Annotated in this window: 54 protein-coding genes and 1 pseudogene (1 of these 55 running past the window's edge); 34 read left to right on the plus strand and 21 right to left on the minus strand. The window is 45.5% G+C overall.

What is annotated here, in order from left to right; genetic code table 11:
* Positions 1-33: 33 nt before the first annotated feature.
* A complete protein-coding gene (locus ACHA99_RS08790; RefSeq protein WP_105251256.1) occupies positions 34-1,209 on the minus strand; it encodes a type III PLP-dependent enzyme in 1,176 nt (391 codons plus the stop codon).
* A gap of 377 nt (positions 1,210-1,586) precedes the next feature.
* Positions 1,587-2,066: a hypothetical protein gene (locus ACHA99_RS08795; RefSeq protein ID WP_219250687.1), complete on the minus strand. Its 480-nt coding sequence runs from the start codon at positions 2,064-2,066 to the stop codon at positions 1,587-1,589.
* Positions 2,067-2,235: 169 nt separating this feature from the next.
* Between ACHA99_RS08795 and ACHA99_RS08800 the strand changes: the two genes are divergently transcribed.
* From ACHA99_RS08800 to ACHA99_RS08810, 3 genes are all read left to right on the plus strand, one after another.
* Entirely contained in the window at positions 2,236-3,072 is an 837-nt protein-coding gene (locus tag ACHA99_RS08800) for a mechanosensitive ion channel family protein (RefSeq protein ID WP_393942229.1), read from the plus strand.
* 118 nt (positions 3,073-3,190) lie between these two features.
* The gene (locus tag ACHA99_RS08805) at positions 3,191-4,729 is read left to right on the plus strand and encodes a sel1 repeat family protein (protein ID WP_393942231.1); all 1,539 of its coding nucleotides are present in this window, start codon (positions 3,191-3,193) and stop codon (positions 4,727-4,729) included.
* A gap of 231 nt (positions 4,730-4,960) precedes the next feature.
* A complete protein-coding gene (locus ACHA99_RS08810) occupies positions 4,961-5,737 on the plus strand; it encodes a substrate-binding periplasmic protein (protein ID WP_393942233.1) in 777 nt (258 codons plus the stop codon).
* 33 nt (positions 5,738-5,770) lie between these two features.
* Here ACHA99_RS08810 and ACHA99_RS08815 read toward each other — a convergent pair whose 3' ends face one another.
* Entirely contained in the window at positions 5,771-6,610 is an 840-nt protein-coding gene (locus ACHA99_RS08815; RefSeq protein ID WP_212600507.1) for a LysR family transcriptional regulator, read from the minus strand.
* 191 nt (positions 6,611-6,801) lie between these two features.
* On the opposite strand from ACHA99_RS08815, the gene ACHA99_RS08820 reads away from it, so the two are divergent.
* From ACHA99_RS08820 to ACHA99_RS08840, 5 genes are all read left to right on the plus strand, one after another.
* A complete protein-coding gene (locus ACHA99_RS08820; RefSeq protein ID WP_212600506.1) occupies positions 6,802-7,533 on the plus strand; it encodes an SDR family oxidoreductase in 732 nt (243 codons plus the stop codon).
* Positions 7,534-8,015: 482 nt separating this feature from the next.
* On the plus strand, positions 8,016-8,345 hold the full coding sequence (locus ACHA99_RS08825; RefSeq protein ID WP_105251249.1) for a cytochrome c: 330 nt from the start codon (positions 8,016-8,018) through the stop codon (positions 8,343-8,345).
* A 191-nt stretch (positions 8,346-8,536) separates the two neighbouring features.
* Positions 8,537-10,261: a DUF3373 family protein gene (locus ACHA99_RS08830; RefSeq protein WP_393942236.1), complete on the plus strand. Its 1,725-nt coding sequence runs from the start codon at positions 8,537-8,539 to the stop codon at positions 10,259-10,261.
* Positions 10,262-10,316: 55 nt separating this feature from the next.
* Positions 10,317-11,705, plus strand: a complete 1,389-nt coding sequence (locus tag ACHA99_RS08835) for a tetrathionate reductase family octaheme c-type cytochrome (RefSeq protein ID WP_173247225.1) — start codon at positions 10,317-10,319, stop codon at positions 11,703-11,705.
* A gap of 314 nt (positions 11,706-12,019) precedes the next feature.
* Complete coding sequence (locus ACHA99_RS08840) at positions 12,020-13,180, plus strand: putative sulfate/molybdate transporter (RefSeq protein WP_393942238.1); 1,161 nt, start codon at positions 12,020-12,022, stop codon at positions 13,178-13,180.
* Positions 13,181-13,284: 104 nt separating this feature from the next.
* Here the strand turns inward: ACHA99_RS08840 and ACHA99_RS08845 are convergent, their stop codons facing one another.
* From ACHA99_RS08845 to ACHA99_RS08855, 3 genes are read right to left on the minus strand one after another with little or no spacing between them, the layout of a single operon-like run.
* Entirely contained in the window at positions 13,285-14,277 is a 993-nt protein-coding gene (locus tag ACHA99_RS08845; protein WP_393942240.1) for a polysaccharide deacetylase family protein, read from the minus strand.
* Positions 14,274-14,912, minus strand: coding sequence for an ester cyclase (locus ACHA99_RS08850; protein WP_393942242.1), 639 nt, complete (start codon positions 14,910-14,912; stop codon positions 14,274-14,276). Before ACHA99_RS08850 ends, ACHA99_RS08845 begins: the two co-directional genes overlap by 4 nt.
* Complete coding sequence (locus ACHA99_RS08855; RefSeq protein ID WP_393942244.1) at positions 14,912-16,048, minus strand: alkene reductase; 1,137 nt, start codon at positions 16,046-16,048, stop codon at positions 14,912-14,914. Before ACHA99_RS08855 ends, ACHA99_RS08850 begins: the two co-directional genes overlap by 1 nt.
* 111 nt (positions 16,049-16,159) lie before the next feature.
* Between ACHA99_RS08855 and ACHA99_RS08860 the strand changes: the two genes are divergently transcribed.
* Entirely contained in the window at positions 16,160-17,071 is a 912-nt protein-coding gene (locus ACHA99_RS08860; RefSeq protein WP_219234490.1) for a LysR family transcriptional regulator, read from the plus strand.
* Between the two features lie 7 nt (positions 17,072-17,078).
* Here the strand turns inward: ACHA99_RS08860 and ACHA99_RS08865 are convergent, their stop codons facing one another.
* A complete protein-coding gene (locus ACHA99_RS08865) occupies positions 17,079-18,890 on the minus strand; it encodes a PhnD/SsuA/transferrin family substrate-binding protein (RefSeq protein ID WP_393942246.1) in 1,812 nt (603 codons plus the stop codon).
* Between the two features lie 212 nt (positions 18,891-19,102).
* Between ACHA99_RS08865 and ACHA99_RS08870 the strand changes: the two genes are divergently transcribed.
* From ACHA99_RS08870 to ACHA99_RS08910, 9 genes are all read left to right on the plus strand, one after another.
* Complete coding sequence (locus tag ACHA99_RS08870; RefSeq protein ID WP_393942249.1) at positions 19,103-19,705, plus strand: response regulator transcription factor; 603 nt, start codon at positions 19,103-19,105, stop codon at positions 19,703-19,705.
* Positions 19,706-19,782: 77 nt separating this feature from the next.
* Complete coding sequence (fliB, locus tag ACHA99_RS08875) at positions 19,783-20,964, plus strand: flagellin lysine-N-methylase (RefSeq protein ID WP_393942251.1); 1,182 nt, start codon at positions 19,783-19,785, stop codon at positions 20,962-20,964.
* A gap of 429 nt (positions 20,965-21,393) precedes the next feature.
* Positions 21,394-21,669: a hypothetical protein gene (locus ACHA99_RS08880; RefSeq protein WP_131523471.1), complete on the plus strand. Its 276-nt coding sequence runs from the start codon at positions 21,394-21,396 to the stop codon at positions 21,667-21,669.
* Positions 21,670-21,684: 15 nt separating this feature from the next.
* Positions 21,685-22,236, plus strand: a complete 552-nt coding sequence (locus tag ACHA99_RS08885) for a dihydrofolate reductase family protein (protein ID WP_131523472.1) — start codon at positions 21,685-21,687, stop codon at positions 22,234-22,236.
* Between the two features lie 163 nt (positions 22,237-22,399).
* On the plus strand, positions 22,400-22,975 hold the full coding sequence (locus ACHA99_RS08890; RefSeq protein WP_131523473.1) for a type II secretion system protein: 576 nt from the start codon (positions 22,400-22,402) through the stop codon (positions 22,973-22,975).
* Between the two features lie 144 nt (positions 22,976-23,119).
* Positions 23,120-23,644: an ATP-dependent protease subunit HslV gene (gene hslV, locus ACHA99_RS08895; RefSeq protein WP_006083300.1), complete on the plus strand. Its 525-nt coding sequence runs from the start codon at positions 23,120-23,122 to the stop codon at positions 23,642-23,644.
* 19 nt (positions 23,645-23,663) lie between these two features.
* Positions 23,664-24,992, plus strand: coding sequence for an HslU--HslV peptidase ATPase subunit (hslU, locus tag ACHA99_RS08900; protein ID WP_263183866.1), 1,329 nt, complete (start codon positions 23,664-23,666; stop codon positions 24,990-24,992).
* A 194-nt stretch (positions 24,993-25,186) separates the two neighbouring features.
* Positions 25,187-25,573: a gamma-butyrobetaine hydroxylase-like domain-containing protein gene (locus ACHA99_RS08905; protein WP_063883307.1), complete on the plus strand. Its 387-nt coding sequence runs from the start codon at positions 25,187-25,189 to the stop codon at positions 25,571-25,573.
* 119 nt (positions 25,574-25,692) lie between these two features.
* Positions 25,693-26,277 (plus strand): DUF4375 domain-containing protein, encoded by a 585-nt coding sequence (locus tag ACHA99_RS08910; RefSeq protein ID WP_131523476.1) that lies wholly within the window; start codon positions 25,693-25,695, stop codon positions 26,275-26,277.
* Positions 26,278-26,311: 34 nt separating this feature from the next.
* Here ACHA99_RS08910 and ACHA99_RS08915 read toward each other — a convergent pair whose 3' ends face one another.
* Both ACHA99_RS08915 and ACHA99_RS08920 read right to left on the minus strand, forming a co-directional pair.
* On the minus strand, positions 26,312-26,788 hold the full coding sequence (locus ACHA99_RS08915) for a hypothetical protein (protein WP_131523477.1): 477 nt from the start codon (positions 26,786-26,788) through the stop codon (positions 26,312-26,314).
* A 291-nt stretch (positions 26,789-27,079) separates the two neighbouring features.
* Positions 27,080-27,542, minus strand: a pseudogene (locus tag ACHA99_RS08920) (transposase); the annotation flags it as partial.
* Positions 27,543-28,258: 716 nt separating this feature from the next.
* Between ACHA99_RS08920 and ACHA99_RS08925 the strand changes: the two are divergent.
* From ACHA99_RS08925 to ACHA99_RS08955, 7 genes are all read left to right on the plus strand, one after another.
* Positions 28,259-28,702 carry a hypothetical protein gene (locus tag ACHA99_RS08925; protein WP_393942256.1) on the plus strand — a complete coding sequence of 148 codons (444 nt, stop codon included), beginning with the start codon at positions 28,259-28,261 and terminating at the stop codon, positions 28,700-28,702.
* A 131-nt stretch (positions 28,703-28,833) separates the two neighbouring features.
* On the plus strand, positions 28,834-29,373 hold the full coding sequence (locus ACHA99_RS08930) for a hypothetical protein (RefSeq protein ID WP_393942258.1): 540 nt from the start codon (positions 28,834-28,836) through the stop codon (positions 29,371-29,373).
* Positions 29,374-29,389: 16 nt separating this feature from the next.
* Complete coding sequence (locus ACHA99_RS08935; protein ID WP_393942260.1) at positions 29,390-29,704, plus strand: STAS-like domain-containing protein; 315 nt, start codon at positions 29,390-29,392, stop codon at positions 29,702-29,704.
* 1 nt (position 29,705) lies between these two features.
* Positions 29,706-30,218 carry a hypothetical protein gene (locus ACHA99_RS08940; RefSeq protein WP_393942262.1) on the plus strand — a complete coding sequence of 171 codons (513 nt, stop codon included), beginning with the start codon at positions 29,706-29,708 and terminating at the stop codon, positions 30,216-30,218.
* A gap of 543 nt (positions 30,219-30,761) precedes the next feature.
* Entirely contained in the window at positions 30,762-32,327 is a 1,566-nt protein-coding gene (locus tag ACHA99_RS08945) for a cryptochrome/photolyase family protein (protein WP_393942264.1), read from the plus strand.
* 87 nt (positions 32,328-32,414) lie between these two features.
* Complete coding sequence (locus tag ACHA99_RS08950) at positions 32,415-33,122, plus strand: SDR family oxidoreductase (RefSeq protein WP_330147602.1); 708 nt, start codon at positions 32,415-32,417, stop codon at positions 33,120-33,122.
* A gap of 522 nt (positions 33,123-33,644) precedes the next feature.
* Entirely contained in the window at positions 33,645-35,978 is a 2,334-nt protein-coding gene (locus ACHA99_RS08955) for a M4 family metallopeptidase (RefSeq protein WP_393942266.1), read from the plus strand.
* Positions 35,979-36,166: 188 nt separating this feature from the next.
* Here ACHA99_RS08955 and ACHA99_RS08960 read toward each other — a convergent pair whose 3' ends face one another.
* The 3 genes from ACHA99_RS08960 to ACHA99_RS08970 are packed head-to-tail and all read right to left on the minus strand — an operon-like array spanning position 36,167 to position 38,948.
* Positions 36,167-36,718 (minus strand): response regulator transcription factor, encoded by a 552-nt coding sequence (locus ACHA99_RS08960; RefSeq protein WP_105251231.1) that lies wholly within the window; start codon positions 36,716-36,718, stop codon positions 36,167-36,169.
* Positions 36,715-38,025, minus strand: coding sequence for a sensor histidine kinase (locus ACHA99_RS08965; RefSeq protein WP_393942268.1), 1,311 nt, complete (start codon positions 38,023-38,025; stop codon positions 36,715-36,717). The genes ACHA99_RS08960 and ACHA99_RS08965 overlap by 4 nt, the downstream gene beginning before the upstream one ends.
* A gap of 8 nt (positions 38,026-38,033) precedes the next feature.
* Complete coding sequence (locus ACHA99_RS08970) at positions 38,034-38,948, minus strand: dTDP-4-dehydrorhamnose reductase family protein (RefSeq protein WP_393942270.1); 915 nt, start codon at positions 38,946-38,948, stop codon at positions 38,034-38,036.
* 178 nt (positions 38,949-39,126) lie between these two features.
* On the opposite strand from ACHA99_RS08970, the gene ACHA99_RS08975 reads away from it, so the two are divergent.
* Positions 39,127-40,977, plus strand: coding sequence for an alkaline phosphatase D family protein (locus ACHA99_RS08975; protein WP_393942302.1), 1,851 nt, complete (start codon positions 39,127-39,129; stop codon positions 40,975-40,977).
* Positions 40,978-40,981: 4 nt separating this feature from the next.
* On the opposite strand, the gene ACHA99_RS08980 is transcribed toward ACHA99_RS08975, so the two are convergent.
* The 4 genes from ACHA99_RS08980 to ACHA99_RS08995 form a co-directional block, all read right to left on the minus strand.
* Positions 40,982-41,374, minus strand: a complete 393-nt coding sequence (locus ACHA99_RS08980) for a hypothetical protein (protein WP_212600493.1) — start codon at positions 41,372-41,374, stop codon at positions 40,982-40,984.
* Between the two features lie 147 nt (positions 41,375-41,521).
* Positions 41,522-42,439, minus strand: a complete 918-nt coding sequence (locus ACHA99_RS08985; protein WP_393942272.1) for a pseudouridine synthase — start codon at positions 42,437-42,439, stop codon at positions 41,522-41,524.
* A gap of 53 nt (positions 42,440-42,492) precedes the next feature.
* On the minus strand, positions 42,493-43,068 hold the full coding sequence (locus ACHA99_RS08990; protein WP_105251225.1) for an LON peptidase substrate-binding domain-containing protein: 576 nt from the start codon (positions 43,066-43,068) through the stop codon (positions 42,493-42,495).
* Positions 43,069-43,265: 197 nt separating this feature from the next.
* Complete coding sequence (locus ACHA99_RS08995; protein ID WP_393942274.1) at positions 43,266-44,321, minus strand: alpha/beta hydrolase; 1,056 nt, start codon at positions 44,319-44,321, stop codon at positions 43,266-43,268.
* Positions 44,322-44,668: 347 nt separating this feature from the next.
* Here ACHA99_RS08995 and ACHA99_RS09000 point away from each other — a divergent pair, with 347 nt between their 5' ends.
* From ACHA99_RS09000 to ACHA99_RS09015, 4 genes are all read left to right on the plus strand, one after another.
* Positions 44,669-47,062, plus strand: a complete 2,394-nt coding sequence (locus tag ACHA99_RS09000; RefSeq protein ID WP_393942276.1) for a TonB-dependent receptor plug domain-containing protein — start codon at positions 44,669-44,671, stop codon at positions 47,060-47,062.
* A 177-nt stretch (positions 47,063-47,239) separates the two neighbouring features.
* Positions 47,240-47,701: a YhcH/YjgK/YiaL family protein gene (locus ACHA99_RS09005; protein ID WP_105251222.1), complete on the plus strand. Its 462-nt coding sequence runs from the start codon at positions 47,240-47,242 to the stop codon at positions 47,699-47,701.
* 143 nt (positions 47,702-47,844) lie between these two features.
* Positions 47,845-48,765 (plus strand): manganese-dependent inorganic pyrophosphatase, encoded by a 921-nt coding sequence (locus tag ACHA99_RS09010; RefSeq protein WP_393942279.1) that lies wholly within the window; start codon positions 47,845-47,847, stop codon positions 48,763-48,765.
* A 220-nt stretch (positions 48,766-48,985) separates the two neighbouring features.
* Complete coding sequence (locus tag ACHA99_RS09015) at positions 48,986-49,597, plus strand: DedA family protein (RefSeq protein WP_393942281.1); 612 nt, start codon at positions 48,986-48,988, stop codon at positions 49,595-49,597.
* Positions 49,598-49,642: 45 nt separating this feature from the next.
* Here ACHA99_RS09015 and ACHA99_RS09020 read toward each other — a convergent pair whose 3' ends face one another.
* From ACHA99_RS09020 to ACHA99_RS09040, 5 genes are all read right to left on the minus strand, one after another.
* Positions 49,643-50,086 carry an energy transducer TonB gene (locus ACHA99_RS09020; protein ID WP_113940127.1) on the minus strand — a complete coding sequence of 148 codons (444 nt, stop codon included), beginning with the start codon at positions 50,084-50,086 and terminating at the stop codon, positions 49,643-49,645.
* Between the two features lie 362 nt (positions 50,087-50,448).
* Positions 50,449-51,909 carry a thioesterase gene (locus ACHA99_RS09025; protein ID WP_393942283.1) on the minus strand — a complete coding sequence of 487 codons (1,461 nt, stop codon included), beginning with the start codon at positions 51,907-51,909 and terminating at the stop codon, positions 50,449-50,451.
* Positions 51,910-52,050: 141 nt separating this feature from the next.
* The gene (locus ACHA99_RS09030) at positions 52,051-53,091 is read right to left on the minus strand and encodes an MJ1255/VC2487 family glycosyltransferase (protein ID WP_105251217.1); all 1,041 of its coding nucleotides are present in this window, start codon (positions 53,089-53,091) and stop codon (positions 52,051-52,053) included.
* A 70-nt stretch (positions 53,092-53,161) separates the two neighbouring features.
* Positions 53,162-53,674, minus strand: coding sequence for a phosphatase PAP2 family protein (locus ACHA99_RS09035; RefSeq protein ID WP_105251216.1), 513 nt, complete (start codon positions 53,672-53,674; stop codon positions 53,162-53,164).
* Positions 53,675-54,088: 414 nt separating this feature from the next.
* Positions 54,089-54,337, minus strand: coding sequence for a YgjV family protein (locus ACHA99_RS09040; RefSeq protein ID WP_113940145.1), 249 nt, complete (start codon positions 54,335-54,337; stop codon positions 54,089-54,091).
* A gap of 324 nt (positions 54,338-54,661) precedes the next feature.
* Between ACHA99_RS09040 and rraA the strand changes: the two genes are divergently transcribed.
* The 4 genes from rraA to ACHA99_RS09060 all read left to right on the plus strand — a co-directional run.
* Positions 54,662-55,147 carry a ribonuclease E activity regulator RraA gene (rraA, locus tag ACHA99_RS09045; protein ID WP_263164270.1) on the plus strand — a complete coding sequence of 162 codons (486 nt, stop codon included), beginning with the start codon at positions 54,662-54,664 and terminating at the stop codon, positions 55,145-55,147.
* Positions 55,148-55,276: 129 nt separating this feature from the next.
* Positions 55,277-56,341 (plus strand): formimidoylglutamase, encoded by a 1,065-nt coding sequence (locus ACHA99_RS09050; RefSeq protein WP_393942287.1) that lies wholly within the window; start codon positions 55,277-55,279, stop codon positions 56,339-56,341.
* A 245-nt stretch (positions 56,342-56,586) separates the two neighbouring features.
* Positions 56,587-57,342, plus strand: a complete 756-nt coding sequence (gene ubiE, locus ACHA99_RS09055; protein ID WP_006083326.1) for a bifunctional demethylmenaquinone methyltransferase/2-methoxy-6-polyprenyl-1,4-benzoquinol methylase UbiE — start codon at positions 56,587-56,589, stop codon at positions 57,340-57,342.
* On the plus strand, positions 57,342-57,671 hold the 5' portion of the coding sequence (locus ACHA99_RS09060; protein WP_263170154.1) for an SCP2 domain-containing protein. Its footprint extends 291 nt past the window's final position; the window shows 330 of its 621 coding nt (coding positions 1-330); its start codon is at positions 57,342-57,344; the stop codon falls past the right edge of the window. Before ubiE ends, ACHA99_RS09060 begins: the two co-directional genes overlap by 1 nt.

Here is a 57,671-nt window from a genome sequence, read left to right on the forward strand (position 1 = left end):
CCTAAGCGCCCTTATTAATGTCATCACAATCGCTTACAGATAGTAATCCTTCAGCGGTGGGAAACCGTTAAAGCATACTGCTGAATACGTCGTCGTATAAGCCCCTGCGGTTAACCAATACATACGATCGCCAATGGCTAAGTCATTTGGTAAGCCATAGCTATAGTGCTCATACATGATATCTGCACTGTCACAGGTTGGGCCGGCAATCACGCATTTATCCAGCTCGCCTTGACGCTCAGTATAAATCGGGAACTTAATCGCCTCGTCCATCGTTTCAATCAAGCCAGAGAATTTACCCACATCGGTAAACACCCAACGCTCTAACGCTGTGTAAGATTTTTTGCTGATCAGCACCACTTCAGACACTAAAATCCCCGCGTTAGAGATCAACGAACGACCTGGTTCCAAAATAATTTGTGGTAAATCATCACCAAAATCTTCCTTCAGGAAGTGAGTGATTTGCTCGGCATACACACCCAATTGATTGGTTTTATCAATATAGTTAGCAGGGAAACCGCCGCCCATATTGATCATCTTCAAGGTGATATTGTGCTCATCACGCAAACGGTCAAAAATACTTTTTACTTTACCAATAGCGGAATCCCAAGCACCTATATCACGTTGCTGTGAACCCACATGGAAAGAAATACCAAAAGGCTCTAAGCCTAATTCCTGTGCCAATACTAATAGCTCATAGGCCATTTCGTTTTGGCAGCCGAATTTACGGGATAACGGCCAATCAGCGGTATCTGTACCTTCGGTCAGAATGCGCACATAAATACGTGAACCCGGCGCTTCTTCAGCAATCATTCGCAGATCGGCTTCTGAGTCAGATGCATACATACGCACGCCACGCTCATAAAATGCACGTACATCTTGACGCTTTTTAATCGTATTACCATAGCTGACTCGATCGGTTGTCACACCGACATTCATGACCATATCTAGCTCATAAATCGAGGCAATATCAAAGTTTGATCCTTTATCTTTTAGTAAAGATAAGATCTCGGCCGCGGGGTTTGCCTTAACTGCATAATAAACGTTGGCGTAAGGAAAACTATTAACCATGTCATCGTATTGTTTCGCTATGATACTGGTATCGATCACGACGAACGGGGTTGCTTTGTCTTTGGCAAACGCTTCAATACGCTTGAATGTGTCCATATCATAATAGTCAGCAACATCAATAGATTGAAATTGGCTCATTGGGCCAGAGTCTCCTTTGGGTCAGATAGATAACAGTAAGTGTGATGTATTAAAAACGTGCGCAGTAAACGATATTTTTTCGCTTTACGCAACGAATTTTTATGCTGAATTAATAACTTTTTATTCCCCAACTATTTAAGGAACTGAATCATCAAAAAAAGACGCTATAAAACAAATAATTATGCACACAAACCCTAAGGCAAATTTGTGTTCATTAACAGAATAAAAAGTGAATTTTTTACGACGTTATCGGAAGGGAGATGGATAGACTGGCTGGAGCCAAAATATCCATCTAAAAACAGTTATTTTGAAGTAACAATCACACAACGAAAAGAAGACTAATGGATGCCTTAAAATACGTCCGTTAAATCGAGTTGTTACTGCGGCTGATTGAGTTTTGCGAGGGCTTGGTTCAAGGCTTCACTGGAATCAAAATAGGCAATGTCCAAAATGTTACGCTGCTTGAGTAATATCATAGTGGCCATATCTTTGTTATCAGGTAATAAACGACTGATCTCACCATCCCTATCTAACCCAATCGCAAAAGGTAAATCTTGCATCTGTGGCACAGCCACAAATTTAGCGATCAAAGAAGGCATACCACTGATATCGGCAACATAAACTAAACCCGCTGGCATTTGAGTCGCGCTCAAGGGGGTAAGTGCATCCTTAATCACATCACCGCCTTTCATGCTGCGACTAAAGAGCAGCACTTGAGTCTCATCAGTCACATTAATGGTTTTATCATTTTGGTCGAGAAGTGAAATGGGATTAATCGCATCTCCAGCAACATAACTCGCAGCATACGCCCAGATTGGGGTTAACAGACAAGACAAACATAACAACAGCGTTTTCATAAACACTCGACTCCATTATTGGATAGGCGAACAGCATACCTGACTCCCCCTATCGACTCATTAAACCAACCACGATTACATGATACGCTTCACACATGAAGGGCGAAAAGTATTTGGTGGAATTTCTACGCTATAATCGCACAGTTAATTTTATTACAAGGATATCATAATGATAACACCTGGACTCGATCAAGAATTACAGCAACTACAAGGCGTTTATCAACTCATCACCGAGTTTTTAGTCACCTACAGCTTTCAACTCGTAGGTGCTTTACTGATCTTTTTGTTAGGTTTATGGGTAGCAAGTAAAGTATCACGCTTAGTCGCTAAGCAATTCGACAAACACAATATCGATATCACCCTAAGCAATTTTGTCAGCAATCTTATCCGCATTCTGATCATCGTCATGGTCGGGATTATCGCCCTCGGCAAGATCGGCATCAGTATTACCCCTATGGTTGCGGCAATTGGTGCCGCCTCCCTCGGTGCAGGTTTAGCCTTACAAGGTATGCTAGCGAACTATGCCGCAGGCGTGACTATTATCGTCACTCGCCCTTTTTTGGTAGGCAATACTATCGAAATCAAAGGGGAAAGCGGCGTTGTTAAACGTATCCACTTAAGCATGACCATACTGACCAATGAGGAAGGTGAGCAAATCAGCATTCCTAATAAGCATATCGTCGGCGAGATCCTGCATAATTCCTTTAGCAATAAGCTAGTCGAAACCCAGTTCAATCTCAGTTACAACACAGATCCCGAACAAGCCATTAGTGTGATTACTGAGTTATTAAGCAATAATCCCTATGTTTATCAAGAGACCACACCTAATATTGGCATCAATGGTTTTAATGCTAATGGAATTGAAATGGGGGTTCGTTACTGGGTGCCCACACAAAGCTATTTTCAGCATAAATATAAGGTGAACCTCGCTCTTTATAACGCCCTTAAGCAGGCGGAAATCGAGATTGCCTGCCCCATTAGGGAGATCCATCTGCAAGATAAATAACGCTAATGCGCATGGGATTGGTAGGCTTAGTCGATCAGCCTAACCCAAATTGTAAACTTGCATTCTTGTAAAAATTTACGTTTACTATACTCCCAAATATCGATAGTGATGGACTACTATGTTGTTGATACTCATAATTATTGCTTTTATTGTACTGTTTATTTTTTTCGCTAAATATCAAAAAAAACAAGTGCAAGCTAAAGCACTTGCCGCAGGTGATCCTACTGCGCTACTCAATCATGGCTTAACACTGATTAACCAAGGCGAAGTCAACTCTGGCCTAGATTATATTCAGCAGGCAGTCGATAAAGGCTTAGCCGTTGCCGCCATTGCTATGGCAGAACTTTATTCCGGTCGATTCCCACAAGTTCCCGCCGATCCCAAGGCATCTAACGATTGGTATAAAAAAGCCGCGGAAATAGAGCCTCAATATTTACCCATGCTCACCCTACCTAATTTGCTCTCTTCTGAGTCGCAAACACTCGATGAGTTAATCGCACAGGTAGAACAGCTCAAACCTAATGCCGAAGCGGGGCAAGCCGAGTTTCAATATGAGCTTGCTTACTTGTATCTAAGCCAGCCCTTTCTCGATCCCGATGCTAGCCAAGCAATTTACTGGTTCGAAAAAGCCGCCGCACAAGAAAACCAAAGAGCCTATTACCATTTAGCCACACTCTACTGGCATGATGAGCGCGTTACTTCGGACTATTCCAAAGCACGTGAATACTTTGAGAAATCCGCAGCCGCTGATTATGAATTAGCAAAAGATGATCTAGGGCATATGCTTGCTGCAGGCCAAGGTGGACCTAAAGATTTAGCGCGTGCAGAGGCATTACTTAGCGAGCGCGCCGCAGACGATGATTTCCGCCAGTATTATCTTGGTAAACGTTTCCTCTACGGTGAAGATTTTGCTGTCGACTATGACAAGGCGCGCCATTGGTTAAGCCAATCTGTCGCTAGAGGTAATGACTTCGCTAAGATTGAATTTGCTCATCTTTTACTGAAAGCGCCACAAAATGAAAGTGATTACCAACAGGCTAAAATTGACTTTGAAGAATTCGCACTTAAGTGGAATGAAGACGCACTGCTAGGCTTAGGCAAGATTTATGAGCAAGGTTTAGGCGTGAGTCGCCAACCAATTAAAGCGTTAATGTATTACCAGCTCGCGGCCATGAGCAATAGAGCCGATCATCTAAAAGAATTAGCCAGATTCAGTCAGCAACTAGGTACCTTAGAGATAAGAGAGGCTGAGCGTCTACGTGACAGTTTCTTGCATCAGCATCCAATCCCCGCTGAGCAACAACAATATTTTTATTTCTATAAGGCTGAATCATTTTTAAGTGGTGAAAAACCCACTCAAGAGGCTCTACAAGCGGCAGAAGCTTGGTACGTCAAATCGGCAGAGCTAGGTCATGAAATTGCTATGCGGGAACTGGTCAATATTTACGGCGCAGAACAATTAAATAAACCTATACAAATGTTTATTTGGTCTAGTTTATTGCTACGTCATTTTGGTAAATACGGGATGAATAGCGCTCAACGACTCCATCAAAACACCGCAAAATCATGTTTAACCGAATCCGAACTTGCCTACGCCGAAACTCAAATTGAGGCTATTGAAACCCAATTAACGCCCTATCTTGAGTCGGATAGGTAAGTTTCCTAGCAGCGAATGAGTCCCAGAAAAGGTTTGGTCAGATTTAACAGGCCAAACCGTTTGGTTACCAAATAGAGTGAATTTATAATTACTTAAAAAGCACAGTGGATGTATAAGCACTACAATCAATTATTGACCAAACCTGCGCAGCTAAACGACTCAAAAATAAAACATAGTCAGGTTAACTGCCCAGCCCAAAATTAAAACTGACCATTTTAATAGGCAAGATGTATGAGGCTGATACTGATCATTGTCGTTTCATGCTTATTTCTGCCCCAAGCAAGGGCAGAAACCTCTGCTGTTGTCTGGCAAGCACACTGCCGCGATAGGCATCCTGTTATTTATGTCGAAAATGGTGAGTGCAAAGGCCCAGGTGCAGCTGTCATCAATGAAGTCATCACCCGCCTAGGTCACAAGATAAATTGGAGTAATGTGCCTTGGGCACGCACAATTAAAGTGGCAGAAATGGGACAAGTCGACCTAATCCCTGTCCATTCGATGACACCAGAGCGCAACGATTTTCTAGACCCTATGCTACTGGGATACGACAAGCGCTACGTCTATTACTTTGCCCTTGCGAATAGACAAATTGAAGTCAAACATTTCGATGAACTAAAACCTCATATCATTGGCGCACTTAGAGGCGCTTTTTACTGTCCACAGTTTAATGACAATCAAAACCAACTAAAAGTGTCTTTTGTTAATGATAACGGTCAGTTAATCAATATGTTGAAGGCTGAGCGTATCGATTTAGCCATCACCTCCGAACAGCATGAGATGCAATTTTTTGCCAAAGATCCCCAACTCAAACAGATGGCATACGTAGATATCAGCAAAAATGGCCGCTATTTTAGTATTCCGCTCATGTCGCCGCAGCATCAATATGCCAAGCAAGTTCACCAGATAGTCGACGACATGCGTACCTCAGGTGAAATTACTCAACTATTTAAATCCTACGGCGTCGAGCCTCCACTTAATCTCACTGAATCGCCCTTAGCAACTCACTAATCTGAATGCTGATAACCCAAAACTAACTTGGAATTAATTCGATCGAGCGGCTAAATGCCGTAACAAGGTCGCCAATGTTGGCGCAACTGCCTGATGGGAGGGATAACACAAACCAATACGACGGAACATTCTCGGACCATCAAATTTCACTTGCTTGAGCCTAGGCTCATCTTCAATCAAACCATCGGGTAAAAAACTCACGCCAAATCCGGCTAACACTAGCGACATCACTAGAGATTTTGACTCAGCCTTAGCGACCAAATTAAGCGACATATTGCTGCACGCCAATAAACCTATCGTTTGCTGATGGGCTTCACAGGGTGGGCACTCAATAAAGTCAAAGCCATTGAGCTGCTCGGGACGTAGGCTATCTACTTGGGCGAGGGTATGATCCTTGGGGACGCAGAGCACATAATCCTCCTCCCACAGCGGAAAAAATACTTCATCTTCATGGCGCAAGCTGTCGATGCTTAAACGGCAATCTGCAGGGCTTTGATAGTCCACCAGTTCAAGATCTAGCTTATCAATGGCTTGATTCACCTGTTGTAAAAATCCAGCCAAACGCCGCTGGCTTAAGTCTGGCATCACAGCCAAACGTAGCTTTTGCCGGCTTGCCTTCGCCATAAACAAGCCTGGTAACTTACTCGCCTCCTCGACTAATTTAACCGCCAAAGGGTATAGATAGTGCGCGCTGTCCAAAGGTTTAACGCCTTTTTTGCTGCGCTCAAATAACTGACCACCAAGCTCTTCTTCGAGTTGCTTTAACCCAGCAGACAGTGAAGGCTGGCTCACAAAGCAACGGTTAGCCGCCGAGGTAATATTGTTCTCTTCAAAAATTGCGATAAAGAAACGCAGCAAACGCAAATCGACCATTTAATCTTCTCCAACAACCGACGAGTTCAGCACAAATTTCAACAATAGTGCCATAGGCTGAGCCTATCATATCCAGCTGGAATAAGTATTTTTCGACTGAAAATCCCCAGACTATACTGGTTAACAAGTTCAAGACGCCGAACAACAGTTTGTTTACGGCTTACATTGGCTCCAATTAATAGGAAATACTAATGAATCAAGTTACTAAATCACTGGTTGTCATCACAGGCGCTTCATCGGGTATTGGCGCCGCTATGGCTAAAAGCTTTAGCGCTGCAGGCCATCCGCTGCTATTACTGGCACGCCGAGTTGAAGCAATGCAAGCGCTTGAATTACCAAACAGCCTTTCTATCAGCGTCGATGTCACCGACGGCGCAGCTATTAAAACCGCCATAACCCAAGCAGAAGCACAATTTGGCCCGGTCGGCTGTCTTATCAATAACGCGGGAGTCATGCTACTGGGCCAAATCGATGTGCAAGATCCCAACGAATGGAGCCGCATGCTCAATATCAATGTGATGGGCGTGCTTAATGGTATTCATGCGGTATTAGCCGACATGAAAGCTCGCAAAACTGGCACTATCATTAATGTCAGCTCAGTGGCGGGGCGTAAAACCTTTCCAAACCACGCCGCTTACTGCGCTACTAAATTTGCCGTGCACGCCTTAACAGAAAACATTCGTGAAGAAGTCGCCATGGATGACGTACGCCTTATCACTATCGCCCCAGGCGCGGTAGAAACCGAGTTGTTGAGCCATACCACCAGCGATGACATTAAAGCGGGTTACCATGACTGGAAAGAAGAAATGGGCGGCGTTATCGCCCCTGAAAACGTCGCCGCTGCTGCGCTGTTTGCATGGCAACAACCGCAAAATGTGTGCGTACGCGAAATCGTTCTAGCACCAACTCGCCAGCAACCTTAATCCGTTCTGAGTCTACTTTTATCTAAGTTATCTTGCTTCGAAAGACAACCAAACCTATCCCCAAAATCAATAATGCCAGAGTCAACTCTGGCATTATTTACTTCCCAATAAAGCCCGCCAAACAGCTGCTAAGTTTCAACATCACTACTTTAGTGAGTGCATATTTTACAAAGTGTTAGCTTAATCACAGTCCATTTTTTGTGCTTTAGGCGCAAAACTCGAAACTCAAAGTTATCAGAGCCAATTTAGCACGTAGAGTAGTTCATTGTTTTTAAATAAGAAAAAAAATAATCATACCACTCTACAACATCATCAATTAGATTTTTATCAATGAACTTTTTATCAATTAGATTTTTTTAATGAAAGTGATATACCTCAAATTTACACACCGTAGGATTTGATAAATTAATTTACAAAGTGGAATCAATAAAAACACTTAACCAACAAACAAATGTAAGTGTTCACAAAAAGTAAGGAATGAGATGATGAAAACGTCAACTAAGATAGCAATTGCCATGGCAGTGATCGGCAGCTTGAGTATTAATGCGTATGCCGCAGAGGGAGGTAATCCAAAGAAAGGTAAACATTTGTACAAAAAAGAATGCAAAGCCTGCCATAGCCAAGGCGGTGAAGGTGGTGAACTCACGCCAATGGCCAAAACGATGAGCCAGTGGGATCGCTTCTTTGATAAAGATAAGCACAAATTCAAACCAGAGGTATTCAATGGCCTCTCGGAGCAAGACCTCAAGGATATACAGCAATTTTTGTATGACCACGCCGCCGACTCGGACCAACCCCAAACCTGCGGTTGATCTCTGCCAACGTTATGGCCTAAGACAATGGTAGAGAGCTCCCCTGCAACTGCTCACTAACACATTGAATTAAAAATTAAAAAACCAATTCGAGAAAAATGGGGAACACACCTCAGGGACTCCTATTGGGTAAATTTGGCGAAATGCACTTAGCGCAATCATGCCAACAGAACAACTCTGGGAGAAACCTTATGCGTACTCTTATCTCAATCCTCGTTGCCAATGCCTTGTTTATGTCAGGCCAATCTTTTGCTACACCTAATGATGTACAACAGGAAAATCAAAAAATTACTGAGTTAAAACAGAAGCTTGCCGATATTACCGAGCAATTGGATGATCTCAATAATCGCGTCGACAAAACCGAGCGGCACACATCGTTAGACCGCCTTGAAATTACAGGTGATTTCCGCACTAAAGCTCATTCACTACATTACCGCGATGTTGTCTGGAATCCGGCCATCAAAGTCAATTTTAACGACTTTGGTGCCAAAGCCATGTCCGGCGCTTTCGGTATGCCCAACGGTCTCAACTCCCCACTAGGGAAAATGATGCAAGCTAATCCAGACCTTGCTGCAGCCTTCCAAAATGGCATGTTACAAGGTGTTATGCCCTATGTGCTCGCGCCCAAAAGTGTACAGGACATAGATAACGATATTTTTTACACCACTCGCCTGCGGTTAAATCTGAAAGCTAAGGTATGGGATAACGTCAGTTTTGCTGGCCGCCTCAGTATGTATAAAAACTGGGGTGATTCTACCGGAGTTCAAGTATTTGATTCTTGGAGGTCTTTCACTATGGATGGTACCAGTAGCGGCAATACCAGTGGTGACTGGCTGCGGGTTGAACGCGCCTATTTCGATTGGAAAAACATTAATGGATCAGAGTTTTATCTCTCTATAGGTCGTCGCCCTTCCACCTATGGTCCACCCAGCCACTACCGCGAGAATGAAATGCGTGGCGGCACACCTTCAGGACATTTAGTCAACTTCAACTTCGATGGCGCTACCTTAGGCTACAACCTAGGCGAAATCACAGGTATCGAAGGCCAAGTCGTCCGTTTCTGTTACGGCCAAGGCTTTGAATCACAATGGGGAAATGGCGAAATGTTTGGTGATATTGTCACCAAGGATACTCACCTTGGTGGCTTTAATATCGATGCGATCAACGATGGCACCAACTTCCTCCAGTTCACCCTGTTTGGCGCCAAAGATGTTAATGACGGCTTTAAAGGCACCATGGCCTTCCCTACCCAGCTTGCGGGCATTTTCGCCCCCGCCATGTATCAAGATATGCAAAAGTTCGACAACTTTAACTTTGTCACCCGAGTGCAACCCAGCGGGGTTATCGGCGACATGTATCTAGGAGGAATTGGTTTTGCGCGTGAAGAAGCAAATGATATCAAATGGTTTGCATCATTCGGCTGGACTCGCGCCGAGCCTAACGGTAACGCAGGCATGTTTGGCGGCATGTTATCCGATGCCATATTTGAAGCCGAGCTAAACAGCACCGGCACTGAGATTATTATGGTGCCTAAAACCAGTGACGATACCGAAGCCAAAGACGGTTATGGTATTTATGTCGGCGTACAAATTCCTGCTCCCTACGGCAAATTGGGTCTGGAATATAACTATGGCTCCGAATATTGGACGCCTTTTACCCAGGCACAGGATGACCCTATTGGTAGTAAGTTAGCTACCCGAGGACATGTAGCAGAAGCCTATTACATCTTTGATATTAACCCCAAAATGTTTATCAAACTTGCTGGCCTCTATTACGACTACGAGTACACAGGCAGCGGTACACCTGTGGGTGCTCCACAAAAAATCGACGATGTGCTAGCTGGCTCTGCTTATTCCATGTTGCCAGTGGTTGATACCGCGTTTGATGTCAACGCCTCACTCACCATCAACTTCTAATCCGTCATTGATAACAACGATCAGCCCTCAGTTACATCGAGGGCGGGAGTACAAAATGAATAAGCTCATCCTCATTGCCTTAGCGAGCATGACATTAAATGCCTACGCCGCTAATCCCCATAAAGAGGCACTTAAAGGCCCGTTTACCACAGGCTCACAGGTGACCACACAATGTTTAGTCTGCCATGAAAATCAAGCGACTGACGTGATGAAAACCTCCCATTGGACTTGGGAGTTAGAACAAAAACTTCCCGATAGGACAGTCGTAAGAGGTAAGAAAAACAGCATTAATAACTTCTGCGTTGCCATTTCCAGCAATGAACCCCGCTGTACCAGTTGTCACGCGGGTTATGGTTGGAAAGACAGTAACTTTGACTTTAAAGATAAAACCAAAGTCGACTGCCTAGTTTGTCACGACACTACAGGAACTTATGTTAAAGATCCCGCTGGCGCAGGTGAACCTATGGCAAAACTCGATCTGACTAAAATAGCTCAAAATGTTGGCGAACCTGTACGGGATAACTGCGGTAGTTGCCACTTCTATGGTGGCGGTGGTGACGCGGTAAAACATGGGGACTTAGACTCATCCATGTCTTATCCAGACAAAGCGACGGATGTGCATATGGATAGCGACGGTAATGACTTTCAATGTCAGAACTGCCACACCACTGAGAAACACATGATCTCAGGTAATGCTATGGGGGTTTCACCCGGTGGTGTCGACCATATTGGCTGTGAAAACTGCCACGAATCAGCGCCACACGCGAACAAAAAACTCAATACTCATACAGCGGCAGTTGCCTGTCAAACCTGTCATATTCCGTATTTTGCTAAAAACGAACCGACAAAAATGCGCTGGGACTGGTCAACGGCTGGAGATGATAAAAAAGAAACACTCGACCAATATGGTAAGCATACCTACCAAAAGAAAAAAGGAGATTTTGTTTGGGAAAAAATGGTCAAACCCCAATACGCTTGGTACAACGGCACAGCCAATGCTTATATGGCAGGTGATAAAATGGATCCGAGTACAGTCACTAAATTGACCTATCCCATTGGCGATATAAATGATGCCAAAGCAAAAATCTATCCTTTCAAAGTGCACACGGGTAAACAGATTTACGATAAAAAACTCAATATTTTTATCACACCGAAAACCTATGGCAAAGGGGGATTCTGGAGCGAGTTTGATTGGAACTTAGCGGCAAAACTAGGAATGGAAGCGAACACGACTATGCTTGAGAAAGGTATCAAATACAGTGGTGAATATGACTTTGCAGCCACTGAAATGTGGTGGCGGATAAACCATATGGTGTCACCCAAGGAGCAAGCATTAAATTGTAACGACTGCCATAACAAAGGCACAAGACTCGATTGGCAAGCCCTAGGTTATCAAGGTGACCCGATGAAAAATAAACAAGGGCCAAAACACAAACAGCCTTGATTGAATCGTTCACTGATTTGAGCATCACAGATATCTTACTTTTAGTAAGGCATCGAAGTGAACACAACTGATGAACCAAATCGAGTTCCCGGTAATACCCTTTGAGATCTTAGTTTTTACTAAGATCTCTTTTTTTATTATCTTGTTACTCTCACCCAAAAAGACAATTAGACTCAGCCATTCTTCGGCCTTGCCCCAGTTTGTCTCATTGAGTGACTCAATACGGTAGTTTGACTCTGTTTACCCCCCAAATCATCTGATTTTTATGGCATTTATTTTGCGTAGTCATAGCGTGTTCAATTACGGCAATCAGTATGACCTCGGGCAAAATTTCCCAAACAGTATCCAATCCTTCATTCAACCGTTTACTCGGTGAAACCAGTGGCGCTTTTGCCGACTTAGGCACTTTTTTACCTTTAGTACTAGGGCTAATTGCCCTCAATCAATTTTCGCCCCAAGGGATATTTTTGGGGTTTGGTCTATTCGCTATTCTCAGCGCGCTGTTTTACCGTCGCCCGATTCCGGTACAACCGATGAAAGTCATCGCTGCACTGGTGATCGCTCAGGGCTTAACCCCAGGCATGTTGCAGGCAAGCGCCATGTTAATGGGCATTATCCTGTTAATTCTCGCCTTTAGCGGCGCCATCACTTGGTTAGCCAAACAGTTATCCCAAGCTGTGAGTGTTGGCATTCAACTCGCCATAGGTCTGCAACTGATGTGGATGGGCACTAAGATGATGAGTGAATTTTGGCTGGTTGGCGTGGGGGCATTTGTACTGTTATTTATCAGTAAATTTTTGCCGCTGCGCTACCTTGCCATGCCCTTAGTCATAGCAGCGGGGATGATTTGGCAAGCAAGTACACAAACTAGTTTAGCCACTAACTTTGATATTCAAGCAATGACAGCGCCATTTCAATTAGCGTGGCCGACATCAGTTGAGTGGACCTCTGCCGCCCTTTTATTGGTTTTACCACAACTGGCATTAACCTTAACCAATGCGGTCATTGCCACGTCTGTAATGGCACAGGAGAAATTCCCTGAAGATGCCGCCAAACTCACGCCCAAAAACTTCGCCATTAGCTCAGGTCTTGCCAACTTATTGCTTGCGCCCTTTGGTGCCTCAGCCATGTGCCACGGTGCGGGCGGACTTGCGGTGCAATACCATTTTGGTGCTCGCACTTATCTGGCGCCGTTAATTTTTGGCAGTACGTGCTTAATGATAGCCCTGTGCTGGGGTAGTCATATCGCTTGGCTATTAAGCCTTATTCCTATGGCAATCCTCGGCAGTTTACTGACCACTGCGGGGCTACAATTAGCATGGTCGAAACGCTTAATCGATGGTAAGCCCTTCTGTATCTTTGTGATTTTATCAACCGCGGTGACTTGCCTCGCCATCAACGCCGCTGCGGGACTTGCCGTGGGGATAATTCTGGAGCAAGGTCGCCGCACTTGGGCCATGTTGGCCATGCGTTAATCGCTTCCGACTCGCAGTAATAAGGGTTCCCAAAAACAAAAAGCGCGTTAAACAATGCGCTTTTTGTTAACCATTAAAACCTCTTCCAACAAAGCTACAGCAGGCTAAAATGTTCTTGCAGGATTGGTCGGTGTGTCCTTTTGCGCCAGCGCCCATTTAGCAATGGCATCTTTACGCATAAAGCCTACGTTAGTGTGACCTTTAGCGTACTGAATAAACTTATCTAAAGCGGTCACAAGTCCAGGAGCGCCACCAATACGGTCGTGCACACTGATCGACATCATCCGTCGCTGCGTCGAACCTTCTTGATAGAGCATATCGAACTCATCCTTTAGTTCCTGCAAAAAGGCCGTGGCCGTCATAGCAGTGTTGCCACCAAAACGTCCGATATCATTGTTACGTAAAGTGTAAGGCACAACCGCAAAAGGCTTATTTCCTACTGGGATAATTGAAGGTTCGTCCCGCGATAGATCATCGATATGATAAATAAAACCTAAGTCCTGCAAAATATTGAGGGTTTGAGTGCTGTGGCGCATCCAAAAGGCATTAAAACCTAAGGGGCGCTGACCTGTGATCCTTTGCAGCGTCTCAATACTCGCCACATAGGAGGCGCGTTCCTCTGCTGGCGACATGCTGTATTGTGGCGTCCACGTTTGTCCGTGACCCGAAATCTCATGCCCCTCATCTGCAACTTGTTTGGCAAGTTGAGGATGTAGCTCGGCGGCGCGCCCAACCATGTGAGAAGTCACCTTGATATTGTGCTTACGCCACAAGCGCAGCAGCCTTGGAATGCCTTCGTTCATACCGTAATCGTACCAAGTCGGGGTGATGGTATCTGGGTAGCCCTTTTCCATCGGCGGAAACGGCCCTTCGGCATTTTTATCTTGAGCACCTGCTTCAAACTGCATTGAGATTGAAATCACTAACTGCTCACCACTTGGCCAAAATATTTTGTTCATACCATTGCCACCTGAACTTTTGGAGTCATTTTCTAAGGTATCTAATGATGGTAAACCAATAGCAAGCGCCGTTTGGCTTAGGCCGAACCCAGCAGCGATGGCGCCACCTGCCATTAAAAATCGTCGACGTTGATTCATGATTGAGTCCCTGCAGCTAATTGAGAAAATAGCGTTTGATAATCTTCGAGGTGCCAGTTATCTGTGATGAAACCATCCCGTACTCGATACATGTCAACAGCACGAAAATCGATTTTCTGCCCTTGGCCTTTTTGCTCACCAAAGACACCAGTGAAGCGGCCATTAAAACGCAGACGTACCACTGCACGATCGCCAACGACTAGCAAATGCTCAACTGAAACAGAGAGATCAGGGACCGCTGCCCTAAATGCCTTTGAGGCTTCGAGTGAACCCGTGATTCCCTGTGCGCGGCCAGCGGGCAGAGTACGGTCGATAAAACCAGTCGCCAATGCGCCGTGGGCAAAACTTGCATCGCCCGTGTGCCAAAAACTGGCATATAACAAAGCGGCGCGGGCGATAGCCAGTGCCTGCGATGATTCATCAGAAATCGTTTCCATTGCCGCCACTTTTGGCACTAACGCCGCTCGCACTTTAGCACTATCCTGTGTTGTTGCCCCTTGAGCGGCTAACGCATCCATGCTCAGACTTGCTAAGCTAAAACCCACAATTGCAATACCCATAAAGCCTGAAAACCATAGACTTAAGCTGAGCCAAGCGGGTAAGCGCTGAACATACAAAGTGTTAACCCGATCCATTATGCCACCTCATCGTCAGCGGATCGGATGACGGCTCTCAATGCTTCGTTGTGTGTAGGATAATCGGTATAACCCGCCGCACTACCGCCAAACAAGGGGCCTTTGTCGAATGCAGATAAAGGCAATTGATGCATTAAACGGTAAGGCAAATCGGGATTCGCAATAAAAGGTCGACCGAAGGCAACTAAGTCCGCATAACCGTTATCAATCACTTCATTGGCACGCGCCACATCATAGCGACCCGCAACAATAATGCTGCCCTTAAAGACTCTGCGCAGCTCGACTCTAAAGGACTCTGGCACCTGCGGAGCATCATCCCAATCCGCCTCTGAAAGATGTAAATATGCCACGCCCAATGCCGATAAATGCTTAGCCGCTAACAGAATAGTGTCTACAATTTCAGGACACGCCATATCTTTAAACGTCACGTAAGGGGCGAGGCGAACCCCGACTTTATTGGCACCAATTTTCGCACTCACGGCTTGGACAATTTCGAGTAAAAAACGAATGCGATTTTCCTGAGTACCGCCGTAGGCATCAGTTCTGTGGTTTGAATTGGTGCGTAAAAACTGGTCAATTAGATAACCATTGCCACCGTGAATTTCGATGCCATCAAAACCCGCCGCAACCGCATTCACTCCCGCCTGTGCAAAATCGGCCACAACGCGGTCGATATCCGCTTGCACCATAGCCTTAGGTTCTGGGCAATCCACCATTTGCCCTTCAGGATGCGCTTCATCCACAATCCATACTTTAGTGCCAACGGGCGCAATAGCTGATGGCGCAATCGGGGCATTACCCTGCTGAAAAATCGGGTGCGATACACGGCCAACATGCCAAATTTGATTGAAGATTTTACCACCAGCCTGATGCACTGCCGCGGTGACTTTTTTCCAACCCTCAATTTGCTCCGCGGTATACACGCCCGGCGTAAATGAATAGCCTTGACTGTCATCGGAGATTTGTGTCGCTTCTGTGATGATTAACCCCGCCGAGGCGCGCTGGGCATAATATTGCGCCATCAGATCATTAGGAATATTGCCTGGCTGCGTAGTACGCGCCCGAGTCATAGGGGCCATCACAATGCGATTGTTTAATGCCAGTGACGCTAATTTGTAAGACATGAATAGACTCATACACACTCCGAACCAGAAATTAAGATGAAACATCAGTGGTGCAATTGTGCATTAGTTAATCTATATTGATAATCAGGCTATTATTAAAATCATTTTCAAAAATAATTTGATATGTATCATTTAAACGATCTGCAATTAGCGCTGCGTATCGCAGCCTTAGAGAGTCTCTCGGCAGCCAGTAAAGAAATAGGCATGACGCCGGCAGCGGCAAGTGCCGCGCTGCAAAGATTAGAGAAAAAGCTAGGATGTCAGCTATTTGCTCGCTCGACGCGGCGCTTACAGCTCACAGAAGAAGGGCGGATCTTTCTCGATTCGGCGAAACCCGCACTGGCGATTCTCGAAACTGCCAGCGCCAATTTAGCCGAACACAGGGGTGAGCTTAAGGGCGAAGTACGCCTCGCGTTACCTTCGGATATTGGTCGCAGCCAGATCCGTGCTTGGCTCGATGAATTGATGGACAGCGCCCCAGAACTGACAGTGCAGCTGTATTTTGGCGATCATATGACAGACTTAATCGACCAAAATATCCATTTGGCTTTGCGCTATGGCCAGCTTGACGACTCAAACCTTAAAAGGCGTCAGCTCGCCATGACCCCAAGGGTACTGGTCGCCTCACCCGCTTATCTGGCACAACACGGCACACCAAGCACGCTAAATGAACTTAGCCAACACGCAGTACTGATCTTAAATCGCGGCGGTGAGCCGTGGCAGAAATGGAAGTTAAGTCATAACGGCGCGCCCGTTGAAATCGAAGTCAGGGGCCAACGTTTCTGTAACGATGGCGCAGTGATCCGCGACTGGGCACTCTCAGGTCGTGGAATTGCCTATAAGAGTTGGCTCGATGTGGCGCAAGATGTGACCGAAGGCAGACTCCACTTAGTGCTAGCCGATAAAATAGCCCCACCGATCCCACTGCAATTGGTATACCTACAAACCGATTATCCCAGCCATAAGGTCCGTCGCACCATAGAGTTTTTAGTAGAAAAGCTCAGCCAGTTCTCCCAAAACTATCCACTGCCCTAATGGTAATCTATCCCTTGGGAAGTACGACTGTCACCACACAGCCCTGTTGCCAAGGCAGTAAAGCTTGCGTGGATTGCTGACAGTTTTCGATTTGAATGCTGCCGTGATGGCGGGTGACCACATCCTTACAGATGGCTAAGCCAAGCCCTAATCCTGCATCTTTGGTTGAGGCAAAAGATGCCATCAACTCACTCGCCTGCCCCTGTAGCCCTTCGCCATTATCAATAACTAACACTTTGATTTCATTTGGATGATAATAGATATCGATCCATAATTGACGCACACGATTATCGCCGCAGGTTTCTAACGCATCTAAGCTATTTTTTACTAAATTGACCCACATTTGACTTAAACCAACGCTATCGCCCATCAGTTCAAAGGGCTCACCCTGCACTCGCACATTCACTTGCACATTCGCGCGGTCTAGCTCGCGCCGCAACAGAGCTAAAGCTTCTTTCACCACTGGCACTATATCTAAAGGTTCGGTCTTGGCCTGACGCCGCTTGAGTAAACCGCGAATACGATGCACAACCGCTCCGGCGCGAATCGACTGCGCATTAATTTTACCGAGTACATCATAGAGTTCCGGATTATCTTGCCCAAGCCTTTCCAGTTGTAGCATGGCACCTTCGCTGTATTGGGTAATGGCGGCTATGGGTTGATTGAGTTCATGGGCAAGTCCTGCACCTATTTCCCCAAGAATCGCCGCACTTTGCAGTCGCTCAAGCTGCAGTGCCTTGTCCTTTAATTGGCGCTCAGTGCTGACTAAAAACTCACTTTTCTGGCGAAACTTATATTCAAGCCACAGGTGATAAATGGTGGAAATAATGAAAATTAACAACAGTGCGCCACCCCATTCTTTATTTTTTGCCATCCATTTGTATACGGTTTGATAAAGTGGTGGTGATGCTCCCTGTAGTTGTAATTCTTTAAATAACTCAATCACTTTTAACTGGCTTACGGGCGCAGTCCAGCCCAAAGTATCGGCGGTAATTGCTGCAATATGATCGGCGGGTAAATCGAATAAGGCACGGGTAATCGCCATCGTCAACTTAGGAGAAACCGTATCCGCCGCAGCGAATGACCAGTTTGGGTATAACTGAGTGCTCACCTCGCAATCATATCCTGCAGGCGTGGCAGGATGGATAACCCGATAATCGACCTGATTAACAAGACCCGTTGCGATCATTTCCTCTAAGGTACAAAAAGGCGCTATTGCGGCGTCGGCACTGCCATCTCTGACTTGATAGATAAGCGGTTCTAACGGGAACCCGAGGAAGCGCACTTGCCCAAAAAACTGTTCGGGTAAAAAACCCATTTTATGCAGTAACCCCATTGCCGCTTGATACCCCCCCAAGGCCTGCGGATCACTGGCGACCACATTGCGCCCGCGTAAATCCTGCAAGGTACGGATAGGGCTGTCGGCGCGGACAATAATGGTCGCACCTATGGTAAAAGTGCTGCCTTGATGCTTACGGCTCTTCATTGTCGCAAGCCAAGACAGCGGGAAGTTGTTACTTAGATGCAGATATTGCCCAGGGTTAGTGACGATAAACTGCAAATCATGCTCAAGTAACTGACTACGCATGCCATTAAAATCCACAGGCACGACTTCAAAATGACTATTAGGCACTTGCTCACTGAGGTAATCCATCATAGGTTGCCAACGCTGCTTGGCCTGTAACACGCCATGGTTTGCCAGCACACCGACTCTAAAATGGTTAACTTCTGTCACTTCGTTGGCATAGGACGGATTAAGCCCAATGATACTCAGCAAGAATCCCATCAATATCGCTTTACACCAAGAGTCAATCGTCATCGCCTCTATTACCCACTCTTATATGCCATTGTCATGGAACGACTTTAGCTCGCAGATAAAAATCAAGCTGTGAAATGCCGCCAAACTCTGGTTTATGCCCAGAGGGAATCGGCTAATTTAGTGATGTATCTCCCAAGACCTAGGCTTAAAATTGAGCCCACTCTGCACCCAGCTTAAGCTGATAGCATGCTTACCGCCCCACAAGGAACACCATGTCGATAAAATTGCCACTCTATCTAGTCGATGACGATGAAGCGATTCTGGATTCACTGGGCTTTATGCTCGGACAATTTGGCTATCAAGTGCAAACCTTCAACAGCGGCCGCGACTTCCTTGAGCACTGTGCATTATCACAGGCGGGCTGCGTGATTTTAGATAGTCGAATGCCAGAAATCACCGGCCAAGAAGTGCAGCAAAAATTACTGGAAACCCACAGCCCGCTAGGCGTGATATTTCTCACTGGCCACGGTGATTTACCTATGGCGTTAAGCGCCTTTCGTAAGGGGGCCTGCGATTTTTTTCAAAAACCAGTATCGGGTAAAGCATTAGTACAAGCGATTGAAAAGGCACAGCGTGAAAGCCAAGCGGCCTTCGAGCAGCAAAGTCTGCAACATAAGTTTGACCAACTGACAGAGCGCGAACAGCAAGTGTTAGCCCATGTGATCCAAGGCATGACTAACAAGCAAATATCGGAGGCGATGTTTTTATCCCTGCGCACGATTGAAGTACACCGCGCCAAAATCATGAAGAAACTCGAAGTGAACAATATGGCGGAGCTAGTGCAGCATCTCGCAAACCTAAACACTCCCATTTAACCTATGGATTTGATTAGCATTAACCGGACTAGTTTGCTACTTTCTATCTCTATAACTTACTCAAGAATCAATACTCAATGAGCAACTTCACCATCAAACCTAGCTATGTCTCGCTGTTCAATTGCATTGGTCCGGAATGCGAAGATAGTTGCTGCAATGACTGGACAATAAGCTTTGATAAAAAAAGTTATAAAAATACACTTAATCATCCGCAACTCGCTAGCATTGCAAAGATTGCATTTGTAGAAACAAAAATAGATGTTACTGATTGGGCTAACGTAAAACTGAATCAACAAGGTGCATGCCCATTCGTTAACGCGCACAAACTTTGCGATATCCATGCAAAAGCTGGCGAGCAGGCGCTGAGTGAGACCTGTAAGACCTATCCAAGAACTCACAAAGTGTTAGGCGGTAATAAATATGAAAGCCTCTATTTATCTTGCCCAGAAGTGGCTCGCTTAGTCCTCTTCAATCCTAACCCATTCGAATTTGATGCAAAGCTCAGCGGTGTAAAAACAGCAGGGGCACAAAGTCCTATATGGTTAGAAAAAACCTATGAATACAGTTTAGAACTGTTAGTCAATATGCAAGTGGATTGGCAACAAGCGCTCCTTGCCATAGGGCTGTTAATTAAAGTCAGCGAGCAAGTCCGCCAAAACATCCTACCGATTTCGGATCTAGATAAACGTTTTGAACAATTAACTGCATTAGCTCATTCCGGCGCGCTAACCGAACAATACCAAAAGCTACCCTATGCGCAGCAACCGCAAATGCATGCATTTGTGTCGGTACACAATGCCTTATGCCAATCCCACTCGAGAAGTGAGAGACCAAGGTTTACATCACTGAATCAAGCAATTGATTTATTGTGTAATGAAGCAAATGGATATCAAATTGATGGGTTAAATAAGGCCTGGGACGAGTATGCCATGCCTGCACTTGTTAACTACTCAGATCTTTTTGATCGCTACATTTTATACTCTATCTATCATAATCATTTTCCATTATTAGACACACATCAACCTTGGGCAGCATTCCGTTTGCTGGTACTCGATTGCTTTATGATCCGTTGCTACTTATCAGCAGTTGCCTTTGAAAACAAAGGATTATCAGAACACGATATCGTGATGTGCTTTCAAATTTATCAAGTCGTTCGTCAACACCAACGTCAATTTTCAGACTCCATAGACAAAATATTGCAAGAGTGCGGCATTGACAGTATTCCCGCTGCAATTAGCCTTTTAAAAACAAATACCTAAAAGTATAAGCAACATCACGATAGCAAGAAGAGAACCCTATAGCTAAATGAAGCAATATCACAGGTGTGAATCTTCAGTTTGCAATATAGATTTACCCTGTAGGGTGGGCTTACTGCATAACAAATTCATCCAGCCTGCGACAAGCTGTCGCAGTTTGTGCATTTGGCTTTGTGAAATATCGTATCAGCCCGCACAATCACACCATAGGTTCCTTCCTTTGTGCCCCGCAGGCGCTCAAGAAATCCACTGCTTTTTGAACCTCCACCCGAGGGTAACTATACCCTCGGGGATTTTTTTGCTTCCATCCGCGAATGCCTTCATCCAAAATAACAACTAAAGTAGAAATGGAACGATCCAATTCTAGTTCCGTCTGCAAAGCAGTTATATACTTTCCAACCGCCTCAAATAATATGAATCATGGAAGAGCGAATGTTCAAACCTTTAATATTACTTAGCTTTAGCGCCTTAGCCTTGACCAGTATGAGTGGCTGCGTTGGGCCACTTAATTCAAAATGTGATACAAATTCCCCCTACAGCAAACAAGAATGCAATGCAGCCGATGCCGCTGTTTATGTTGCAGCCGCCATATTGGAAGGCCCAGATAAAGGTCAAACGTGTAACGATATGTCAGGCAAAGCAAAACAAGACTGCCTCGCTCAGCAACAGGCACTGAAAGAATCACTAGAGAAACACGCTCGAAAATAGCATTAAGGAAGATGAATGAAAGCCTCCGTTTTTATTGCCACGACCCTCGATGGTTATATCGCAACGCCCAATGGGGATATCGACTTTTTAAACCAGCATCCCAGTACTAATCCCGATGAAGATTTTGGTTACCATGCTTTTATCAACACTATCGATGCGATTGTAATGGGACGAAAAAGCTTTGAAAAAGTCCTCTCCTTCGATTGTGATTGGCCCTATGTAAATATCCCAGTGTTTGTATTAAGTCGCAGCGGCGTAACAGTATCGTCGGCGTTAAGTGAGCACGTACAAGTGCTAAATGGCGATGCGGCAAGCATTAGCGAACAACTCAAAACCCGTGGCTTTAAGCATCTCTATATCGATGGCGGCCAAACAATCCAAGGCTTTTTAGCGGCAGGGCTAATTCAGGAACTCACGCTCACTCGCATCCCCACTTTACTGGGTAAAGGTATTCCACTCTTTGGCGACTTAGCTCAAGCGATTCAATTAATGCCAATTCACACGCAGCAATATGACAATGGCTACGTACAAACCCGCTATCGTGTTATAGACAAAACGGCTTTATAAGCCGTTTACATTCGGCAGATGGCATTGAAAGATGAAGGATGGCTTGCCATTTTGCTGCATAACCATGTAACGGCAATGTTAAACATCTAATATTATCAATGGCTTACTGATTGCAAATCAAAGTTCCGTTAGAATATTGTCCTCTAACAAATAGGTGAGCAATATGAGTCGTTTGCAGTCATCGAAAGGTTTTACATTAATTGAGCTGGTTGTGGTCATTATCATCCTTGGGATCTTGGCCGTCGTCGCAGCACCACGGTTTTTAAACCTAGGCCAAGATGCTCACGATGCCAGAGCCAAAACCGCATTTGCGGCCTTTGCCTCTGGTGTTAAGCTTTATCACAGTTGCTGGCTTGCGGGCGGTCACTCAGGTTATACCCAAGATCTCGCCTGTTATGGTGATGGAAAACTCGACTCGACCACCACTGGATTTCCACTGGGAATAGAGACTGCAACCGCTGATGCCGGTGCTAAATTGCAGGGCGATTATTGTGGTCAGTTATGGCAAGGTCTTTTGGCTAATAATGAATTTGTCATTGCCGATCAATACTCTTGGCGCACAGTTCCCAATGTCGACATTGTTTACTGGTATGGTGCCGTCGACATTACCGATCCCAATGCTTACTGCATTTTCAACTATGTCTCGGACGATCGCAGCTTCGGCAGTGAAAACTGGGATCTTAAATACTATCCCTTCGATGGCCGCACTATTGTAGGTCGATCCACCCTTTCCCAATAAGCGCTTATTTTTATTGCTAAAGGAGCGCGAAAGATCGCAAACTCCTTTGGCATTTGCCGCGATTACTTGAATTATTGTCATCCATCCCCATATATATCCCATCATCCACCGCAACTTTTGCTGCGGGCCAGAAGAGGATTCATTGTGACCACTATCGTATCAGTACGCCGTAATAATCAAGTTGTCATCGCCGGCGATGGCCAAGTCTCCCTAGGCAATACCGTCATGAAAGGTAACGCCAAAAAAGTGCGTCGCTTATATCACAACAAGGTACTGGCAGGTTTTGCAGGCGGCACCGCCGATGCTTTCACCCTATTCGAGCGTTTCGAAGCCAAACTCGAAATGCACCAAGGCCATTTATTGCGCTCGGCCGTTGAGCTCGCCAAAGATTGGCGTACCGACCGTATGCTGCGTAAACTCGAAGCCCTGTTAGTCGTGGCCGATGCGGAAACCTCGCTGATCATCACAGGTAATGGTGATGTCGTTCAGCCAGAACACGACTTAGTTGCCATTGGTTCAGGCGGCAACTATGCCCAAGCGGCGGCCCTTGCACTATTGCAAAATACTGAGCTGTCAGCCTTAGAAATCGCCGAAAAATCCCTGACTATTGCTGCGGATATCTGCGTATTCACCAATCAATTCAAAACGATTGAAGAACTCAATTACTAAACAGCCCGTGAGGAATATTATGTCTGAAATGACCCCCCGTGAGATTGTCCACGAGCTGGATGCACACATTATTGGCCAACAAAAGGCCAAACGCTCTGTTGCTGTCGCCCTGCGCAACCGCTGGCGCCGGATGCAACTTGACGCGGATTTCCGTCAAGAAGTCACCCCAAAAAATATTCTGATGATTGGCCCAACGGGCGTTGGTAAAACTGAAATTGCCCGTCGTTTAGCCAAGCTGGCGAACGCGCCTTTTATCAAGGTCGAAGCGACTAAATACACAGAAGTGGGTTATGTCGGTAAGGAAGTCGAGCAAATAATCCGCGACTTGACCGATATCGCCATCAAGCTGACCCGTGAACAACAAATGGGCAAGTGTCGCCAACGCGCTGAAGAAAATGCCGAAGAGCGTATTCTCGATGCCCTGTTGCCTAAGCCGAAAAACGACTGGGAAAACACTGAAACCGATTACAACTCAAATACCCGTCAAGTCTTCCGCAAAAAGCTACGCGAAGGCCAATTAGACGATAAAGAAATCGATATCGATGTGGCCCAACCGCAAATTGGTGTTGAAATCATGTCGCCTCCAGGCATGGAAGAAATGACCAACCAGCTGCAAAGTCTGTTTAAAAACATGGGCCAAGCACCAGCAAAACGTCGCAAGATGAAGATCAAAGAAGCCTTTAAGCTATTGATCGAAGAAGAAGCAGCCAAACTGGTCAATCAAGAAGATTTAAAAGAACAAGCCATTGAAATGGTTGAGCAACACGGCATAGTGTTCCTCGACGAAATCGACAAAATCTGTAAGCGCGGCGAAACCTCAGGCCCAGACGTTTCCCGTGAAGGCGTGCAACGTGACTTACTACCCCTGATCGAAGGCTGCACAGTCACCACAAAACACGGCATGGTAAAAACCGACCACATACTGTTTATCGCCTCTGGTGCATTCCAGATGTCTAAACCGTCGGATTTAATTCCTGAATTACAAGGTCGTTTACCGATCCGTGTCGAGTTAGATGCGCTATCAGCCAATGATTTTAAACGCATTTTAACCGAGCCACACGCCTCGCTCACCGAGCAATATATCGCGCTGATGGGCACAGAAGGTGTGAAAGTTGAATTCAGCGAATCGGGTATCGACAGCATTGCGAAAGCCGCATGGCAAGTGAACGAGCGCACCGAAAACATCGGCGCCCGTCGTTTACACACAGTGATGGAAAGGCTGATGGAAGATATCTCCTACGAGGCATCGGAAAAATCGGGCTCCGCCTTTGTTATCGACGCCGACTATGTCAGTGCCCACTTAGACAACTTAGTCCAAGACGAAGATCTCAGCCGCTTTATCCTCTAGTACTAAACCGTTCACCGCCAAGCCCAAACGACTTGGCGGTAAACGACTCAAATGCAAAAGTGTGACTTAAACGAAAAAGCCTGACCAAGGCTCTCGCTTACCCTTTGTATCCTTGGCCGCGAGTGGTTACATTAGTCAGGTGTTATTTTAATGAGTAGTTATCCTATCCTTAGCATTTTCTTGGTAGCCAACCTATGACCACAGCAACGCCCAATGTCACCGATCTTAAACTGAAACGTAAATCGCGCATTCTAGAAATCAGTTTCGATAATGGTGAGCAATATCAGCTCAGCTGCGAGATGCTCAGAGTCTACTCGCCCTCGGCCGAAGTGCATGGTCACGGTAATCCAAAGCTGGTCACCCACAAGAAAAACGTCAACATCAGCGCCATTGAACCCGTCGGTAATTACGCAGTGAAAATCGTCTTCGATGACGGCCACGACACAGGCCTATTCTCGTGGAAAGTCCTCTACGATCTCGCCACCCACCAAGTGGATCTATGGGAAAAATACCTCGCCCGCCTACGCGCCGAAAAAGCCTCACGCGAACCGCTGATTGCGATGAATATAAAGTACAACTAGTACGTTAGGTACATAGACGCTTAATTGTGCGATGTAAACTCTAGAAACAGAGAATTTAACAATGGGTAGCTTGTGAAGCTGTGAGTTCTCTTACTGACTTGAGTATCAAAGGAAAGACCATGTCGGAAAAAATCCCCTGCCAAGAATGTAACACCTTAATCCTTCCGAGTACCGCCGAAAAAAATGAGGGTTTATGCATGCCCTGCAAAAATGGCATACGTGCAAACCTCGAGCGTGCGAAGGAATACTACCAACAAGAGCGTGAACTCGATAAAACCTGTCCCTTTCGAGCCTTTTGGCGAGATCTTGTTGTAAGGGTACATAACAAAGATCAATGTTTTTATACACTTAGACCAGAGGAACAAAACTACTATGCGGTGAACTGCTTATCTGGCGAGGTCTATAATGGTGGATTTATTCAATATTTCGACAACTCTTCAGGTGAGCATTACGCCTTCGCTGAGCGTGGACTTATCCAAATGGGAGCAAGCCACTCGTTAAACTTATTGCACCAAGCAAAACAGGCCGTGTTTGGCGAAAAGCCAGTACCAATAGGCAGAGATCGTCGTTTAGCCGCAACCGATAACCAAGACCTGTACAGCGTACTCGATAAGCTCGATGACGAGTTTTATAAAGATCTAGATGATCTCGATGCCAAGCTTAAAAGCTACGCCCTTGATTACGGACTGGTAAATAACACTTAACTGGCGATTGTCGGTAATCACTTAAAGATAAAGGCTATCCTTGGCAGAAATAAGCATAATTGAGCCTATCTTGCTGACCCCATACCGCAGTCCAGCCATTCACATCACTCATGTAAGCGAAATAAATGGATTGCGTTTTAAGACAAACATCTTGAAATGGCGCTTTATTCTGATTAATAAAATGCGCCGACCTAACCAACACATCGGTACAAACGTCTTCATCCTCCACTAACCAAATAAAATCATCACGCCATTCATCCAACGCTATCGCCGCCTCTGGGGAATAGAGTCTCAACTTATCTTGCGCGAGTTCCATTTGCTCGGGAGTCACAGAACATGAAACCGCCAACTTATCGAATACACCTGAGCCGCCAGCCCAAAAAGACAAATCAAATTCCAACCTATCCTCTAGCGGCGTAAAACCCAATAAATTTTCGATAATCATCAAACTTTTAGCTAAATCGGCATCAGGCCTTTGGTAACGCTTTTCAATCCCATCATATTCCCGCATACGAACTAAGCTCCTGCTGCGTTAAGTGACGCATTAAAATTGAGTAACATACTATAAAATAATAACTTTTCGAGCAATGCACTCAACGATTAAGACTATTACGTCAGTGACTCGCCGACTTTGATTTAAAAATGAGTTATCCCTAAGCGCTTGATGGCGCCATTTGCAGCATAAGGAAGCGCGAACACCGCGATCACATGGTCAAGGATAATGGAATGAAAATTATCAGGCCTACCATTTTAAATCAGCAACTTCATCAAGTAAGGCCTGTGATTTAAACCGTCCCTCCTAAAAGCGGCCTGTACAGTTATCTTCTTGATTTGCTTGTCTTGCTATTAGCTCAATCAAACATCGCGCTCTTTTGAAAACTTAGGCATGAAATATCGCATAATCGGTTGACCTCATTCGCCTCAACTAGCTCTCCTTAAACGGATTTTTGCGTTAACTCATCGCCTTTAAACAACTTATGCCACTGCTCAAGTACTTCGCGGTCAGTCCAACGATTGGCACTGTCGATATCGGCTGGCAACACCACATGCAGATAATTCGACATCACCGCAAAGGCTGCAACATCAATAGCAAAAACGGCTTCAAGTTCAAACAGTAGTGACTCAACCCAACTACAGCGATGGTCATAATTTTTCCCAGAATAGGCATCATCGCCACATAAAAAAGCACGCCGCACAACGCGGCTATAGCAATGGTAATAGGGAGTGTCTTCAAGGCTTATCTGAATTCTGAGAGGACGCGGCATATAAACCTCCTTGTTTAATGCTTAATCAAAACATAGTCGGAGGTTAACTACCACGCCCGCCTAAGCGCAGAAAAAGCCTCACGCGAACCGCTGATCGCGATGAATATAAAGTACAACTAGTACGTTAGGTAACGTGGGCACTTAATTGTAGGATTTAAACAATTGGTGGCTAGCTAAATTAAGTGGCATTACAACAAACTGAAAATGTTTGAGAGTATTCTGTCATTGATTAAGCACTGATATTCCAGTGACTCGCCGTAAATATATCCCTATAGGCTCGACGACGGCATCCATGCCGCCAACGGTCACTTCCATACCAGTGCTTAACTCCGCTAACTTCTGCGTATGTTTCAACTTTAGAGATGGAGAATTTAACAATGACCTGCTCACTAAACTCTAGCCATATAATTTATATGTAATTAAATCAGTAGATTATTCAACAGTTTTCGTCCATGAGGCTCCTGTCGCGGATGGTCGTATCCATAACAGTACATGAAAACTCAAATCCTACGACAAGCCAAAAAGTTTGTTTGCTATGACAATGTATTCTAAAAATTAACATTGTATAGCACGTTATATTTTTTGAAAAAAAATTAACAATATCGTTTGCACATCTTTGATATATAATTACTTATTGCGATACTTGACGGTGCAATGAACAAGGTTATAATCGGCTGACATCTTAATTTTACACACTCAGGGAAATGAGGAAAAAAATGAATTTTTTCAGTGGTAGAGTCTATCGGTTAAATTATAGAAATAGAAAAAGCAAACATAAGAAGCTGGTATCTAACACTATAAAAAGTGCCAATTGGGAAGACGTTCAAGATAATATTAGAAAGAAAGTTCTTATTAAATACCCAAAAGTTAAGATTTCTAGAAAGAGCAAAGTTACCAGTGTATCTAAAAGAGTTAAATTCTATGCTCCAACTTCTATAAATTATTATAGTAAAAAAGAGTTTGAAATAACTAACAAGTTCATAATTGACATCAGAGACTGTGTACTCAAGGGGTATAAAGTCTTCATTGATTTTTCAAGAACAAAAAAGATTAGTGCGGCAGCAATGTTATCATTTCTTGCTGAGGTTGATGTTTTAACAAAAAAAGCCAGCACGGCACACATACTATTTCATTCTCCCATCCAAAAGAGGAGAAAATAGAAAGTATATTAGTACAAGTTGGTTTTTATGACCTGCTTAAGAAAAATAAAAGAGAAACTAAAAGCTATGATGATGTAACGTTCTGGAAATATACATCAGGCATCTGCTCCGAACCATTACTTGCAAAAGAAATGATCGTTGAAATTAAAAAAGAGTTAGAGAAAGTTGCTACTAGAAAACTATATCGTGGTTTTATTGAAGCAATGTCGAACTCCGTTGAACATGCATATTTAGATGATAATGAACATTCAGAAGAAGAGAAAACTGCAAAGTGGTGGACTTTTGCTGGAATTAAAGACAATCAATTAACCATAGTCATATGCGACAAAGGCGTCGGAATTCCAGCAACTTTACCAAGAACTCAGGGAGTTTCTACCTTGAAATCACTTTTATTTAAAATTGGCGTCAAAAGTATACACAACGTAAAAGACTCCGCTTACATTAAAGCATCTACTTCTTTATTTGAAACTAGAACTGGCGAAAGAAATAGGGGCAAAGGCCTTAATGATATTAAGTCCGTAATAGATTCCATCGGGGAAGGATTTATGGGGATATTTTCTAACAACGGGAGGTATATTTACAAGGGAGAAACAGGTAAGCTAAAGGAAGTTCTTATGGATCATAAATCCTCTGTAAATGGTACTATAATTGAATGGGTAATTCCTTGTTAAGTTTTGGAGTATAGAGATGACTATTATAAAAGTCTCAGAAAGATACCCATGCCCTGGTCCACGCTACAAGAGGCTTGGACCAGCCTCTGGTGAAGAGTTTCGAGATTGGATAGTAAATGAATTAAGTAAATCTGATGAATTGGCTGTAGATTTAGATGGAACTGAAGGATATGGCTCATCATTCCTAGAAGAATGCTTTGGCGGATTAATACGAATAGGTGTAAATCCACAGATTGTGAAAAAAATTCAACTTATATCTACAGAGGAACCTGAACTTATTGATGAAATAAATGAATATATCGAAGATGCTATCAATGGAATGAAGGCATAACATGGATAATGATAACAACATAAATTTTTTCGATAAAGTCTTAACACTTTTATCCGATGAAACACAATATATAACTTGGGGATTAGTTCTTTTTGGTTGGATCATTGCAGCAATTGTAGCTGCCTGGCAAATCAGAAGAAATAATATAAACAATCATCAAGACGCAAGAAATGAATGGATTGGTGAGTTTCGCGAAAAGTTGGAATCCGTGGAAGATTACTCTCTAAAATTTTGGGTAGAGGACAGTTCTATTGATAAGACTTTAGCTATAGCTAAACTAACTCGAGATATAAAGTCTCTGACAACTTTAGCTAAAGAAATAGAGAAAGCAGATGGCGGAGAATATCAACCTAAGTTATTTAAAGACTTGAGGCAGGCTATTACATTTGATGCAGAGATAAATAACAGGCCATTGTCAACCAATTGTATGCAAGTACAGAAAATCAGAGAGGCATGTGTAAGTCTCAGAAGCGCTTATCCTAGAAAAATAATTAATAACATTGGTAAGCTATGAACTGTGAACATAAAAAAATATAGCTCTTAATAGACTACCACCCTCGAAATAACATCTGGATAAAGAGAAAAGATAGGACAGGCAAAATTCTTTTGAGATTAGAAACTAACACCGAAACTTCAGGAGTTCATCTTCCCCTGTGAAGTTGTCGAAATACGCAGATAAAAATGCCGTGGCGGCATCATGGATGATGGCGCAGGCTCAGGGGGACAGGGATGTCCCATCTGAGCCGTTAGGCAATTTTTATTGGAGTATGAGACCAGTAACTAATGCATGTAACTTCGCTAGGGACGCCGGGGGATTTCCAAAAGGGGAACAGGCGTTTTTTCCCTTTTGGTCGGGTGTGCGGTGAAGCCCCACGACTTTGATTTGGCTTTTAAAAGCCTTTTAAACGCAATTAAACGAAGTTTACAGATCAACCTCCTTGTCGAAATCACGACAAATACCCTGCTTTGTGATCCTCACTGCAACCCAATTCGTAATGTCAGGCAATATCCCATCGCGAAATGCTTAACCGCGAAAGTCATTCAACGAGTCCACTTAATGCAATTACAGCAATTCCATACAGTCAGGCTAATTTTAGGCGATCAACTCAATGCCCAGCATTCTTGGTTTAACCGCGTTGATGATCAAGTGCTGTATGTGATTGCAGAACTGCACCAAGAAAACACTTATGTGACCCATCATGTGCAAAAGATATGTGCCTTCTTTGCGGCAATGGCGCAATTTGCCAAAGAGCTGCGTGCGCAAGGGCATCAAGTGCTTTATTTGAATCTAGATGACACTCATGATGGCACCCAAGGCTATAGCGATCTACTGACTCTAATTCAACATCAAGTGACACAGGTTGGCGCGATCAAGTTTGAATACCAAAGGCCTGATGAATACCGCCTACTTGAGCAATTAAGTCAGCTTAAACTCAACACAGCCGTGGTGAACTGTGTCGATACAGAGCACTTTATCTTACCCTTTGACGAAATCGATGCGCAGTTCCCCGTCGGCAAACACATTATGATGGAGCACTTTTATCGCCGCATGCGTAAGCGTTACAACATCTTGATGCATGACGGGAAACCACTCGGCGAGCAATGGAACTTTGATGTCAGCAACCGTCAGAAACTTAAAACTCAAGATATAAAAGTCTTGCCTGAGCCATTAATGTTTAGCTTCGATGTGACGGAAATTCTCGCTAGGCTTGAACGTCATCAAATTCCGACCATGGGTCGCATTGATGCGCCATTGCTGTGGCCGATAAACCGTACGCAAAGCCTCGAATTATTAACGTATTTTTGTCAGGTTTGCTTGCCTTCCTTTGGCCGCTTTCAAGATGCCATGACAGCGCAACATCCTGCCAAGTGGAGCTTGTACCATAGTCGACTATCATTCAGCCTTAACAGTAAATTAATCAGCCCGTTAGAAGTCATCAATGCGGCCATCGACAGTTATCAAACGAATGCTGAGATTGATATCGCTCAAGTCGAAGGATTTGTGCGGCAGATATTAGGTTGGCGAGAATACGTTCGCGGCATTTACTGGGCGAATATGCCACAGTACGCCAGTACTAACGCGCTCGATGCCCATGGAACACTGCCCGATTATTTTTGGCATGGCGACACTAAGATGAGCTGCATGCGACAAGCCTTATCTCAATCATTAGATTTTGCCTACGCCCATCATATTCAGCGCTTAATGGTGATCGGCAATTTCTGCTTATTAACCGAAATCGAGCCAAATCAAGTCGATGAGTGGTATTTAGGCGTGTATGTTGACGCCATCGAATGGGTTGAAATGCCCAACACCCGCGGCATGGCATTGTTTGCCGACGGCGGCATTGTCGGCACAAAACCCTACGCCGCCAGCGGCTCTTACATCAATAAAATGAGTGATTATTGCAGCGGGTGTCATTACAAGATAAAAGAGCGCAGCGGCACACTCGCCTGCCCGTTCAATAGCTTTTATTGGCGCTTTATGGACAAACACCGCGCGCGATTGTCGCAGAACCCAAGGATCGGCATGCTGTACAACACATGGGACAAGATGGATAAGCCCGTAAGGCACGCCATATTAGCCACGGCCGAGCACAACCTCGTTCATCTAAACCGTTTGTAGCTGAGTAATACTAAGCGTAACTCATTGATATAGTAACTCATTGATATAAATAGCTTGATATAGATATTTGGATAGGGTGAGTTTGCTATGAAAGTACTTATCGTCGGCGGGAGTGGGGGTATTGGCAAAGCCATGGTTAAGCGAATTCAAGAAAGCTATCCCAACGCCACTGTGCACGCCACCTACAGGCATCATCTTCCCCAAGACAGGCAGGAGAAAATCCAATGGCATGCATTAGATGTGACCAATGAAGCTGAGATTAAACAGCTAAGTAAACAACTCACTGAATTAGATTGGATTATTAACTGTGTCGGCATCTTACACACCCAAGATAAAGGGCCAGAAAAAAGCCTACAGTCACTGGATATCGACTTTTTCCAGCACAATTTAACGCTCAATACCCTACCCAGCATCATGTTGGCGAAGCACTTTGCTAAGGCATTAACACAAAGCTACTCGGCAAGATTTGCGGTGATATCGGCGAGAGTCGGCAGTATTACCGATAATAAATTAGGGGGCTGGTACAGCTATCGCGCCTCAAAAGCCGCGCTGAATATGTTTCTCAAAACACTGTCGATTGAGTGGCAACGCACCATGAAACACGGCGTAGTGTTGTCTCTGCATCCGGGCACGACAGACACGCCATTATCTCAGCCATTTCAACAGAGTGTCCCCAAAGGCAAACTGTTTACACCTGAGTATGTCGCCAACTGCTTACTGCCCATCATTGCCAATGCTACACCCGCACAAACAGGGCGTTTTTTTGCCTACGATGGCACAGAGTTACCTTGGTGAAATAAGCTGAAGAGCAAGTCAAGCAGCGGCAACTCCGATGGAGTCTTTCTAAGTTAATAAATCAAAGCAGAGGGTCTCAACACCTTGATAGGATGATGACCCCAACGCACAACCCATCCTTAATCAAACCTTTTCAAGAACACTGAAAAAATAAACAATTGAAATAAATCATTAAATTACTTCAAAACACTCAAGTGCATCACCCTTCCGCTTGGCTAAATCGCTATTACCCAAAAGTCCTAATTCAGATTTAAAAGCGTCTAAATGAACGTTGAAGATAGTTCCTTTGTACGATTGTTAACACTTTTACATTTAAATAACATCTAAGGTCATGCGGTCATTCACGCTTTGCGCAGAATAAAACCCTGAGAATTTCCGCCTGAGCAACAGCTCATTCTATTCGGCCATGGCAGAGGGATGCCGACGACCCTGTAGAAATCACAATAAAAAAACGCTCGCCCGAGCCAGTTAAGCTGTATGGCATTCCAACGTTATTTACAAAACGGAAAAAGGATTTCAAGCATGATGCTAAACAAAAAACTGTCGCTACTCTTCATTGCGGTGTCGGCCACTTTAGGCACATCGGCATTTGCTGCTGATGTTATCGATGTCGGCACTCTTAGAAGCGCGTCTTCAAGCAATAACTTAGTGTCTCAGTTCAGCTTAGACGCAGGTAGCCAACTCAAAGTCGAGAAAAAACTCAACCTAGGTCAAGGCAAGCAAAAACAACGTTTACAACAATATTTCCATGGTGTACCGGTTTATGGTTTCTCTGTTGCGACGTCACAATCGAGCATGGGCTTTTACAGCGACATGTCTGGCCGTGTATTAAAAAATATTGAAAAATCGGCTGATTTTGTCAAACCCACTTTAACGGCTAATAAAGCGTTAGATATTGCGATCCGTGGCAAGTCTGACAAAGCCGTTGCAGGTCTAAAAGCTGAAAACAAACAAGCAAAATTATGGCTTTACCTCGATGATGCCGCTAAAACTCGCCTCGTTTATGTGACCTCATTTGTAGTATATGGCGATGAGCCAAGCCGACCATTCACTATGGTTGACGCGCACTCAGGTGAAGTGATTAAGCGTTGGGAAGGGATTAACCATGCTGCAACCGGCACAGGTCCAGGCGGTAACATTAAGACAGGCCAATACGAATACGGTACTGATTTTTCTAGCTTAGACGTTGAAGTGAGCGGTGACACTTGCACCATGAACTCACCTAACGTGAAAACCGTTAACCTAAACGGTGCCACATCAGGCGCCACACCCTTCTCTTATACTTGTCCGCGCAATACAGTCAAAGAGATCAACGGTGCTTACTCGCCATTAAACGATGCGCACTACTTCGGCAACGTGATCTACAAGATGTATAGCGAGTGGTACAACACTGCACCGTTAACCTTTCAGTTAACGATGCGAGTTCACTACAGCAACAACTACGAAAACGCTTTCTGGGACGGCAGTGCTATGACCTTCGGTGATGGCGCAACAACCTTCCACCCATTAGTGAGCTTAGATGTCTCGGCACACGAAGTGAGTCACGGTTTCACTGAACAAAACTCAGGGCTGGTTTACGCAGATCAATCTGGCGGCATGAACGAAGCCTTCTCAGATATGGCGGGTGAAGCCGCTGAATTTTACATGCACGGCACAAACGACTGGTTAGTCGGCGCCGATATCTTTAAAGGCAGTGGTGCACTGCGCTACATGGCAGATCCAACCTTAGACGGTATCTCAATCGGTCATATCGACGATTACTATGATGGCATCGACGTGCACCACAGTTCAGGTGTATTCAATAAAGCTTTCTACACTTTATCTAACTTACCGGGTTGGGATACGCGCAAAGCATTCCAAACATTTGTAGTCGCTAACCAATTATATTGGACGGCGGACAGCTTATTCTGGCAAGGCGCCTGTGGTGTTAAATCGGCCGCAACTGACTTAGGCTTAAGTGCTGACGATGTGGTTACTGCGTTTGCCGCTGTGGGTATCACACCTTGTGAAACGCCACCACCACCGCCACCACCAGAAGCTACTGAACTCGCCAACGGTGTTGCTGTGACAGGTTTAGCGGGTGCGTCAGGTAGCAAAAAATACTACAAACTAGATGTCGCTAGCGGTGCAACTAACCTGAGCTTCAATATGTCAGGCGGCACAGGTGATGCGGACATGTATGTTAAATTTGGTCAAGCGCCGACGTCTAGCAGCTATGACTGTCGTCCATACAAGTCAGGTAATGCCGAAAGCTGTGCTATTGATCCTGCTCAAACGGGAACTTATTGGGTGATGGTCAGCGGCTATAGCAGCTACACAGGTGTGAGCCTAGTGGGTGCTTATGACGGCGATGACACACCAAACCAAGCTCCAACTGCAGGCTTTACTGCAAGCTTTGCTAACGGTAACGGCAGCTTCACAAGCACCAGTACTGACAGCGATGGCGACCTGACGTCATGGAACTGGGATTTTGGTGATGGTACAAATGCCGCAGGTGCGAGTGTCAATCATCAGTATGCCCAGTCAGGCAGCTACACAGTCACACTGACTGTAACTGACAACGATGGCGCAACAGCAAGCACTTCGGCAGAATTTGCGGTTGAAGTCCCTGAAGTCGCGTTAGAAATGGCAGTAAAAAATGCGAACAAATCTCGTCGCGGTAGCATACGTGTTGCACTCGAATGGGATGGTCACAACGCTGATGAGTACACTATCTTCCGTAACGGTGTTGCGGTGGGTACTTCAAGCAGCTCATCGTTTATTGACCGTTTCACCGACCTAGCTGGCGCAAGCTTCACCTATAAAGTATGTGAAACTAACGGCCCTTGCTCAAACGAAGAAACCGTTACTTTTTAATCGCATAACCTAATCGTGCAATGGCGCTAGCGTAAAATCCTAGCGCTAATTCATCGATTCACTTCTCGTTTTCTTGTTAATGCCACTCGGCCCTTTTGAGTGGCATTTTTTATGGTCAAACGCTCAGCCTCAGCACCTCATCAGGTTTGCCTTAAGCTGTTGCCCCTTGCCCACACGTGGATGAATCGTTACTTCAAATGTCCACTTTCACCCACAGGTTTTTTGAGCAACTTACGTTGTAAGGTGCGACGATGCATTCCCAATTGGCGAGCCGTGGCGGACACATTGCCTTGGTTAGCATTGAGCACTTGCTGAATATGCTCCCACTCCAAACGCTTAGGATTCAGTGGCGAATCGTCGACTTCATCTTCTTGAAGAGTATGGGAATGCCCATCCATTTCAAGTGCGGCGAGCAAGGTTTGGGTATCCACAGGTTTAGCTAAATAATTATCGGCGCCGAGACGAATCGCTTCCACCGCAGTAGCGATACTGGCGTAGCCGGTGAGTAAAACCATAGTCACCTTGGGCAGCAGATGACGCAGCGGCACAATTAACCCTAAGCCATTGGCTTCGGCAAGCTTCATATCTAAAAGAATATGGCTAGGACGAAACTCCCGCGCCACCAGCAGAGCATCGCTGGCATCATGGGTTAATCGGCATTCAAAGCCATGGCGTGTTAATCGGCGGCCTAAAATACTCGCAAGGGAAAGGTCATCCTCTACAATCAACAAACGTTTCATGAATTTACCTCGTCACTAACCTTAGTCTTGTGCGATACAGACGACGCCAGCTCCCTTAATATAGTGAAACGAATTTGTGCCACAGTGCCACCTTGGGGATGATTAGCCAAAATCAACTCTGCGCCCAAACGCTCTAAACTGGCATGACTGAGTAGCAAAGCGACACCTAAACCCTTGGGACTTTCTATGAGTAAGGTGCCCAACTGTGGCAATAAATCGGGCGCGATACCAGTGCCATAATCGCGGATCTGCAAGTAGATCTGCTCTTCGTTTGGCGCTATATCTAAACTGATATCCACATGCGGCGCACCTATGGTTTCGGCGCTAGCGCGGGCAGCATTTTCAATCAAGGCCATGATGGCTGGCGTTAAACTCATATCAGTCAGAATACTTTGCTCTGCCAGTTGTTCAGGCATACAAGTGATCAACCAATTAAGTTCAGTTTGCGGCATTAACAACAAGGTTTTTTGCTTTAAACTGTCCACCAGCTCAATGATCTTTAGTGGGCGCTGGCGGCGATCGCGGATCGACTCCGTCGCTAATCTCAGCTCGGCAAGCGTATGTTCACAGCGACCTAACGCAGTTTCCATCTCGACAATCGTTATCGAGGTATCGCTCATGTCTTCTTTTACTTCATCGAGTAATAACCTCAGACTCGAGAGCGGCGTGGCCAATTGATGCGCCATCTGCGCCGATACTGTACCTAGGGCTAAGAGTTGCTCCTGACGCAATTGCCCTTCGCGCATATAAGCTAACTGCGCATCTTGGCGGCGCATACGCTTAGTGATTAACGCTACGCTGGTTGTCATCACCAAAGCTGAAATCACAAAGTTGAACCACATGCCTAAATAGTGGGAACTCATGTCCATACCGTGGTGCTGCATGGGGGATTCGGGCACAGTAAAGATCATCAGGCTGTAGGCAAAGGTTGAAATAGCCGTCAGTGCCCAAGGCGCCCAGATCGGCAAAGTCACAGCAGCAAGTGCAATCGGCAACAGTAATAACGAGATAAACGCATTGGTCGCGCCGCCGGAAAAGTGCAACCAAGATATCCAAAATAATGTGTCTAAGCTGAGCGCAATAAAAAGGCCGCGCTCCTTAGCAAATAAGGGTTTACGTAGCGCCAATGTGAGCGAAAGGTATAACACCTCTAGCACTAACACATGCACTAACGGCTCCATTTGCAGGCTAAGACCAAAAGTATCGGCGGCAAACGTGGTTAAGCCTATTTGCAGCAACAAACCTAAGGTCCGCAGTAATGCGACTTGGTCGGCAGCCTGTAGACTGGTCCCTAAGATCTTAGCCATGGCGATTCCTACAGAGTGAGTCCGAGCATGGCAAGTGCACCACTCGATTGTGCTAATGCTTGGCGCACGCCAGTGGCAAAATTGATTTCAGAACTAATCCCCAGCGCAGCTAAACGCGCACAGCTTAAGGTGCAATCCCTTGGCCGCTTGGCGTTATCTGTCGGCGTCGACTCAGATGTTAAGTACGCTGTACTGAGTTGTAAAATCTCTCCTAAGGTCAACAACATCTGATACTTAGTCATAGTCTCTGCGGCGCTAAAGTGATAAATCCCCTGCACTATTGGCGCTACAATATGCTGTGCAATCATCTTGTCTATGGCTTGGGCAATATCGGCGGTCGAGGTTGGACTGCGTATCGCCCAATGATCAACACCCTGAGCGCGACGCTCAATCAATTGGTTAACCAGCACTAGCACAGCAGATTCACTCAGCTTTTCTACTTGGCCGTAAAGGATTGGCAAGCGTAGCACGGCAAAATCAGCGCGAGTGTCTAGCACTATCTCTTCGCCCTTTAGCTTAGATTCACCATAAAAATTAACCGGATGAGTGGCTGCATCTTCAGCGTACTTAGGTTGAGTGCCATCGAACACATAGTCAGTGGAAATATAGATAAGCCAAGCATTATTGGCCTTAGCGGCTATAGCTAAGGCTTGGCTGGCGGTTAAGTTAAGCGCCAATGCCGCCTGCGGATTCTGCTCGGAAACATCGGGGCGACGCTCGGCGGCGCAGTGCACTATCACTTGCGGTTGCTCGCGGGCGATAAATGCCTCGACATCCAAAGGGGCGGTAAGATCGAGTTTATGCACTCGTTCACTTGCGCGGCTAAAACCCGTGGCGATAACCTCATGTCCTGTTAATTCAAGCTGTTTTACGACAGCTCGGCCGAGTAGCCCTGTCGCGCCTGTTACCATAATCTTAGCCATATCGCCCCATTCAGTTTCAACGCATATTTATGGCTAACAATTCTAAAAGCTTTTCATATTCAACGCACTTGTTTACTCTTCTAAACCAAACTTACTTAGGGTTAACTCATGCAAGATTAACCCAAATACCCATAGGCAGAATTTGAGTACGACACTTCCTCTGATATTAGCTGGCCCCATGCTGCGCCACTGCGATGCCTCACACTTTACCCTGTGGTTTGTAAGTCGTGAGCCATTAACTGAACTTAAGCTGCGTCTTGGTGAGCAAGAGTACCTATTACAGGATGCAGATTTACACTATGTGCCACTTGGGCAACATGCCCATCAATATCTAATAATACTGTCGCGCCCAGAGTTGCTCGCGCCCAATATCGTCACACCTTACCAAGTGTCTGCCGCTCAGCATGGTGATATTTTTGCCACGATAAGCCAGCTAAACTACGGCGATGCGTCGACGCCAAGTGTACGTTTTACCCCTGAATTAACCCAAGTATTCCACGGTTCCTGCCGCAATCCGCATCACCACAGTGACGATGCACTGGTCGCCGCCGATACCCATTTAGCCAAGATAATCAACAGAGGTGCGGAGGATGATCGCCCTGCACTTATCATAATGAGTGGCGATCAGGTCTATATTGATGATGTTGCGGGACCTATGTTAAGCGCCATAGGGCAAGTCATCGATTTGCTTGGTCTTAAACATGAGCAATTTGAAGGGGCGAACATTGCCAGTAGTGAAGTGCTGCATTATCAGCCCGCCGATTTATATCAGCGCCATAAAAATCTGCTGCCACACACTCAATATCCAGCAAAAACCGCGCTTTGGCGTTGGTATCGCAATCACCCCATTTTTACCTCCTCTATCGCCGTAAATCATTTGGTCAGCCTAAATGAAATCATCGCCCTGTATTTACTCACTTGGTCACCTGAGCTGTGGGAATTAGTGAATATCTCGAAGGATGTCGATGGCTTATCACCCGCCAATACCGCCCGCTGGCAAAATGAGTGGCAACACTTGCTTGGCTTTAAAGCTGGGCTGGGGCAAGTCAGGCGCTTTATGGCGCACATTCCCGTTTATATGATGTTTGATGACCACGACGTCACCGATGATTGGAACCTGACGGCTAAATGGGAACAAGCGGCCTACGAACACGCATTTTCGAAACGCATCATTGGTAATGCCTTAATCGGCTACACCTTATTCCAAGGACTTGGCAACGCGCCTGATAAATTTGCCGCCGATATCCGCCCGCTGCTCGATGCGTTTTTTGCGCGACAAGAAAACGAAAGTCAGGATCTGCTCATCGATGAATTACTTAAATTTGAGCAGTGGCATTACACCTTAGAGTCCTCGCCCAAACTGGTCGTGCTCGATACCCGTACCCGCCGCTGGCGCAGTGAATCTAATCTTGCAAAACCTTCCGGCTTGATGGATTGGGAGGCCTTAATGGATTTGCAGCAAGAGTTACTCGGCCAGTCGAAGGTCATTATCGTCTCACCTGCGCCCATGTTTGGGGTCAAGTTGATTGAAGCTGTTCAGCGTACAGCCACTCTGATCGGCGGTTCCCTGTTAGTAGACGCCGAAAACTGGATGGCCCACCCGGGGGCCGCCAATGCACTGCTGAGTATTTTTATGCACCGTAAAACCCCAGAGGAGTTTGTGATCCTCTCTGGCGATGTGCATTACTCCTTTAGTTACGACATCAGTATTCGTTTTAGACGCAGTAGCCCTAACATCTACCAAATCACCTGCAGCGGTATTAAAAATCACTTCCCTGAGAAGCTGTTACCGATTTTCGATAAACTCAATGGCTGGTTTTATGGCCACTTTTCACCACTTAACTTGCTGACAAAACGTAAACGTATGTTGCTGCGCGGCAGGCGACCAAATGGTGAGCCGAGTAAACGTCTAGTGAATAAAAGCGGAATAGGTATGTTGGAATTAGCTGATGATGGTGCACCAACAAAAATTGCGGTTTTACATGGCGATATGAGCGAAACCCTGTTCGAACCACCCAAACAGGAATAACAGATTAAACGGGTTTATTATGTTTAACCGTTTCAGGCTGAGTGGCACCAGAGCCAGAATCCATCAAGGGCGTATTTTTGGATAACGCTTCATCGGTTTTAGCAGGTTTTGGCTGAGCCTGATTGAAAATCAGTGCTTCTGGCTGCGACTTATTCGACGGTTTTTCATGCGCCATTTGATCCCAAATGATCTTAGGGCTTTGATCTCGCTCGGCATCGGCTTCTGCTGTCGATGTGCCAGACGAACTTGGTTTCTTCGGTTCAATCACCGCACTCGCCTTACGGATCTCGGCGGCAATGTCATTCAGATAAGGCTGCTTAGTCCAGTCACCAAAATACATGGCTCCCACTAATACTGCAGCGCAAAGCAAGATAGAGAAGATCGCAGATTTGGTCATAATGGACTTCCTTTAAACAATCGTAATATGGCTCCCTATGGCAGAGACTCAGATACTGCAGATTGTATTCATACCATCACAGGGCCAAGCACACAATTGCACCCAATTATTTCCTTTAAACAGACTGGAAATAATGCTTTCCGCTGACTAAAACTCAAAACCTTGACATTGCATATCGTGGTGCATCCCGCTCACTGGGTCAATAAAACGTAACCGCTGCGCCATCAACTTAAGAGGCGTGGCAAAGTTATCCGGCCCTTTGGGTAATAAGCTTGGATAAAATCTGTCGTTTAACAATGGCATACCTAAGCTTTGCATATGCACACGAAGTTGGTGGGTTTTACCGGTAATCGGGCTCAAATGAAATAAACCGACATCGCCTTTTACCGCCACTAAACTGATTTCGGAATGGGTATTTGCCTCGCCTTCCACGATTTTCATGGTAAAACTCGGGTCGCTCGGTTGCATACGGTTTGTTACCGTCCAGTGCAATGGCAAAGTTAAGCAGCCCTGTTGATATTGTTCAATAATCTCAGGAGTCAACTTGGCAATCGCTTGATAGTCTTTACGAATCGCATCGTCAATAAAGAGTTGATGATAGAGCGCGCGGGTTTCAGGCGCGACCGTCATCAGGATCACTCCAGCGGTTTCACGATCAAGCCTATGAGCGGGCGCGATAGTATCAATGCCAGTACGCAATCTTAGTCTATGCACCAAACATTCGTTCACATAGTTGCCACTTGGCGTCACAGGCAAAAAGTGTGGCTTATAGGCCAAAATGACATTGTCATCTTGGAATAGGACCTGTTCTTCGAAGGGAATTTTCGCTTCAACCGGCACTTCACGGTAGTAATACACCCGCGCCGCAGGGCGATATTCAGTGTCCAAGGCGATCAAACTGCCATCCCGCCAATGCACTTTTCCATCGAGGATCCGCTGACGCCATATATCTTCACCTATACGGGCAAAATGTTGTGCGAGAAAGGCAAACACTGTGGGTTTATCTGTGACATTCACAGGAAGCACTATGTAAGAAGGTTGGGCGGCGCGGGCAGATGCAGTCATATCACAAAAAAAGCGGCTATAGAAAGCCGCTATTCTAGCCTTTTTGTGGTTTTTCAGTCCACATGGGACTTGATGAGTTGCAGCACGAAGTCCAAGGTTTTGTGGCAATCTGGCTGATTCACTAACACTAATTTATCTTTGTTATACATAGGCAAAACCTCGAGCCAGCGTTGGCTCACCCAAGCGGCGTCTTCCAAATGCACTTGAGAATAAAGCTCAAACAGATCGGGATTCACCTCATAAAATTGCTCTAATGCGGCGCTTATCAACTCAAATTCACCTTTAATCGGCTCTTCTTGCCAGTTACGGCAAGGTAAAGTACGCGCCATCCACAGCTTATCTTTGGCCTGCGCCGCTGAGAGGATGCTGACGCGTTGACGCCCTTCGAGCACTATGCTGAGTGAATCATCTTCTAGCTGATTAAAATCGATAATGTCACATTGGGTGGCAGTGGGATAACAGGGCGGACTACCACTGGGTCTAATGGTGGCAAAGGCGAGCACATACTTGCCCTTGAATACATCGGCCACCATGCGCAGATGACCTGGGTCAACCACACGAACCTCCACCCGTCCCTGTGGCAGTAACAAGGCATCGCGCATGAGTAACGCCATTTCTCGTGTTTGCATAGCAACCTCCTGCCCCAAATAGAAGGAAACGAACTCAATGCATTCATATTTCCTATTATTGTAGAGTGTAGCAGGTGAAAGAATTTCCTTCCTGAAGCCGCTGAGCGCACAAAGAAATTTGCGACCCCACTATTTTGAATCAGGGCATTTCGACCACGTCATGTCAAACCCAGTTTTCGAGACCAAATCACTTCAACCTAAAAGTGCTCTAGCCGATCCAGCACATTTCCCCTCGCAACAACCTCGGCAAACTCCTCGGCCAGACGTTCACTTAAGGCCACAGACGTACGCCAATATTGCATCCGTTGCACCGTATCCAGTTGTTTAAAATCTTCGCGGTCGGGGATTTTGCCAAAGGGTAATGAAGCCACAAATTCGACCGTTGGCGCCAACACGAGTGCATTGTGATAATTGGCTCGACCTTGACGCCACTTCAAGGATTTATCGAACCATCCTGGGCTGATCGTCGGATAAAAATGTGGATACAGCGTCAGCCCTGTGGCGTGGGATAAAGGCAAATCGAAGTGATAGTCGGTAATGCCGCCATCGTAATATTGTCCATCGGCAACGCCCTCAATTTGCGGCACTGGGGCTAGCAACAAAGGAATAGACCCCGTTGCTAACATCACAGCATCGACATTGGCCTCGGTTAATTCGGCCTGCCGACTGGGTAAATCATTGAGTTGCAAAAAGGGGGATGCTGCAGCTTGTTGACTAAAGACCACACGTTCAAAATGCCAGCCTAAACTTCGGCGGCTCAATAAGTTGGTCGCCGCCGTCATCGCCAGCCCCGCAGCGAGTGGTAACTTAGCCGTTAAACGATTTAAATGTTTGCCGCGGCACACCAACAAATGACTGTGGATATGAGAATTGTTGACGATCTCACTACCACCACTGGCGCCTAAAATCCCCTGCACTACGCCTTTAACTTGTGCACTGACTTCCTGCGGGGTTGGCATGCTGTCGTAACGCTGACCAATATAAAAATCCTCTAAGCGGCCATAGGCAGCAAGGGGATCTTGCTGCGCCAAACACGCTAAACGCCACGCCCCTGAAGATGCGCCGAGTGTATAAAGCGGTGTTTGTCTGGCTTTGAAAAACTCAGAAAACAGATACTTATCTAACCAAGCGATACCAAGCCATTTGGGTCCACCAGAGGCGGCAAGTAACTGGGTAAAATGTTCAGATTTAAGACCTTGTTCTGCCAAGGTATTAAATGCCGTTGCTCCCGCGAGAAATCGTAACGCTGACAAATCTGTGTTCCTTCAAACCAATGCCATCAAAGCGAAATAACGCATTAAACCACGATGGCGCACGTCAATAAACAATTCATATCATCGAGTTAACTCAGCCGCAATGTGCATGCGACAACCTGTATTGTGCCGTACGAAGCCTCAAAAGCACGCAGGTCGATAGTGAGGTTTTCATCAATATATTCAACTACATTTTAAATATTATTTAGAACACTAGGCTCTGAGTTAGCACATTTACGTCTAAATGTAACAATTGTTACAATGATAACCTTCTCGGCATCAGATTGTTATTTTATCTGCACACCTAAGTTCGAGTATTGGGTCACAAACATCATTGAGAGGTTTTTATGCGTCTAGCCGTTATCGCATTGGCAGTGTCATCCACACTGGTTATTCCAGCAGTCCAAGCCGAAGAGCAACAAACAGGCTTCGAAAAAATCGAGATCATAGGCTCACGCATAGCACTACGCACGGCAACTGACAGTGTTGCCCCGGTCGATATCATTACTGCCGAACAACTCGAATCAACAGGTATGACGGAAACCGCTAAAGCGCTGCAATTTGCGGCGCCAAGCTATAGCTTTCCATTCTCCTCGGTGACTGACGGTTCAGATGCGGTGCGCCCTGCGAGCTTACGCGGCCTGTCGCCAGACCACACCTTAGTACTCGTAAATGGCAAACGTCGCCATGGTTCTGCTCTAGTACATTTAAGCGGCACCATGGGAAAAGGCTCCTCTAACGTCGATTTAAATGCGATTCCAATGACAGCGATAAAACGCATTGAAATTCTCCGAGATGGAGCCTCGGCACAATACGGTTCAGATGCGATTGCTGGCGTGATTAACGTGGTACTCAAGGACAGCGATCAAGGGGGAAGCGTCTCTGCGCAAGCCGGACAAACCTACCAAGGTGACGGTGAGCAATGGCGTGTAGGCGTTAACCATGGGATCAGTTTAAGCAATGATGGCTTTGTCAATGTCGCCCTCGAAGCGCATCACAAAGACAGCACAAACCGCGTAGGGTTAGATCCACGGCAGCAATACCCTAAGTTAGCAGATGGCTCAGCAGATCCGCGCGAAGCGACATTTAACCGTAAGAGCCACCACGTTGGTGATGCCGAATATGATAATGTCGGTTTGTTTATCAATGCGGCTCAGCCAATATCTACCGACGGAAAACTGTATGCCTTTGGGGGTATTAGCCAACGTGAAACTAAATCGGGTGCTTTTTACCGTTTAGCTCTCGATGCCCGTAACTTACCCGAAGTGTATCCAGACGGTTTTTTACCGCAAATTAACCCCAAAATTATCGATTCATCTCTTACCCTAGGCTATGAATTCAACCTAAGTGACTGGGATATTGATACCTCAGTGGGATATGGCAAAAATTCATTTAACTATAATATCGTCAATACCTTAAATGCTTCCTTAGGCCCTGAAACTCCTACCGAGTTTGACGCAGGAACGTTATCGACCCGTGAAGCCAATATCAATTTGGATATTTCCCGTTATTTTGCCTTTATAAACGATTCTGAAATTCTGTTTGCGACCGGTGTTTCGTGGCGCCAAAACGGCTATGAAATTGAAGCCGGAGAAGAAGATTCGTATATCAATGGTGGCTATAATGGCAAAGCAGCGGGTAGCCAAGGCTTCACCGGTTTTACCCCTGAGTCTGAGGTTGATGAAACGCGCGATAACACAGGCATTTATGCCGAACTTGAAAACCAATTAACCAACGAGTTTTACTGGGCGGCAGCGCTACGCTACGAAAACTACTCTGACTTTGGCGGCAACACGAGCTGGAAACTCGCGGGTCGTTACGACTTTACCGACAACTTAGCCCTGCGTGGCACTATCAATACAGGCTTTAGAGCGCCGAGCGTACAACAACTGTACTTCAGCAATATCTCGACGTTATTTAATCCCGATCCAGTGACGGGGCAACTGGTTCCTATTGAATCAGGTACTTTCAACACCTTATCACCAGTGACAAAGGCGCTTGGGATTAACGAGCTAGAACCTGAAATATCTCAATCATTCAGTCTCGGTCTTGTTTATACCAATAACGCTGGCCTCGCGGTAACGCTCGACACTTACCAAATCGAGATTGATGACCGCATCATTTTATCTGGCGCTCTAAGACCCGCTGATAGCCCCGCGGTTGCGACCGCACTAGCAGGTACCAATGCTGATTCAGCACGCTTCTTCGTCAATGCCGTCGATAGCCGAACTCGCGGAGTCGATCTTGTTGTTAGCCAAGACTTTGATATTGGCACTTGGGGCGATTTACGGGCGAACTTAGCCTATGCCTATAATAAAACCGGGATCCAAGACATCAATCTACCCTCTATTTTAGGCGGATTAGACAAGAAACTCTTTGATAGTATAGAAAGAACCCGCATGACGTCTGCTACGCCGCATAACACGGGCAGTATTGGGCTGACCCATGAACTCGGGGATTTTAAAACCAATATCCGCTTAAACTACTTTGGTGACTATAGTGAAGGTTATTCAACGGGCGATGTAAACTATAGCGATCAATGGGTGATGGATCTGTCGGTAAGATACGCCGCCACTGATGCGCTAAGCTTTACCGCTGGGGTGCAAAACTTGTTTGATGTGTATCCAGAAAAACGACCAGATAACAATAACTTCAATGGTATCTTCGTATACCCATTAACCAATACCCCCTTTGGCTTTAATGGTGGCTACTACTTTTTAGAAGCCAAATACACTTACTAAACTCGTTTTAGCTAAGTTTAATAATACTTGATGTAGAAACAGGTCATTCAATGGCCTGTTTTTTATGCCGACATGTTTAGACCTGCTTCCAATCGACAAAGCTTATGTCCTAACTGTGATGATCAGATTATAATCTTTACCATTCGCCCATTTCACTTCCGCCATGTCGAGTAACCGATGATCGTCGATACCTTAAAAAACCGCCATATTTATCAATCCTTAAGCCCTCGGCTTGCGACTGCATTAGAACATCTAGCGACGACCGACTTTAGTCAGCTACCCGTAGGCAATTATCCCCTCGATGGCGACAATATTTTTGTGATAGTAAATGACTATCAAACCAAGCATAAGTCGACAGAACCCTTTGAAGTTCATCAAAAATATATCGATGTGCAATATGTTTTCAGCGGTGAAGAAGAGTTTGGTTACTTGCCACTAGCGGAGCAAACACCCTCGAAACCCTATTTTGAAAAACACGATTACGCCGAGTTTGATTACGAGGCAAACCAAGCCAATGCCTCTTATATCAAACTCAAAGCAGGCATGTTTGCGTTATTTTTCCCCGGTGACATGCATATGCCCGGCACAGGCGATATCGCCACGGCGGTGCGTAAAGTCGTGATAAAAGTGAAGATCTAAACCTTAAGCCATCTTTGCCGAACCTGAGCGTTCGATTTTTAGAAAAATAGCAACTGAAGAGCGCAGTGATATGCGCTTTGGCTATTTCCGATTAAAGCCAAATATTGCTAAAATTGTCACAAATTTAAAGGAGAGTCCCTGAAATGCCCATTTACGTTGTCGGTCACAAGATCCCCGATTCAGATTCAATCTGCGGTGCTATCGCGTTAGCCTATTTAAAAAACCAAATCGGTGAAGAAGCCATTGCCGCACGTTTAGGTGAATTGTCACCCGAAACCGCTTTTATTCTGAAACGTTTCGGCTTCGAAGCACCGGAATACAAAACCAGCTACGCTGGCGAGCAAGTGTATATCGTTGACCATTCAGAACTGACTCAAGCACCGGATGATATCGCCCAAGCGACTATCGTCGGGATTGTTGATCACCACAAGTTAGGCGATCTGACCACAGATACCCCGTTAGAATGCTGGATCCGCCCAGTAGGTTGCAGCAACACAGTGATCAAGATGATGTTCGACTTTTACCAAGTCGCTATCCCTAAAAATATCGCTGGCATCATGATGTGCGCCATTTTGAGCGATACCGTGATTTTCAAATCACCCACTTGTACCACTGCCGACATTCGCTGCGTTGAAGCATTAGCTGAGATCGCTGGCGTTGAAGATTTCAAAGAACTGGGCATGGAAATGTTCAAAGTGAAATCCGCCGTCCAAGGCACACCAGCACGCGACCTCGTTATGCGTGACTTTAAAGACTTCAACATGAACGGTAACTTGGTCGGTATCGGCCAGTTAGAAGTGATCGACCTGTCAGTATTTGACGATATCAAGGCCGAGCTAGAAGCCGATATCAAAGCACTCAAAGTGGAAGGTAACCGCCACAGCGTTTTATTACTGCTGACTGACATCATGAAAGAAGGTTCAGAGTTGTTGATTGTGTCTGACGATACGCAGCTGACCCAACGTGCCTACGGTAAAGATACCGTCGATGGCAAAGTGTGGTTAGACGGCGTATTAAGCCGTAAGAAACAAGTAGTACCACAGCTACAAGCTGCATTCGCCTAGACATTATATCGTCGCCGAATCGCAACAGTAATAGCGTATTAAGGCCGAACTCAGTTCGGCCTTTTATATTTTTAAGACAAAATTGATATCCTCAGTGCCTTAGCCCTGCTAATCACTGCAAATGAAAACGGGCATGAAACTTTGCTCATAAATCTATCCAGCCAGAGAAGTTGGCGAGTATGATGGGCCAATCTTCACACTAATTTGATCACTTTCATCTATGCCAGAAGCGCTACAACATATCATCACCGAACTCACGCCTTGGCTGCAGCAATATGGCTATGTGCTGCTATTTGTCGCGATTGCTGTCGAGGGTTTTGGTATTCCAGCGCCAGGGCAATCCTTATTAATTGTCGCCAGTTTATTAGCCGCTACAGGGCAAATGTCGCTACCATTGGTGTTAATCGTCGCTGCTTGCGCTGCACTCTGCGGTAACAGTTTAGGATATTTTATCGGCTGGCGCTTTGGCGACGTATTACTCAAAAAAGGTTGGATAAAGCCGCAATTGGAAGACAAAATCCATGGCGTTATCGGTCAATATGGCATTGCCGCTTTAGTGTTGAGTCGTTTTGTTGAGGGATTAAAACAATTTATGTTTATCGGCTGCGGTCTCGCTAAAATGCCACTAAAACAATTTGTGATTGGCAATGCTCTCGCCACTAGCATTTGGGTGACGCTCTTTGGATTAGGCCCAGTGTTAATCCGCGATGAAATCGCTCCCATGCTGGCGTTTTACCACCAGCATAAGTACCCCACATGGGCCATGGTCAGCCTGATACTCGCCGCACTAATCACTTTTACTTGGCGCAGGTGGCAAACCAAAAATCCGTAGTAGGCAATTAAGCCTTGCTTACTACTTAAAATAGTTAAGTTACCGTTAGCCACATACTAATTGCGTTTGTTGCTTACAGGCATTTTGAGATTGTTCCGTCGACTCATTGCCTATACAAAAATCTAACCTTATGGTTCTTCTTTCAGAAGTCATTACGTTCGTAGCGGCAGTGGGCACCCAGTTCCATTTTTTTAATATCTGACTTGAGTATTTACCCAGCGATTTTTGAGGAACAGATTTAACGACTTCGATATTTTCGGCCTTACCCGACTCTGAAATATCAAAAGACATGACAGCACAACCAGCAATGCCCGAACGAGCGAGTTCCATTGGATATTGCGGGGCACTTTTATTTTCACGTTCCCAAATAAAACCACTCGTTGGTTTTATATCTGTAACTTGCACATCCCCATACACATTATGACTTTTTGCAAAACAATAGTTTGATACCGCAAAAATAACCAAGGCGGATAAAATTGAACACTTCATATACACTCCATTGTTTAATGAATTAAAATAATGCCTTATCACTAATTATCTTTTGATTAATAACCACTAACCCTGATAGTACTTAAGTGGTTAATAACATTAATATTCCTAATACTTATTCACTCAAACCAATGACTCTAAATAAATAGTAAGCCAAAGTTTATTTCAATTTACAAGTTAACCTACCGAACTTAGCACTCCATCGCAAGACTTGACGATGAATGTCGAAATATTTTTTTAATTTTAATGAGTAAAATAAATTTACTTATGAACCATTTATTAAAAATAAAAAGCGCTTTTACGTTGTTTGGAACACACATTGAAAGCACTTTCAAAACAAGGTTAAGCTCTTTAAAACTCAATCACTTTATGCCTTCAGTTTCAACCTTAGGTTGAGGTTCTGCACCGTCATTTGGCTTAGCCTCAGGCTTTGATTCCGGCGCTTTAATTGGCGCGGGTGGCGCCTCAGTCGCAGCAGGCTTATCTTGTTCCTGTGATACGTTTGGCTCCTGCAATGGTGCATTAACCTTAGGTGTCGATGAGCTTTGCTCTTCAGGTAAAGGCTCGACAATAATCACTGGCTCTTGTGGCACAGGCGTTTCACCTTCGGTAGATGTTGCCGCTTCTGACTCTGGCGCTAAGGTGCCGAGATCTTGGTTCGCAGGGCTTTCCACCGCATGTTTAGGTAATTGATTTCGATATAAATCAATCATACGCATCACCTCAGACAAGGCTTTACCATGCTCTGGAGTGAGAATGCCATTGTGCCCAGAGACGATTTCGTCCGACACGGCCAGTACCCATACGGCTTGCATATTGGCATCGGGGCAGGTTTGCACGGTACGACGAGCCTGCAGGCGAGCACGAATTTTCCAGCCTGATTGAGGCAGCGTCATCATACAGCCAGGGATTTGATCGTGCGCCATCAAGGCCGAAGGCATCTTCATTGGTGTAGTGCAATTGCCACCAGAGCATTTGTCAATATCGTGAGTAATAGCCCAAGAGTTCCCTACAGCGCGCTCGCCGTCCTTGATGTAATTGAAGGCTTCTTTCACTGCAAAATCCCCCTTCGATTGCAACACCACCATACTCGGTTTTTGTCTATCTAAGCTCACCAACGTATCTAATGGCTGATACTCTTTAGCAGGTACGGCAGGATTTAACAGTAAGAATAAATTAGGATTATCCTGCTGATTATCAATGGCGGCTTTGATGCGATCTTTACTCGCATGCAAAACAACAGCACCGCCAAGACTATGGCCAATCACAGTGTACCGCAGCAGTTTATGCTGTGTTACTAAGCTATCAAGCTTATCCAGCAGCTGTGATAGACCTAACTGCCCGATACGTTTAGCAACCCGTTTACGCTGTAAAATAGTGGGAAAATCTAAGGGTTCAATCCAACTTTTTGCATCATCTGAGCCATCGATCCAAAAAGGATCGTATTTATCGCCCCGCCAGCCAATATACAAACCCAACAAGTTGCGCTGGGTATCGGACGCGGCCATTTGCTGATAAAACTGCTCAAAGGCAATAAAGTTTTCATCCTTAGGCTCAGCGCTATGATGCCAGCCATGGACAAAAATCAATAATTCAGGGATCTGTGCAGGCTCTGGGTGTAAAATTCGCGTCTCTAAACCTTGCCATTGCCTTTCGTCGTGGGGCTGACCTTTATCATTAAACTCAATCACATGAAAATTTTGCTTAGCGATATCAGGGCCGGGGATGTGGTAAGCCTGATCTGGAATAAAAGGAAGTAGGACACAAAGTAATAACAACATTAAAAACAGTAACTTGTACTGAGTAAACTTTTTCAGGCTCATTTATAACAACATAATTAACGGCCAGGCTAGGCCAAAATAGACATGCTGAAAGGGACTAACAGCAAAATTGACGAAATTATACGCTAACGCCATTAACCCAGCTAGTGCCTAAGTTGCTTTTCATCTGAACAGCAATGCTGTTTAACGCCAAGTATCGGGAAGCGTGACTTGGCTCCATAACTCTTGGCACAGCGGCTGACTATTGTGCCAGTCGCCGCCGTTAATCCATTTAACGAGGGTATCCCCCACCTTTGGATATGCGATTGGATTAGGCGATGCCGTTTTAAGCCAGCGCTTAACTATGTTCACATCGAGACTCATCATGCTATCTGCAGCCGCTAAAAGTTGTAACGCCGCCACATTCGATAACTGCTCAAACTGGCCAATCAGTGGTTTGACTAAGAGTTTTTTACCTAAGGTTAATGCCTCGCTGGCAAGCTCAAAACCCGCATTGCCTATCACACCACCGCAGCTGGCAAGATGTTGCTTAAACCCTTCACGATTAAAACCGTGCCATTTAATATGTTCAGCAACTTGGCCTTTAGGTTGTTGGCTGTGATATACCAAAAACTGATAATCACTAAAATGAGACAGAAAATGAGCAATCATATCCGCATCTTCAAAAGGCAAATAAACTAAAATCTGATGCGTGTGTTCAAATGGGCTGGCATCCACTTCGACAAAAGGCGGCAAAATAGGGAAGCCAAAATGATGCCAATGACACCCCAGCGCCACATCCACTGGAGCAAAATAATTGAGCAGCATCTCATTAAACCAAGTGCTACCGAGTTTTGGCACCGGATGAGTTAACGCCGCCTGATGGCTAATACCAATGGATGGCACGCCTTGGCGCCGCGCAGCCCAAGCCGACACAGGTTCAAAGTCGTTGAGTACTAAATCGTAGCAACTGAGATCTAATGCTTTAATATCTTTAAATAACGACAAGGACAAATTTTGCCGGACAGTTTGTGGCACATTCACGCGCCCGGAGTGCGTCGCAAACGTCATTCCCGCTTGAACGCGATAATCGCCAAAGCACTCCATATCGAAAAACTGATCAGGCTTACGCCCCGAAAATAGAAAGTCCACTTCAATATCTTGTTTCATCAATGCTTTAGCCATGACGCGTGCACGACTTAAGTGGCCATTCCCTGTGCCTTGAACTCCGTAGAGTATTCGCATTACGTATCCTTAAACTGATGAGTGAAGGAGAATTCCCACTAATAAAATGATTAACAGGCGCATATTTGAATTAAATCACTGGATGAACCAGCAATACCGACCCAATCCCCAATGAGGCTCCCGCCAGAATATCTAAGGGATAATGCACGCCAAGTGCAATACGTGAGCCCCCTATGCTAAAAGCCCATAAATACGCAACAGGAGCTGCCGCTGGATAGATTTGCGCCACGCTCGTTGCCATCACAAAGGCCGCAGCTGTATGACCAGACGGTAAGCTGAAGCGATCCGATGGTTCAAAACCACTCTCAAATCCCACTAATGCATGGCATGGCCGTGTGCGACGAATACTATTTTTCAATAGTAAATACAGAGGTAACTCAACCAAAAAACTCGCTAACATCAAATTAAATAGAGCCTGCCCTTGAGCGTGCGTCAGCATCAAACCCACGGACAAATATAAATACACATGCCCATCGCCACTCGCTGACACCCGCTTTGCATGGGCATATAAACCATGGTGCTGGGTGAAGCTCACGATATGGCAAAACATTCGCTTATCTAAGTCTGCAACGTAACTCAACATAAAACAGGCTCCTTGCTGGCATACCAGCGAGTTTTACTGCGATGTTAATCTGTGCATTCTCTCGACGACGCTTAGAGTGCTTAGTCTGCAACCAACCGACTCACCAAGGCTCTATTCACGATTGAATTCGTTATTGACTGCTCACGGCTAATTTACTGTTTGCTAATAGTTAAACCTAAATCACATTAGCTAAAGCACTATTAGATAGCTTGAGACTAAGAAAGACCTGTGACGGCTAAGTGACATCTGCTCGAAGGTTTTATGACAAGAAGCATGGCTGAGGTTTTGATCTAGAAGGATTCTAGGGACGTTATGCTGGGGCTAAGGGATTTATTTAGAAATAGCGATAGGACTGAGACAGGATATTGTGTTGCTCTAAACGTTAATCTCAAGAGCAACACAATCCAATAAAACTTAGGCTGCGGCGGGAGTATTTGCCTTAGCACGGTAAATTTTTGTCAAATGGTAAATATTAATACAAGCAACAAACGCATTCATGCCGGCCACAGGCCAAGCAGAAATAAACACCCCATAAACCACAAACAGAGTGCATCCTACAAAATTCAACCATCGCAACCAAATGATATTCTTCATCATTAGAGAGATCGCCACCATTATAGAGGCAAAATAACCAATAATTTCAATCGTATTTACAGCTTCCATAGGCACCTCTCGAAGGCCCTCTACCGTCCATAAGCGTAACGGGGGGTCCATGCCCCTAAAGCAAATTAAGTTAAGTAAGTTAATTTAAACTTGGGATATAATACCAAAGTGCGCAACAGAGTTGTAATAAAAAACCGTTATTTAATGACCAATATCAAGTTTTACCGAATAAATTCTATAGTGTGACGAAAATTTACTACAGATGTGTTAACAGCCAAGTGGCAACAATACCGTGATTGATAACACTTTTCTTTTCAATAATCCCTTTTATACTGGCGTAAACTCGCTAAACTGTACGCAACGCGGATCAATAGGAGTGTAAATATGGAATACAACACCTCAGAACTATGTGACATGTACTTAGATGTCGTAGATGTAGTCGAGCCCATGTTCAGTAACTACGGTGGTTGTAGCTCTTTTGGCGGTTCTATTAGCACCATCAAGTGCTTTGAAGACAACGGCCTAATTACCGAAGTCCTACAAGAGGATGGCCAAGGTAAAGTCTTACTCATTGATGGCGGTGGCTCATTACGCCGTGCGCTGATCGATGGCGCTATCGCAGAACTTGCGGTCAGCAACAACTGGGAAGGCATTATCGTTTACGGTTCTGTGCGCGATGTGGATGCATTGGAAGAGTTAGACATTGGAATTCAGGCCCTTGCCTCTATTCCAGTGGGTGCTGATAGCAATTCAGTGGGCGAAGTGGAAATTCCAGTCAATTTTGGCGGTGTGACTTTCTTACCCGGCGATCACATTTATGCTGATAACACAGGTGTGATTTTATCACCTGAACCACTCGACATTGAGTAGTCTCACTGTTCAGTCAAGAAAGCCAGCTAAGCTGGCTTTTTTATTCACTATTTTCAGCGTTTCCCCATTGAATCCTCGCCCTACTCTGGCCACAATAGCTCGACTCTGGCCGAATAAGAATATCAATCTATGCCTGAATTTATTCCTTTTACCCATACCGATATCGCCTCACTCGTCAGCACAAGAACGGGCGAAACTAAGCTAGGCCAATGCGTCCACCTGGCCAATCACGAACACACGTTAGAGACCATACTCGCGACTGCAAAAGCTCACGGTGCATGCTTTGCCATTATCGGCGTTGGCGAAGATATAGGCCCACGTGCTAATTTAGGCCGCGGCGGTGCAACCGATGCGTTCACAACCAGTATGCGCCAATGGCTCAATTTACAATCGAATCGTTTTCTTTCTGGCGCCGAATGCCTAGTGTTAGGCCAAGTGAACACCGCCGATCTGCAGCAACAAACTACGAGCAATACAACAGCTAACAGTGACGTCACCTTAGATGAATTACGTGATGCAGTGGAACTACTCGATGAGCGCGTGATCTGTATCGTCAGTGCTATTTTAAAAGCGGGTTTAGAACCCATACTCATCGGCGGCGGCCACAACAATGCCTATGGTTTGTTGATGGCAACCTACGGCCACTACCAACGCCAAGTCGCCGCGGTGAATCTCGATCCTCATTCGGATTTTCGCCTGCTCGAAGGCCGTCACAGCGGCAATGGTTTTAGTTATGCAGCCGATCGCGGCGCCTTAGGTTGCTACCATGTACTGGGTTTACACGAGTTAAAAAACAGCGAAGCCAACCTAAGCCAACTCAGCGAATTTGGGGGAACTTGGCATAGCTTGCAACAAATTTGGGTTCGCCGTGAAATCAGCCTTAACCAAGCTTTACTTGAAATCGCCGCCAAACTAAATGACACAGGTTTACCCGTAGGATTAGAACTTGACGTCGATGCTATCGCTAAAATGCCCAGTAGCGCTTCAACCGCTGCAGGTGTGCCATTGCTCGATGCGGCGCATTATGTCAGCTATATCGCCCGCCACTGCCCATGCGCATATTTGCATTTAGCCGAGGCTGCACCAAGTTGCCACGAAGCTGGGATTGAAGCCGGTTTTAGGGATGTTGGCCAAAGCCTAAGCGAGCTTATCTACGCTTATGTGCAGGCTCGCATGCAATTTTTGGCGCAATGAATATCACCAGTTGCACCCAACTGGACGCTAAGCTATTCACCAAATCCTGATATTGTGGTCTAATGCCAGTCCATTTTACGTGGTCGCTAAGCACTTAATCCTACGACTGTTCAGGAGTGCCTCAAGCTAAGGCATTGCAGTTAGTTTACTAGCTCGATCACAGAGTGATAGATCAAAGATTCAGCAAATGCAGGCGATGGCTTACACTCGCAACTAATACATTGCAAAACAATAGGAACACATTGATGTCTGAGGGCGAATCTAAAAGTACCCACTTTGGTTACAAAACCGTAGAGGCCGATAAAAAGGCTGAACTCGTTGCCGGCGTGTTTCATTCTGTTGCCGCTAAGTACGACATAATGAACGATGTGATGTCCTTCGGCATTCACCGTTTTTGGAAGCGTTACACCATTGAAGTCTCTGGCGCACGTCCCGGCATGAAAGTGCTCGATTTGGCCGGCGGCACAGGTGACTTAACCGCAAAATTCTCTCACTTAGTGGGCGATAAAGGTGAAGTGGTTTTAGCTGACATTAACGATTCCATGTTGAAAGTCGGGCGCACTAAACTGCGTGACAAGGGCATAGTCAACAATGTCAGTTATGTGCAAGCCAACGCCGAAGCACTGCCGTTTCCCGATAACCACTTCGACATCATTACCATCGCCTTTGGTCTGCGTAACGTGACGGATAAAGATGCAGCACTGCGTTCAATGAACCGCGTGCTTAAGCCCGGTGGCAAGTTATTAGTGCTTGAGTTCTCTAAGCCTCAGCATGAAATCATGCGCAAAGTGTATGATTTATATAGCTTCAAAGTCTTACCTAAGATGGGCGAACTCATCACTAAAGATGCCGACAGCTATGAATATCTGGCTGAATCGATTCGTATGCATCCAGATCAAGATACATTAAAGCAAATGATGGTTGATGCAGGCTTTGAACAAGTCGACTACACCAACATGACCGACGGCATTGTCGCATTGCACCGTGGTTATAAATTCTAATGATGCCGCAAGAAGTTGTGCTGCTTGCCTGCGCCGCAATTGAAACGGGTCTGAAAAAACTTCAGGCCCAAGCGGGCGACGATTATTCGCGCCAGCGCCAGTTGCATGGCAAAGTGTTTCGTATCCAATTATCGCAGCTCAGCTGGCCATTCTATTTAGTGTTTGCCAAAGAGATCCAAGTACTGAGCCGCTATGAAGGCGATGTTGATGTCAGTCTACATGCCGATGCGACGACGCTTTACCGCGTGTCCGAAGGCGCCAACCTAACTGAACTAATCAAGCAAGATAAACTCAAGCTTGAGGGCGATCTCAATTTATTACAAAGCTTT

It is taken from the genome of Shewanella sp. S23-S33 (assembly GCF_043359565.1).
In the GTDB taxonomy this organism is placed as follows: domain Bacteria; phylum Pseudomonadota; class Gammaproteobacteria; order Enterobacterales; family Shewanellaceae; genus Shewanella; species Shewanella oncorhynchi.

Excerpts from the sequence above, each read along its gene's own strand:
- fliB (WP_393942251.1), top strand. The coding sequence starts at position 19,783 with ATGAGCAACTTCACCATCAAACCTAGCTATGTCTCGCTGTTCAATTGC.
- ACHA99_RS08990 (WP_105251225.1), bottom strand. The coding sequence starts at position 43,068 with ATGCAAACACGAGAAATGGCGTTACTCATGCGCGATGCCTTGTTACTG.
- ACHA99_RS08960 (WP_105251231.1), bottom strand. The coding sequence starts at position 36,718 with ATGAAACGTTTGTTGATTGTAGAGGATGACCTTTCCCTTGCGAGTATT.
- ACHA99_RS09040 (WP_113940145.1), bottom strand. The coding sequence starts at position 54,337 with ATGGAAGCTGTAAATACGATTGAAATTATTGGTTATTTTGCCTCTATA.
- ACHA99_RS08935 (WP_393942260.1), top strand. The coding sequence starts at position 29,390 with ATGACTATTATAAAAGTCTCAGAAAGATACCCATGCCCTGGTCCACGC.
- ACHA99_RS08795 (WP_219250687.1), bottom strand. The coding sequence starts at position 2,066 with ATGAAAACGCTGTTGTTATGTTTGTCTTGTCTGTTAACCCCAATCTGG.
- ACHA99_RS08840 (WP_393942238.1), top strand. The coding sequence starts at position 12,020 with ATGACCTCGGGCAAAATTTCCCAAACAGTATCCAATCCTTCATTCAAC.
- ACHA99_RS08940 (WP_393942262.1), top strand. The coding sequence starts at position 29,706 with ATGGATAATGATAACAACATAAATTTTTTCGATAAAGTCTTAACACTT.
- ACHA99_RS08805 (WP_393942231.1), top strand. The coding sequence starts at position 3,191 with ATGTTGTTGATACTCATAATTATTGCTTTTATTGTACTGTTTATTTTT.
- ubiE (WP_006083326.1), top strand. The coding sequence starts at position 56,587 with ATGTCTGAGGGCGAATCTAAAAGTACCCACTTTGGTTACAAAACCGTA.
- ACHA99_RS08870 (WP_393942249.1), top strand. The coding sequence starts at position 19,103 with ATGTCGATAAAATTGCCACTCTATCTAGTCGATGACGATGAAGCGATT.
- ACHA99_RS08820 (WP_212600506.1), top strand. The coding sequence starts at position 6,802 with ATGAATCAAGTTACTAAATCACTGGTTGTCATCACAGGCGCTTCATCG.
- ACHA99_RS09000 (WP_393942276.1), top strand. The coding sequence starts at position 44,669 with ATGCGTCTAGCCGTTATCGCATTGGCAGTGTCATCCACACTGGTTATT.
- ACHA99_RS08925 (WP_393942256.1), top strand. The coding sequence starts at position 28,259 with ATGAATTTTTTCAGTGGTAGAGTCTATCGGTTAAATTATAGAAATAGA.
- ACHA99_RS08860 (WP_219234490.1), top strand. The coding sequence starts at position 16,160 with ATGTATCATTTAAACGATCTGCAATTAGCGCTGCGTATCGCAGCCTTA.
- ACHA99_RS08945 (WP_393942264.1), top strand. The coding sequence starts at position 30,762 with ATGCAATTACAGCAATTCCATACAGTCAGGCTAATTTTAGGCGATCAA.
- ACHA99_RS08790 (WP_105251256.1), bottom strand. The coding sequence starts at position 1,209 with ATGAGCCAATTTCAATCTATTGATGTTGCTGACTATTATGATATGGAC.
- ACHA99_RS08950 (WP_330147602.1), top strand. The coding sequence starts at position 32,415 with ATGAAAGTACTTATCGTCGGCGGGAGTGGGGGTATTGGCAAAGCCATG.
- ACHA99_RS08810 (WP_393942233.1), top strand. The coding sequence starts at position 4,961 with ATGAGGCTGATACTGATCATTGTCGTTTCATGCTTATTTCTGCCCCAA.
- ACHA99_RS08915 (WP_131523477.1), bottom strand. The coding sequence starts at position 26,788 with ATGCGGGAATATGATGGGATTGAAAAGCGTTACCAAAGGCCTGATGCC.
- ACHA99_RS09020 (WP_113940127.1), bottom strand. The coding sequence starts at position 50,086 with ATGAAGTGTTCAATTTTATCCGCCTTGGTTATTTTTGCGGTATCAAAC.
- ACHA99_RS08800 (WP_393942229.1), top strand. The coding sequence starts at position 2,236 with ATGATAACACCTGGACTCGATCAAGAATTACAGCAACTACAAGGCGTT.
- ACHA99_RS09010 (WP_393942279.1), top strand. The coding sequence starts at position 47,845 with ATGCCCATTTACGTTGTCGGTCACAAGATCCCCGATTCAGATTCAATC.
- ACHA99_RS08965 (WP_393942268.1), bottom strand. The coding sequence starts at position 38,025 with ATGGCTAAGATCTTAGGGACCAGTCTACAGGCTGCCGACCAAGTCGCA.
- ACHA99_RS08885 (WP_131523472.1), top strand. The coding sequence starts at position 21,685 with ATGAAAGCCTCCGTTTTTATTGCCACGACCCTCGATGGTTATATCGCA.
- ACHA99_RS08980 (WP_212600493.1), bottom strand. The coding sequence starts at position 41,374 with ATGACCAAATCTGCGATCTTCTCTATCTTGCTTTGCGCTGCAGTATTA.
- ACHA99_RS09030 (WP_105251217.1), bottom strand. The coding sequence starts at position 53,091 with ATGCGAATACTCTACGGAGTTCAAGGCACAGGGAATGGCCACTTAAGT.
- ACHA99_RS08985 (WP_393942272.1), bottom strand. The coding sequence starts at position 42,439 with ATGACTGCATCTGCCCGCGCCGCCCAACCTTCTTACATAGTGCTTCCT.
- ACHA99_RS08905 (WP_063883307.1), top strand. The coding sequence starts at position 25,187 with ATGACCACAGCAACGCCCAATGTCACCGATCTTAAACTGAAACGTAAA.
- ACHA99_RS08975 (WP_393942302.1), top strand. The coding sequence starts at position 39,127 with ATGCTGCGCCACTGCGATGCCTCACACTTTACCCTGTGGTTTGTAAGT.
- ACHA99_RS09050 (WP_393942287.1), top strand. The coding sequence starts at position 55,277 with ATGCCTGAATTTATTCCTTTTACCCATACCGATATCGCCTCACTCGTC.
- ACHA99_RS08865 (WP_393942246.1), bottom strand. The coding sequence starts at position 18,890 with ATGACGATTGACTCTTGGTGTAAAGCGATATTGATGGGATTCTTGCTG.
- ACHA99_RS09035 (WP_105251216.1), bottom strand. The coding sequence starts at position 53,674 with ATGTTGAGTTACGTTGCAGACTTAGATAAGCGAATGTTTTGCCATATC.
- rraA (WP_263164270.1), top strand. The coding sequence starts at position 54,662 with ATGGAATACAACACCTCAGAACTATGTGACATGTACTTAGATGTCGTA.
- ACHA99_RS08880 (WP_131523471.1), top strand. The coding sequence starts at position 21,394 with ATGTTCAAACCTTTAATATTACTTAGCTTTAGCGCCTTAGCCTTGACC.
- ACHA99_RS08815 (WP_212600507.1), bottom strand. The coding sequence starts at position 6,610 with ATGGTCGATTTGCGTTTGCTGCGTTTCTTTATCGCAATTTTTGAAGAG.
- ACHA99_RS08830 (WP_393942236.1), top strand. The coding sequence starts at position 8,537 with ATGCGTACTCTTATCTCAATCCTCGTTGCCAATGCCTTGTTTATGTCA.
- hslU (WP_263183866.1), top strand. The coding sequence starts at position 23,664 with ATGTCTGAAATGACCCCCCGTGAGATTGTCCACGAGCTGGATGCACAC.
- ACHA99_RS08855 (WP_393942244.1), bottom strand. The coding sequence starts at position 16,048 with ATGAGTCTATTCATGTCTTACAAATTAGCGTCACTGGCATTAAACAAT.
- ACHA99_RS08910 (WP_131523476.1), top strand. The coding sequence starts at position 25,693 with ATGTCGGAAAAAATCCCCTGCCAAGAATGTAACACCTTAATCCTTCCG.
- ACHA99_RS08850 (WP_393942242.1), bottom strand. The coding sequence starts at position 14,912 with ATGGATCGGGTTAACACTTTGTATGTTCAGCGCTTACCCGCTTGGCTC.
- ACHA99_RS09015 (WP_393942281.1), top strand. The coding sequence starts at position 48,986 with ATGCCAGAAGCGCTACAACATATCATCACCGAACTCACGCCTTGGCTG.
- ACHA99_RS08955 (WP_393942266.1), top strand. The coding sequence starts at position 33,645 with ATGATGCTAAACAAAAAACTGTCGCTACTCTTCATTGCGGTGTCGGCC.
- ACHA99_RS08835 (WP_173247225.1), top strand. The coding sequence starts at position 10,317 with ATGAATAAGCTCATCCTCATTGCCTTAGCGAGCATGACATTAAATGCC.
- ACHA99_RS09025 (WP_393942283.1), bottom strand. The coding sequence starts at position 51,909 with ATGAGCCTGAAAAAGTTTACTCAGTACAAGTTACTGTTTTTAATGTTG.
- ACHA99_RS08930 (WP_393942258.1), top strand. The coding sequence starts at position 28,834 with ATGATCGTTGAAATTAAAAAAGAGTTAGAGAAAGTTGCTACTAGAAAA.
- ACHA99_RS08890 (WP_131523473.1), top strand. The coding sequence starts at position 22,400 with ATGAGTCGTTTGCAGTCATCGAAAGGTTTTACATTAATTGAGCTGGTT.
- ACHA99_RS08970 (WP_393942270.1), bottom strand. The coding sequence starts at position 38,948 with ATGGCTAAGATTATGGTAACAGGCGCGACAGGGCTACTCGGCCGAGCT.
- ACHA99_RS08845 (WP_393942240.1), bottom strand. The coding sequence starts at position 14,277 with ATGAATCAACGTCGACGATTTTTAATGGCAGGTGGCGCCATCGCTGCT.
- ACHA99_RS09005 (WP_105251222.1), top strand. The coding sequence starts at position 47,240 with ATGATCGTCGATACCTTAAAAAACCGCCATATTTATCAATCCTTAAGC.
- ACHA99_RS08825 (WP_105251249.1), top strand. The coding sequence starts at position 8,016 with ATGATGAAAACGTCAACTAAGATAGCAATTGCCATGGCAGTGATCGGC.